Here is a 57,671-nt window from a genome sequence, read left to right on the forward strand (position 1 = left end):
CCGTTCGAAGACGGTCGCTCCGAAGAGGGTCATGAGGAAGAAGCCCGCCCTTCCGTCGGCCGAGCCCTGCAGCAGGCACGTATCGCCGCCGGGCTGACCGTCGACGACGTCAGCAGTGCCACCCGGGTCCGCATCGCCATCGTGCACGCCATCGAGGCCGACGACTTCACGCCCTGCGGCGGTGACGTCTACGCCCGCGGGCACATCAGGACCCTCGCCAGGGCCGTCCATATCGATCCCGCACCGCTCCTCGCGCGCTACGACGACGACCACGGCGGGCGCCCGGCCCCGACGCCGGCCGCGCCCCTCTTCGAGGCGGAACGTATCCGTCCCGAGCGGCGGGGCCCCAACTGGACCGCGGCCATGGTCGCCGCGATCGTCGCCGTCGTCGGCTTCGTCGGGTTCACGGCGTTCAAGGGCGGCGACAGCGACAGTGACGCCACGTCGGTCGCCCAGGGAGCCTCGCCCAGCACCAGCAAGCCCGCCAAGCCGACGCCTTCGCACACCGACTCCGCCACGCCCAAGTCCGACCCTTCCGACAGCGCCATCGCCGCCGCGCCGCAGGACAAGGTGACGGTCCAGGTGAGCGCGGTCGACGGCCGCAGCTGGATCTCCGCCAAGGACCACAACGGCCGGATGCTCTTCGACGGACTTCTTAAGAAGGGCGAGTCCAAGACCTTCCAGGACAGCTCGAAGGTCAACCTGATCCTCGGCGACGCCGGGGCGATCCAGCTCTACGTCAACGGCAAGAAGATCGAGGACGACTTCCAGCCCGGAGCGGTCGAGCGGCTCACGTACACGAAGGGCGACCCCGAGGTCGGTTAAGACCTTGAGGCCGGTCAAGCGTCCGGCGGGGTGGTTGTTCCAAGGGGTTGGCCAAGATCGGCCAACCCCTTCGACGTGGGGTGTCAGTGGGAACAAGTAGTCTTGAGCCCATGCCTGAACGCCGTACCGTCGCACTCGTCACTCTTGGCTGCGCCCGTAACGAGGTGGACTCGGAGGAGCTCGCAGGCCGCTTGGAGGCGGACGGCTGGCAACTCGTGGAGGACGCCGAGGATGCGGACGTCGCCGTCGTCAACACCTGTGGCTTCGTCGAGGCCGCCAAGAAGGACTCCGTCGACGCCCTCCTCGAAGCCAACGACCTCAAGGGTCATGGCAGAACGCAGGCCGTCGTGGCGGTGGGCTGCATGGCCGAGCGGTACGGCAAGGAGCTCGCCGAGGCGCTGCCCGAGGCCGACGGAGTGCTCGGCTTCGACGACTACGCCGACATCTCCGACCGCCTGCAGACCATCCTGAACGGCGGCATCCACGCCTCGCACACCCCGCGCGACCGCCGCAAGCTGCTGCCGATCAGCCCTGCCGACCGGCAGGAGTCCGCCGCCGAGGTCGCGCTGCCCGGCCACGGCCCGGTCGACCTCCCGGACGGCCTCGCGCCCGCCTCGGGCCCCCGCGCGCCTCTGCGCCGCCGCCTGGACGGCTCCCCGGTCGCCTCGGTGAAGCTCGCCTCCGGCTGCGACCGGCGCTGCTCCTTCTGCGCCATCCCGTCCTTCCGTGGCTCCTTCATCTCCCGCCGCCCGAGCGACGTACTGAACGAGACCCGCTGGCTGGCCGAGCAGGGCGTCAAGGAGGTCATGCTGGTCTCCGAGAACAACACGTCCTACGGCAAGGACCTGGGCGATATCCGCCTCCTGGAGACGCTGCTGCCCGAGCTGGCGGACATCGACGGCCTGGAGCGTGTGCGGGTCAGCTACCTCCAGCCCGCCGAGATGCGCCCCGGGCTCATCGACGTGCTCACCTCCACGCCGAAGATCGCGCCCTACTTCGACCTGTCCTTCCAGCACTCCGCGCCCGACGTGCTGCGCTCCATGCGTCGCTTCGGCGACACCGACCGCTTCCTCGAACTGCTCGACACCATTCGCTCCAAGGCCCCGCAGGCCGGCGTGCGCTCGAACTTCATCGTCGGCTTCCCCGGCGAGACCGAGGCCGACCTCGCCGAGCTGGAGCGCTTCCTGAACGGCGCGCGTCTGGACGCCATCGGTGTCTTCGGTTACTCCGACGAGGAGGGCACGGAGGCGGCGACGTACGACAAGAAGCTCGACCAGGACGTCGTGGACAAGCGGCTCGCGCACATCTCGCGGCTCGCCGAGGAACTCGTCTCGCAGCGTGCCGAGGAGCGCGTCGGCGAGACCGTGCACGTGCTGGTCGAGTCGGTGGACTCCGAGGACGGCGCCTACGGCCGCGGCGAGCACCAGGCGCCCGAGACGGACGGCCAGGTGCTGCTCACGAGCGGCGAAGGCCTGAGCGTCGGCCGTATGGTCGAGGCGAAGGTGGTCGGTACGGAAGGTGTCGACCTGGTGGCCGAGCCGCTCCTGGGCTCGCTCGCGTGTAGTGAGGAGGCGGGCAGATGACCGGAGTCCCGGCATCGGCGGCGGGCGGCACCTCCAGCGCGAGCGGCGCGCCCGCGAGCGCGGGTTCCGGTGCGGCCTCCGGTGGCGCCTCTTCCGGCGCGATGTCGGGCAGTGTCTCCGGTGGCGCCTCCTCCGGGGGTGCTTCGACGGGTGGTGGCTCGGTCGGTAGTGCCTCGCTTGACAGTACTTCGGTCGGTAGTGCTTCGGTCGGTAGTGCTTCGGTCGGTAGTGCCTCGTCCGATGTTGTCGAGGCCGGTCTGCCCGGTGGTCCGAGGCCGGCGCGCGGTGCGAAGGTCGTGGCCGCTGCCGTCAACCAGGCGAGCGTCTGGAACATCGCCAACTTCCTGACCATGCTCCGGCTGCTCCTCGTCCCCGGCTTCGTCGCCCTGATGCTGGCCGACGGCGGGTACGACCCGGCGATGCGCTCGTTCGCCTGGGCGGCGTTCGCCATCGCCATGATCACCGACCTGTTCGACGGCCATCTGGCGCGCACATACGACCTCGTCACCGACTTCGGGAAGATCGCCGACCCCATCGCCGACAAGGCGATCATGGGCGCGGCGCTGATCTGTCTGTCCTCGCTCGGCGATCTGCCGTGGTGGGTGACCGTCGTCATCCTCGGCCGGGAACTCGGGATCACGCTGCTGCGTTTTGTTGTCATCCGGTACGGCGTCATTCCCGCGTCGCGCGGCGGCAAGCTGAAGACGCTCATCCAGGGCGTGGCCGTAGGGATGTATGTACTGGCGCTGACGGGCTGGCTCGCCACTCTGCGGTTCTGGGTGATGGCGGCGGCGGTCGTTCTGACCGTGCTGACCGGGCTCGACTACGTGAGACAGGCCATTGTGCTGCGCAGGCAGGGAATCGCCGAGCGCAGGGCGGCGGCGGAGGAGACGGAAGCGTGAGTTCCACGGCCACTGAAGTGGTGCGACTACTGAAGGTGAGCGGTGCGACGCTCGCTGTCGCCGAGTCGCTCACCGGTGGCCTGGTTGCGGCGGAGATCACATCGGTGCCCGGAGCGTCCAAGGCCTTCCGGGGTTCGGTCACCGCCTATGCCACCGAGCTGAAGCACGAACTGCTCGGTGTCGATGCCGCCCTGCTGGCCGAGCGGGGAGCCGTAGATGCGCAGGTCGCGGCCCAGATGGCGGCCGGTGTGCGGAAGGCGTTGGGCGCCGACTGGGGCATCGCGACCACCGGCGTGGCGGGCCCGGAGCCGCAGGACGGACAGCCCGTGGGTACGGTCTTCGTGGCCGTGGACGGGCCCTTCGGACCGGATTCGGGTGCCGCCGGTGGCGGGAAAGTGGCCGCGCTGCGGTTGAACGGCGGCCGGGCGGAAATTCGTAGAGAGAGTGTACGGAGCGTACTCGCGCTGCTTCTGGAGCGGCTCGTGAGCGAACAGACCGGGAATGAGCGGACACAGGATACGGAACAGAACGGGGGGTTTTGATGTTTGCAGCCCTGAGTGAACACGACATCGCTCCCCGCACGGCCGCGGCGCAAGGCGGTACGGTGGGGCGAGAAGGATGCGGCTACGCGGTCCGAGGAGGGAGCCACCGATGATTCTGCTCCGTCGCCTGCTTGGTGACGTGCTGCGTCGGCAGCGCCAGCGCCAGGGCCGTACTCTGCGCGAAGTCTCCTCGTCCGCCCGAGTCTCACTCGGCTATCTCTCCGAGGTGGAGCGGGGGCAGAAGGAGGCTTCCTCTGAACTGCTCTCCGCCATCTGCGACGCGTTGGACGTACGGATGTCCGAGCTCATGCGGGAAGTGAGCGACGAGCTCGCTCTCGCCGAGCTGGCCCAGTCTGCTGCGGCCACCGGTTCTGTGCCCACGTCGGTACGTCCGATGCTGGGTTCCGTGTCGGTGACCGGTGTGCCACCGGAACGGGTGACGATCAAGGCCCCCGCCGAGGCGGTGGACGTGGTCGCCGCGTGACGTTCACGCTGGTGTAGACCGATGAGGCGCTGACCGGCCTCAACGATGTGTGCGAAGCCCCGGCCGGGGCTTCTCCAGGGAGACCTGGGGAGGTGTGGCCGGGGTTTTTCGCGTTGTCGTCCTTGTGTGTTGTTGTCCTTTCGCGTGGGGACGGGGGCGGTGACGGGAGGTCTGGCAGGTGCCTGTACGGCCTGCGCGGTCCGTTTGCCGGTGTGGGCCGGTGCGGTCATGGTTGAGGCGAGTGGTGCGGCGAGTGGTGCGTCCGTGTGCCGTCGATGCGCCCTCTTTGCGGGTGACCGTGACGATCTAGCGTCGGGCTGGAGGTGGGGCCATGGCGGTGCGAATAGCGCGCTGGGGGCTCGCGCTGGGGCTCGGTGCGGTGTGGTGGTGGGCCGTACTGCGGCTCGCGCTGACGCCGCACGCGGGGGCGCTGGAGGGGGCCGTGGCCGCCGGGGGTTGGGGGTTGAGCTTGCTTCCGGTGCACTGCATGCCGAAGGCGCGGGCGGCGGGGGCTGTGGCTGCGGGGCGGTGGAGAGCGGCTTGGCGGGCGTCGGGGGCGCCGGGCGTTCCGGGCGCCGGGATATCGACGGTCGCTGGGGTGTCGCCGTACGTCGGCGTGATGGTCGCTGGGGTGCCGACCGACCCCGGTGTGACGGAGGCTGGGGTGTGGCCGGTGGACGGGCCATTGCCGGGCACCGGACCGTTGCCGGGCGCCTGGCCGACGTCGGCCATCGGAGCACCGCCGGGCGTCGAGTCGATGCCACCAGCTACCAAGGCATCGCCACGCCGCCGTTCGGACGGAGGATCTGGCCCGTCGTGAACGACGACGCGTCCGACGCCAGATGCAGCACCGCGTGGGCGATGTCCTCCGGCTCACCTACCCGGCCCAACGGCGACAGTCGGACCATCAGCGCCTCGGTACGGGCCTGCGCCTCGCCCTCGTGGTGGTCGGTCATGGGCGTGCGGATCCAGCCCGGAGCGACCGCGTTGACGCGGATGCCGTGCCGGCCCAGCTCGGTCGCCAGCGTTTTCGTCAGCTGGACGACGGCCGCTTTCGCCGCGCTGTAGCAGAGCAGCCCGGCTCCTCCGGTGTCGATCGCGCCGGACGCCATGGTGACGATGCTGCCGGGGGTGCCGCGGTCGAGCATCAGTCGGGCCGCCTCCTGGCAGGCGTAGAGGACGCCCTTGAAGTTGACGTTCAGTACCCGGTCGAGATCCTCGTCCCGGGTCTCCAGGACGGTGCTGCTGTGCATGATCCCGGCAACCGCGGCCATCACGTGCAGCTCCTCGCAGGAGTCCACGGCCTGCTTCAGTTGGGCGCGATCCGTGACGTCGAGGCGGTGGGTGCGGGCGGTGCCGCCCGTGTCCTTGATCAGGGTCGCCGTCTCATGCAGGCCCTGCGCGTCGCGGTCGGCGCAGTGCACAGTGGCGCCCGCCTCGGCGAGCAGTACGGCGGATGCGCGGCCGATTCCGCTGGCGGCGCCGGTGACGAAAGCGGTGCGTCCGGTGAGGTCGTACGCCTTGACGGGCATGAATCGACGGTACGAGGGTTTCTGACGGGTCGTCAATTAGTCGTACGGTGCTGAGTTTTGCGGGGTGGGATGGTGCCCGGCGCCGGGCCTACCTGGCAGGTCGGGCACCAGTAGGTGGGGCGCTCGCGGGAGCCGTCGCCCTGGTCGGCGGTGCGGATGGGGGTGCCGCAGCGGAGGCAGGGGCGGGGGGTACGGCCGTAGACGAAGAGGTCGGGGGTGTGGGGGCGGGGAGCGCCGGGGGTTGGGGTGCTGGGGCTTGTGGTGCGGTTTTGGTTCGGGGAGCTGGCCGTGAGGGTGCTTGTGGTGTTGCGGATGGGGCGGTCGCGGTTGGCCTCCAGGAGCAACTTGGCGATGGCGGGGAGCTTCGCGGCGCGGTCGGCGGGGAGTGCGCCGATGGGGAGCCAGGGGGTGGCGCCCAGGAGGAAGCAGAGTTCGCTTTTGTAGATGTTGCCGATGCCGGCCAGGTTGCGCTGGTCGAGCAGGGCCTCGCCGAGGGGGCGGGCGGGGTCTGCGAGGAGGTTGGCGAGGGCCAGCTCCGGGTTCCAGTCGGGGCCCAGGAGGTCGGGGCCGAGGTGGCCCACGGCTCGGTCTTCGTCGGTCGTGCGGAGGAGTTCCAGTACGGGGAGGCGGTAACCGACGGCCGTGCGGTCGGCGGTGCCGAGGATCACGCGGATCTGGTGGGCCGGTCCGCCGCCGCTCCAGCGTTGGCCGTTGGCGTATACCCGCCAGGTGCCGTCCATTCGCAGGTGCGAGTGGAGGGTGAGGCCGCCCTCGACACGGGTCAGCAGGTGTTTGCCCCGAGGTGTGACGTCCAGGACGGTGCGGCCGGTGAGGTCTGCCGTGGCGTATTTGGGCACGCGGAGGTCGCTACGGGTCAGCACCTTGCCCGCGAGGGCCGTGTGGAGGCGCCTCGCGGTCTGCCAGACGGTGTCGCCTTCAGGCATGGGTCAAGGGTGGCATGGGAGGGGGTGGCGCGGGGCTGGTGTGGAGGGGGGTGGGGTGAGGGGCGGCATGGAGGTGAGGAGTGGCATGGGGTGAGGGTGAGGCCGGCGGAGCCGCTGCCACGGCTTCGCCGTCGGCCTTGATGTTTTCCCCACCCGCACCGCCCGTGATGCTTTCGTCGTCGGGTGCGGGTGGCCCCTGTGGGGCGGAATCGCCGTCGGCGGCTGCGGCCAGGGGGCGGGTATGGCTGCGGCGGTCGGTTCGGCTCGGGGGGAGCAGTGGTGCGGGGGCAGGGGTACCTCGAAGTGAGGGGCGGTTCGACCTGGGGGGGCGGACCCCGGAAGGGCGTTGAGCTGGTTCATGCGCGGAGGCGTAGGCCGCGCGGGGTCGCGATGAAGCCCGCTCCTTCCAGGAGGGTGCCGATGGGGGAGGTCAGGGCCGAGGCGCTGTTGACCCGCTCCACCGTGACCGTGCCGAGGGAACCGGCTCGGGCCGCTGCCGCGAGGGCCTCGGCGGCAGCCTGGAGGCGTGGGTCCTCGGTGGCCGTCGTGTCCGGTGCGGAGGGCCAGGCGAGCAGGGTCTTGCCGCCGCGCTCCATGTAGAGGGTCAGCTCACCCTCGACCAGCACTACGAGAGAGCCTGCCTTGCGCCCCGGCTTGTGCCCGGCACCGGTCGGTGGCTCGGGCCAGGGGAGGGCCGCGCCGTATGCGTTCGCGGGGTCGGCGGCGGCCAGGACCACGGCTCGGGTGGAGAGGGCGGGGCGGTGGGCGCGGTGGTTGGCGTAGGGGGAGCTGGTGTTGCCCTGGGGTGGTGGGGCGGGGAAGTCGCGGGGGGAGATGTAGTCGCCCGGGGACGGGGGGTGGGAGGTGGGGGTGTGGTGGTGCCGGGAGGTGGCGGCGCCCGGATTTGCGGGGCCGTTGTCCAGTGAGTCCAGGCTGTCGAGGTCGTCGAAGTCGGTGAACGGGCCGAAAGCGTCGGCGAAGTCGTGGACTCCGGGGGAGTCGGGTGAGCCCGGGGAGCTGAGCGTTCCGGGGGAGTTGGAGTCGTCGTGTCGGCCGTGGTCGGCAAGGGAGGCGTACTGGGCCTGCCAGTTGTTGTTGTCAGGCGAGTCGTAGGTGGTGCTCGGGGCTCCGAAGGGGGCGGCGGAATCGTTGCCGGAGCCGGAGCCGGAGCCGGAGCCGGAGCCGGAGCCGGAGCCGGAGCCGGAGCCGGAGCCGGAGCCGGAGCCGGAGCCGGAGCCGGAGCCGGAGCCGGAGCCGGAGCCGGAGATCGGTGAGCCGGACGTGGTGAGCGCGCCGAAGCCGTAGGGGTCGTTGTCCGTGGGGGCCGGACTGGGCAGGTCGTCGCCCCGGTCGCGGGCGTTGGCGACCGCGCGGAGGCGGTCCACCGCGCCGTCCATCGCGAACTGGGCCGCGCCGAGGCCCTCCACGACATAGCCGCGCCGTGCCTGGCCGCTGTCCTCGAAGGCGGACAGGACGCGGTACGTCGCCGAGAAGCCGCCCTCGACACCCTCCGCGGCGACCGCTCCCCGGGTCACCACGCCGTGTCGGTCGAGCAGGGTGCGGGCCAGGGCGTGGGCGCGCACGGTGGGGTCCGGTTCGTGGGCGGGGAGCAGGGACCAGCGGCCCGCGACGGTCGGCGGACCCGTGCGGGAGGCGGGGCGCGCGGCGGCGGTGAGGGAGCCGTAGCGCCCGCGCGGGACCGTGCGTTTGGCGCGGTGGGCCGTGGAACCTGCCGTACGGCCGGAGCCCAGCAGCGAACGCATGGGGGCGAGCGTGTCGTTCGTGAGTCGGCCGGACCAGGCCAGGTCCCATACGGCGTCGGCCAGTTGGGGATCGGTGACGTCGGGGTGGGTGGTCGCGCGGATCTGGTCGGTGATCTGGCGGAAGAAGAGGCCGTATCCGCCGGAGAGGGTGTCCAGGACCGACTGGTGCAGTGCCGTGAGTTCTAGGGGGTGTGGTGGCGGGAGGAGCAGGGGGGCCGCGTCCGCCAGGTACAGGGAGACCCAGCCGTCCTTGCCGGGGAGGGAGCCCGCGCCCGCCCACACCAGCTCGCCGGCGGAGGTGAGTTCGTCGAGCATCGCGGGTGCGTAGTTCGCCACGCGGGACGGCAGGACGAGCTTCTCCAGGGCGGACGCGGGCACGGAGGCGCCCTGCAACTGCTCGACGGCGCGCACCAGTCCGTCGATGCCGCGCAGTCCGTGGCCCTTGCCGATGTGCTGCCACTGGGGGAGGAACTGCGCCAGCGCGGCCGGTGGTACCGGCTCCAACTCATGCCGCAGCGCGGCCAGGGAACGGCGGCGCAGGCGGCGCAGCACCGTCGCGTCGCACCACTCCTGACCGATCCCGGCGGGGTGGAACTCCCCTTGTACGACGCGGCCGTTGGCGGCCAGTCGCTGCAACGCGCCGTCGGTGACCGCAACGCCCAGGCCGAAGCGAGCCGCTGCTGTGGCCGACGTGAACGGGCCGTGAGTGCGGGCGTGCCGTGCCAGGAGGTCGCCTAGCGGATCTTTGACCGGCTCGGTGAAGGCCTCCGGAACGCCGACCGGGAGCGCCGTACCGAGGGCGTCGCGCAGTCGGCCAGCGTCCTCGATCGCCGCCCAGTGGTCGGCACCGGCGATACGGACCCGGATCGCGCGGCGGGCCGAAGCCAGGTCCTGGGCCCATTGCGGAGCGGCGCCACGCTCGGCCAACTCGGCGTCGGTGAGCGGGCCGAGCATCCGCAGCAGGTCGGCGACGCCCTCGACGTCCTTGATGCGGCGGTCCTCGGTGAGCCACTGGAGTTCGCGCTCCAGCTCGGTCAGTACCTCGGCGTCGAGGAGTTCGCGCAGCTCCGCCTGGCCGAGCAGCTCGGCCAGCAGGTGGGAGTCCAGGGACAGGGCGGCCGCGCGGCGCTCGGCGAGCGGTGAGTCTCCCTCGTAGAGGAACTGGGCGACGTACCCGAAGAGGAGGGAGCGGGCGAAGGGGGACGGCTCGGGGGTGGTGACCTCCACGAGGCGCACCTTGCGGGACTCCAGGTCGCCCATGAGCTCGGTGAGGCCGGGGACGTCGAAGACGTCCTGGAGGCATTCGCGGACGGCCTCCAGGACGATGGGGAACGAGCCGAACTCGCTGGCCACCTGGAGCAGTTGGGCGGCACGCTGGCGCTGCTGCCACAGCGGGGTGCGCTTGCCGGGGTTGCGGCGCGGCAGCAGCAGCGCGCGGGCGGCGCACTCGCGGAAGCGGGCCGCGAACAGGGCCGAGCCGCCGACCTGGTCGGTGACGAGCTGGTTGACCTCGCCCTTGTCGAAGGCGACGTCGGCGGCGCCTACGGGGGCTTGGTCGGCGTCGTACTCCGTGCCGGCCTTCATGGGCTCCTGGTCGAGCAGGTCCAGGCCCATCAGGTCGGCGTCCGGCAGCCGGAGGACGATGCCGTCGTCGGCGTGCATCACCTGGGCGTCCATGCCGTAGCGCTCGGAGAGGCGGGCGCCGAGCGCGAGGGCCCAGGGGGCGTGGACCTGGGCGCCGAAGGGGGAGTGGATGACCACGCGCCAGTCGCCGAGTTCGTCGCGGAAGCGCTCCACGACGATCGTGCGGTCGTCCGGGATGTGGCCGCAGGCCTCGCGCTGTTCGGCCAGGTACGACAGCACGTTCTCCGCGGCCCAGGCGTCGAGGCCCGCGGCGAGGAGGCGCAGGCGGGCGTCCTCCTTGGGCTGCGAGCCGACCTCGCGGAGGAACGCGCCCACCGCACGGCCCAGTTCGAGCGGACGGCCCAGTTGGTCGCCCTTCCAGAAGGGGAGGCGGCCGGGGACACCCGGGGCGGGGGAGACCAGGACGCGGTCGCGGGTGATGTCCTCGATCCGCCAGGAGCTGGTGCCGAGGGTGAAGACGTCGCCCACCCGGGACTCGTAGACCATCTCCTCGTCCAGCTCGCCGACCCGGCCGCCGCCCTTCTTCGGGTCGGCGCCCGCGAGGAAGACCCCGAAGAGACCGCGGTCGGGGATCGTGCCTCCGGAGGTGACGGCGAGGCGCTGCGCACCGGGGCGGCCGGTGATCGTGCCGGCAATGCGGTCCCACACCACGCGCGGGCGCAGCTCGGCGAACGCGTCGGACGGATAGCGGCCCGCGAGCATGTCGAGCACGGCCATGAACGCCGACTCCGGGAGCGAGGCGAAGGGTGCGGCACGGCGGACCGTGGCGAGCAGGTCGTCGACCTGCCAGGTGTCCAGCGCCGTCATCGCGACGAGTTGCTGGGCGAGGACGTCCAGGGGGTTGGCGGGGACCCTCAGGGACTCGATGGAACCGGTGCGCATCCGCTCGGTGACCACGGCGGCCTGGACGAGGTCACCCCGGTACTTCGGGAAGACCACGCCTGTGGAGACCGCGCCGACCTGGTGTCCCGCGCGGCCCACGCGCTGGAGGCCGGAAGCTACGGAGGGCGGCGACTCCACCTGGATGACGAGATCGACGGCGCCCATGTCGATGCCCAGTTCCAGGCTCGAGGTGGCGACCACTGCGGGGAGTCGGCCCGCCTTGAGGTCCTCCTCGACCTGGGCGCGCTGCTCCTTGGAGACCGAGCCGTGGTGGGCGCGGGCGATGACCGGGGGTGCGCCCTGGGCGGCGCCGGAGCCGCCCATCAGCTCGGCCGGCGCGTGGTGCTCGTCCAGGGGCTCACCGGTCGCGCGCTCGTAGGCGATCTCGTTGAGCCGGTTGCACAGCCGCTCCGCGAGACGGCGGGAGTTGGCGAACACGATCGTTGAACGATGGGACTGGACGAGGTCGGTGATGCGCTCCTCGACATGCGGCCAGATCGAGGGCTTCTCCGCGCCCTCCTTGCCGTCGGCAACCGGGGAGCCACCCAACTCGCCCAGATCCTCGACCGGGACGACCACGGAGAGGTCGAACTCCTTGCCGGACTTCGGCTGGACGATCTCCACCTTGCCGCGCGGTGAGAGATAGCGGGCGACCTCGTCGACCGGGCGCACGGTCGCCGACAGCCCGATACGGCGGGCCGGCTTCGGCAGCAGCTCGTCCAGTCGCTCCAGGGAAAGCGCGAGATGCGCACCCCGCTTGGTGCCCGCGACCGCGTGCACCTCGTCCAGGATCACTGTCTCGATGCCGGTCAGCGCGTCGCGCGTGGCCGATGTCAGCATCAGGAACAGGGACTCCGGGGTGGTGATCAGGATGTCCGGCGGTCGCGTGGACAGCGCGCGGCGCTCGGCGGGCGGGGTGTCGCCGGAGCGGATGCCGACCTTGACCTCGGGCTCGGGCAGGCCCAGGCGGACGGACTCCTGACGGATGCCGGTGAGCGGGGAGCGGAGGTTGCGCTCCACGTCGACCGCGAGGGCCTTGAGTGGAGACACGTACAGGACGCGGCAGCGCTTCTTCGGGTCGGCGGGCGGGGGCGTCGCGGCGAGCTGGTCCAAGGCGGCGAGGAAGGCGGCCAGGGTCTTGCCGGAGCCGGTCGGGGCGACCACCAGCACGTCCGAGCCGTCGCCGATGGCCTGCCACGCGCCCGCCTGGGCCGCGGTGGGCGCGGAGAAGGCCCCCGTGAACCAGCCGCGGGTCGCGGGGGAGAAGCCGTCGAGGGCTCGATGTGCGGAGCTGACCATGCGTCCATCCTGCACCCGACCACTGACAATGCGTCTGACCTGCGGGGATTCCGCGACGGTGGCTCGCGGAATCGTTTCGGTCTTCGTCGGCCGCCATGGCCAGGAATCGTTTCGGCGGCTTCCGGTCGCCGTGGGCTGGGCCGCTTCGTTCCGTCGCCGTGGCGGAGAATGGCCGTATGGCGGGTTCGGGTGAGTTGGCGCGGCACTGGCAGTACACGGAACTGCCCGGCGTCGACCTGCTGCGGGCCCGGTACATCCGCAAGACCTTCGTCCGGCACACGCACGAGAACTTCGTCATCGCCGCCATCGCGGACGGCGTCGAGGTGTTCCACCACGGTGGGGGCGATGTGTCCGCCGGGGCGGGGGCACTCGCGCTGGTCAATCCGGACACCCCGCACACCGGCCGGGCGGGCGTCCCCGAGGGCTGGCGGTACGGGGCGGTCTACCCGTCGCCCGAGGTGGTGGCCGCCATAGCCGCCGAGACCACCTCGATCCGCGGCACTCCCGGTTTCGTCAGGCCCGTGCTCGACGACCCCTACACGGTCGGGCTCGTCCACCAGATCCTGCGCGCGGCCGACGAGGGCAACGCGCTCGCCGCCGACACCCTGCTGCGGGTCGCCGTCACCAGACTGCTTCGGCTGAACGGCGGACCGCTGCCGCAGCGTGCCGTGCCCACGGCCGGTGGCCGGGTCGCCGCACGCGCGCGTGCCGTTCTGGAGGAGCGGATGGCGGAACCGCCCACCCTGGAGCGGCTCGCCGGGGATCTGGGGACCAGCCCCTTCGCGTTGCTGCGCGCGTTCCGGGGCGCCTACGGGATGCCGCCCCACGCCTGGCTGACCGACGCCCGTGTGCGGGAGGCCCGCCGGCTCCTGGACGCGGGTACGGCGCCCGCGGAGGCCGCCGTCGCCGTCGGGTTCACCGACCAGCCGCACCTCAACCGGCACTTCGCCCGGATCGTGGGCGTGCCCCCGGGCGCGTACCAGCGGGAGCGCAAGAACGTACAAGACGCGGAACGGCGACTGCTCGTACCGTCCCACACGTGGCAGAACAGATCGCTTCAGAAGACATACGTGCCGACGAGGGAGGAGAACCGGACTCCGATGCCGGGGGCAAGCCGGACTCCGCCGTCGTACGGGACGCCCTCGGGGTCGGGATCGCCGTAGGGCTCTCCGGGTTCGCCTTCGGGGTGACCTCGGCCGGTGGCGGGCTCACCCTGTTGCAGACGTGCGCCCTCAGCCTCCTGGTGTTCACCGGCGCCTCCCAGTTCGCGCTCGTGGGAGCGCTCGCGGCCGGTGGCAATCCGCTCACCGCGGCGGCGGGCGCCTTCTTCCTGGGCGTGCGCAACACCTTCTACGGGCTGCGCCTGTCGCAGTTGCTGGCCCTCCCGCGCGCGGTGCGGCCGTTCGCCGCCCAGTGGGTCATCGACGAGACGACGGCCGTCACGCTCGCGCAGCCCACGCGGCGTGCCGCGCGGATCGGGTTCACCGTCACCGGACTCACGCTGTACCTGCTGTGGAACCTCACCACGCTGCTCGGCGCGCTGGGCGCCAAGGCCATCGGGGACACGGACGCCTGGGGTCTCGACGCGGCCGGGCCCGCCGTCTTCCTGGCGCTGCTCGCGCCCATGCTCAGGACCACCACCGAGCGTGCCGTCGCCGCACTCGCGGTCCTGTTGGGACTGGGATTGCTGCCTGTACTGCCGGCCGGTGTGCCGGTCCTGGCGGCGGCTCTCGCGGCACCGATCGCCCTCTACGTAGAGGGCCGTCGGCAGGGCGAGGCGCGTAACGGCGCACCAGAAGAAGGCAGTTACGACGCACAGGAGGAGGACCGATGACCGTCTGGATCGCGATCGCGGCGACCGCTCTCGGTTGCTACGTCGTCAAGCTCGCCGGACTGCTGGTGCCCGCGGGCGCGCTGGAGCGACCGCTGGTGAGGCGGCTCGCGGCCCTGCTGCCGGGCGCCTTGCTCGCCGCGCTCACGGCCCAGCAGACCTTCGCCGACGGGCACGCGCTCGTGCTCGACGCCCGGGCGGCAGGGCTCGTGGCGGCCGCCGTGGCGCTGGTGCTGCGGGCGCCGTTCCTGCTCGTCGTCGCGGCGGCCGTACTGGTGACGGCCGGCGTGCGGGCCATCGGCGGCTGAGCCGGCCCGGTGTCAGCCCACGGAGCGGCCGTACGCCTTCAGGGTGCGCAGTGCCTGGATCGTCACTATGGGGCGTGCCTCCAGGGCGATGCCCGGCGCCCACTGGCGCCAGCGGATCGGCCAGCCGCCGTCCTCCCGCTGATCGTCCGCCAGGTGGTCGAGGGAGCGGTCCATCTCGTCGTCCGTGAACCACGCGCGCGCGAGCGAGCTCGGCGTCTTCGCGTAGTCGTACGGGAAGTGGTGTTCGCCGGGCGCGTACCCGGCGGCGACCGGGTAGGCCTCCAGGTGCTCCGGGTCCAGGGCGGCGAGCCGATGCTCACGCACCAGGCGGCCGAGGCGGTCGGCGGCGGCCTCCGCGCGCGGGCGGTCGGGTGCCGAGTCCAGGAAGGCCACGGCGGCCTCGATCTCGTAGGGGTGCGACTTCTCCAGGGAGTCGACGGCCTGCCAGCAGAAGTCGGTGGCCCGGAACAGCCAGGCGTGCCACACCTCGTTGCGGTGCAACAGGCCCACCACCGGCCCGGTGGCGAGGAGTTCGCTGGGCGGGTCGTCCACGATCGGCACGAAGGGCGCCGTCGGATAGCCGCGCTGGCCGGGAAGGACCGCCGGCAGGGCACCGTCGGCCGTGGAGACCGAGGTCAGATAGCGGCACACGCGTTCCACCCGCTGCCCGCCGCAGCGCCCGACGGAGTCCAGGACGCGCAGCGCGTGCCCGGTGGGCAGCGGCTGGCTCACCGGGCCGCGCAGATCGGGTTCCAGCGCGTGCCCGTACCCGCCGTCCTCGTTGCGGTAGGCGTCCAGCGCGGTCTCCACCGGATCGGGTTCGCCGTTGAGGAAGTGATACGCGAAGAGGCGCTGTTCCAGCACGCGCGCGGTGAGCCAGACGAAGTGCTCGGCGCGGAAGAGCGGGGAGTGCGCCGGGGGCGTCGGGGGGAGTGGGGAAGCTCCTGTTTCGGCCATGCGTCAGACCGTAGGACGGAAAGCGGTCTCCGTAAGGGGTCCCGACATGGTCCCACTCTCAGGGGCGGGATACTGGTGTCATGCGGTTGACGGTCTTCTGGGAGCGGATGACGGAGCACTTCGGCGCGGGGTACGCCGAGAGCTTCGCGCGCGATCACGTGATGACGGAACTCGGCGGGCGGACGGTGCACGAGGCGCTGGACGCGGGCTGGGAGGCCAAGGACGTGTGGCGTGTGGTCTGCGGCGTCATGAACGTTCCGCGGCAAAGTCGCTGATCGGTCACGAAGATCGACGCTGGTGACCGGTTGTCAGTGGCGTAGGCGAGACTTGCACCGTGGCAGCCACTGACGAGACCGGGCCCGACGCCCCGCAGGCATCCCCGATCGGTACGCCGCCGACCCGGCCCCCGGCCGACGGCGCCGCGTCGGCCACCGGCATGCCGCGCTGGCTGCCGCGCGCCATGGTGCTGGCGCTCGCCCTCGTCGCCGTTTTCCAGCTGGGCAGTTGGGCCTTCCACCAGCTCCTCGGGCTGCTGATCAACATCCTCATTGCGTTCTTCCTGGCCCTCGCCATCGAGCCCGCGGTGAGCCGGATGGCGGACCGGGGGATGCGCCGGGGGCTGGCCACCTTCCTGGTCTTCCTCGGGCTGTTGATCGTGAGCGCCGGGTTCGTCACCCTGCTCGGGTCGATGCTCGCGGGCCAGATCATCAAGATGATCGAGGACTTCCCGAACTACCTCGACTCCGTCATCAACTGGGTCAACACGCACTTCCACACCGATCTGAGACGCGTGGACATCCAGGAGGGGCTGCTCCACTCCGACTGGCTGCGCAAGTACGTGCAGAACAGCGCCACCGGCGTGCTGGACGTGTCCACCCAGGTGCTCGGGGGCCTCTTCCAGCTGCTGACGATCGGTCTGTTCTCGTTCTACTTCGCCGCCGACGGCCCGCGGCTGCGGCGCGCGCTGTGCTCCGTACTGCCGCCCGCCCGGCAGGCCGAGGTACTGCGCGCGTGGGAGATCGCCGTCGACAAGACGGGCGGCTACATATACTCACGCGGCCTGATGGCGCTGGTCTCCGGAGTGGCGCACTACGTCCTGCTGCAGGCACTGGGCATCCCATATGCGCCCGTGCTCGCCGTCTGGGTGGGCCTGGTCTCCCAGTTCATCCCGACCATCGGCACGTATCTGGCGGGCGCCCTGCCCATGCTGATCGCCTTCACCGTGGACCCCTGGTACGCACTGTGGGTGCTGATCTTCGTCGTGGTCTACCAGCAGTTCGAGAACTACATGCTGCAGCCCAAGCTGACCGCGAAGACCGTCGACATCCACCCCGCGGTCGCCTTCGGCTCGGTCATCGCGGGCACCGCGCTCCTGGGCGCTGTGGGCGCGCTGATCTCGATCCCGGCGGTCGCCACGCTCCAGGCGTTCCTCGGGGCGTATGTGAAGCGGTACGCCGTCACGGACGACCCCCGGGTCCATGGCCATCGGACCACTCGTGGCTCCGGCGGGCCCGGCCTGGTGACGCGCGCGCGACGGCTGTGGGACCGGCGGCAGGGGACGGAGGGGCCCGTAGCGGCCGATTCCGCCGCTATGACGGACTCCGGCGGCACGGCCGACTCCGGGACAGCCGGCTCGCGGCTGACTGATCCTGCACCGACCGACTCCGAACCGAAGGACCCCGGAGAGGGCTCCTCCGGCTCCTCCTGAGGGATGACCCGGCGAGAACACCGGGGCGTCGCGTTCAGTACGTGAGCACCGCCCACACCCCGGCCCCGGCCACGGCGACCATGTAGCAGCCGACCGCGACTGTCACGGTCCGCCGTCGTACCGCCTCGCTCCAGGACGTACGGGACAGCAGCCAGGCCAGGGCCGGCAGCACCAGGACGGCGTGCAGGCTCACCCCGTGGAGCGGCTTGAGTGGAGCCGTCGAGTGGTACGCCGCCTCCTGGTGACCGGTCCGGGCGAGGACCACCCCGCGCGCGATCATCGCGGCGCCCGAGGCCAGCGCCACGAGCAGGATCGCGAACCCGGAGCGCACTGCGAGCGCCATCCCTGTGGGCCCCGTCGGCCGGTGCCGGAAGGACGCCACGGCGAACACGGTGAGCAGCACCACGAGGACACCGCCGCCCACCGCGAGCGTCATGGACACCGCTGTGTCGAAGGGCGTCTCCATGTCGAGGTGCGACGGCACCCGGCGCCACGCCTGGAGGGTGATGCCGCCGACCTCGACAACACAGTCGGCGGCGAACACGACGAGCAGCACGGTGCGCAGCCGGGCCCCGACGCGCAGATACGACGTGACCCAGGTGACCGCGATCAGCGTCGCCCCGAAGGAGAGCCCGAACGTGACGGGCTTCCGCCAGGAGACGGGCCCGTACCAGGGGCCGCCGTCGACCGCGAACACCACGAGATGCACCAGCCCGGAGACGATCAGCAGGGCACCGGTCGCATGGCAGAGACGCTCGGCGGGACCTACGCGGCTCTTCAGGGTCCGAGTCATGGCCCGAGCCTCGCGGGAACGCGCCGCGCAGTCGTCGTACGGCCGAAGACACCAGCTGTACGACGGCGGAAGTAGGACTCCCAGGGGCTGGTGATCGTTTCGGGGGCGCGCCGGGTCCGATGGACTGGGTGACGGGGCTCTCGTTCCGGGCCGGTCTCGTCGAGGAGCGCGCCACGACGACCGGTGTCGTACTGGGCGGCCGGGACGGCTTCGGCGCCTTCCCCGATGGCGGCGGCATCTGCGCCGGCGCGTGGCAGGGGCTGGTGTTCGTCCTCACGCACCATCCCGACGACGCGCCGCACGCCCCCGAGGTGACCTTCCGGGGTGGGCTGGAGGCCTCCGACGGGAAGAACCTCGGAGTGCTCTCGCCCACGATCGGCCGACAGCTCCTGGAGCGCGAACTGCGCGAACTGATCGACGAGACCGACCTGCGCGTCGCGCCGGTGCTGCTCTGTGACGGCATCCGGCTCTTCGGCCACCCCGGTGGCCCCCGGTCCGGGTCGGGCTGCTGAACGGCGATTGCCAAGCGGCCGCGTGAACGCGCGCTGTCGGCCGCTCGGGGCGTGATCCCCCTGGGGGATCGGGGTTCGGGAGTCCTACTGGTAGCAGTTACCGCTGCACAGGATGGTGACGGTGCCGGTCTCGCCGACCGAGGTGATCGCCGTGCCCTTCGCCGGTGCGGGGTGGTGCACACGGCTGGTCTCCCACGGCATGGGCGCGGCCGACGCCGCCGGACTCATGATGCCGACGGTCGCCGTGACCAGCACGGCCGCGATCCCCGCGCGCTTCCACGTCTTCATCGAACTCTCCCAGCGTCGGTTGCCGTTGGCTGCCGTCAGTCAACGGCCCCGACTCCCGGCACGGGAAGCATTTCCATGCCCTTCGAAGCGTCGCCACGACGCTCGGCGTCACAGCGACATCGATGACGTGAGTGCCGCGTGGTGCGCTTGACACGAAAATCGAACATCCATTCTCATGGAAGCTCCGGCGAGGCCATGACGGGCATTTCGGCAGGCTTTTGATGGCGAAGTGTCCGAGTTATCCACAGGCTGGGCGGGCGTCGGGGCGCATTGTCAGTGGCAGGCGTTAGCGTCTTTGACGTGAAGCGATCGACTCAAGCAAACCGGGTGGAACCCATGGCAGGAACCGACCGCGAGAAGGCGTTGGACGCCGCACTCGCACAAATTGAACGGCAATTCGGCAAGGGCGCGGTGATGCGCCTCGGCGAGCGGCCGAACGAGCCCATCGAAGTCATCCCCACCGGGTCGACCGCACTGGACGTCGCCCTCGGTGTCGGCGGCCTGCCGCGCGGCCGAGTGGTGGAGGTCTACGGCCCGGAGTCCTCCGGAAAGACGACCCTGACCCTGCACGCGGTGGCGAACGCCCAGCGGGCCGGCGGCCAGGTCGCGTTCGTGGACGCGGAGCACGCCCTCGACCCCGAGTACGCGAAGAAGCTCGGCGTCGACATCGACAACCTGATCCTGTCCCAGCCGGACAACGGCGAGCAGGCCCTGGAGATCGTGGACATGCTGGTCCGCTCCGGCGCCCTCGACCTCATCGTCATCGACTCCGTCGCGGCACTCGTCCCGCGCGCGGAGATCGAGGGCGAGATGGGAGACAGCCACGTCGGTCTCCAGGCCCGCCTGATGAGCCAGGCGCTCCGCAAGATCACAGGCGCGCTCCACCAGTCCGGGACCACCGCGATCTTCATCAACCAGCTCCGCGAGAAGATCGGCGTGATGTTCGGCTCCCCGGAGACCACGACCGGTGGCCGCGCGCTGAAGTTCTACGCCTCGGTGCGACTCGACATCCGTCGTATCGAGACCCTCAAGGACGGCACCGACGCGGTCGGCAACCGCACCCGCGTCAAGGTCGTCAAGAACAAGGTGGCGCCGCCCTTCAAGCAGGCCGAGTTCGACATCCTCTACGGCCACGGCATCAGCCGCGAGGGCGGCCTGATCGACATGGGCGTGGAGAACGGCTTCGTCCGCAAGGCCGGCGCCTGGTACACGTACGAGGGCGACCAGCTCGGCCAGGGCAAGGAGAACGCGCGCAACTTCCTGAAGGACAACCCCGACCTGGCCAACGAGATCGAGAAGAAGATCCTGGAGAAGCTGGGCGTGGGCGTCCGTCCGGAGAAGGACAAGCCCACCGCCGAGCCGGTCGCGGACGCGGCGGTCTCCACCGTCACGGACGACGCCGCCAAGGCGGTGCCCGCTCCGGCCGCGGCCAAGACCACCAAGGCCAAGGCCACGACAGCCAAGAGCTGACCCGTGACTCGACGAACGGACTGGGCCGATTACGCGTATCCCGGCGCCCCGCAGGGGCGCGGGGGAGGCGGCGACGGCCTGGCCTACGGTGCGGACGGCATGCCCGAAGAGCCGTACGGCGACGAGCCGGGCGGCGAGTGGTCGGCCGACGGTTTCGCGGGGGAGACCGGTCCGCCTTTCGGCGGCTCGGAGCCCGGAGATGGTTCTGCGGGCACCGGTCGGCTTTTCAGAAGCTCGGCGCCTGGCGGCAGTTCGCCCGGCGACGGGTCCGCCGCCGACGACGCACCCGGCCGCGGCTCGCGCCGCAGCCGTGGGGCGCGCGGTGAGGGCGGCTCTCGAGGGTCTACAGCGCGCGGTGACGGCGCACGCGGTAGACGTGGGCGCCGTGGCGGCGGCCGCAGCTTCGGAGAGTCGTCCGGAGAGGACGGAGGTGACTTCTCCTCGTCGAGGGCCGAGAAGGAGGAGCCGCCGGCGGACCCGGCTGAGCGGGCGCGGGGAATCTGCCTGCGCCTGCTCACCGGGAACCCGCGCACCCGCAAGCAACTCGCGGACGCCCTGCGCAAGCGAGAGATCCCGGACGAGGTGGCGGACGAGGTGCTGTCGCGGTTCGAGGAAGTCGGACTGATCAACGACGGCGCTTTCGCGGACGCCTGGGTGGAGTCCCGGCACCACGGCAGGGGTCTGGCCCGGCGCGCACTCGCCCAGGAACTGCGCACCAAGGGCGTCGACTCGACGCTGATCGACGAGGCCGTGTCCCAGCTCGACTCCGAGCAGGAAGAGACGACGGCCCGCGAACTGGTCGACCGCAAACTGCGGTCCACCCGGGGCCTCGACCGCGACAAGAGGCTGCGCCGCCTCGCGGGCATGCTGGCCCGCAAGGGCTACTCCCAGGGCATGGCCCTCAGAGTGGTCCGGCAGGCACTGGAGGAAGAGGGCGAGGACACGGAGTTCCTCGGGGACGAGGGGTACTGATCCGAGGACGAGGGGGCACTGATCCGGGATCGATCCGGTTCTGAATCGATCCGGTACTGACCTCTTGGCGGTGCGAACGTCCTGAACACGGTGGACGCGCGGGGGCGCCGACCGCGTTCAGGCAAGCACCGGGCAGTGCTCGGGGTAGGGCTAACCCCCTGCTGAAGACGCCGGATTGCCCCAGTGCACAGACACCTGTGCACAAACGACTGTGTACGCATGGCACAGGAACCCGGCCCACCCGGCATACGCGGCGCGGAGACACCCGCCGAGCGGACCCCGGCGACACCCGCACCGGTCGAACTCTCCGATCTCGCCGCGCTCAAAGCCCTCGCGCAACCGCGACGCCAGCGCATGCTCCAGCACCTCACTCTGCACGGCCCCGCGACCTCGGCCACGCTCGCCCGCGCGCTGGGCCTGAACACCGGCTCCACCAGCTACCACTTGCGTGAACTCGCCCGTTACGGCTTCGTCGAGGAGACGGGGGCGGGCGCGGGCTCGGAGACGGCAACGACGAGAGTGGGGGCGGGTGTTGCCGAACGGGACGGGGGAATGGAGGCACGGGCGGAGCGTGCGCCCGGTCATGGTCGTGAGCGTTGGTGGCGGGCCGTTCCCGGTGACCGCCGGTTTCCGCCGCGCAGTCGTCAGAGTGCGGAGATGCGGCACGTCATGGACGAGCTCAACCACCATGCGTACGCCGCCGATCTGGAGCTCTTCGAGCAGCTTCAGCGGGACTCCGCCGAGACCGGGCCATGGGCGGACGCGTTCCCGTACTCACGCGGCACCATCCGGCTGACCTCGCCCGAACTCCGGGCGTTCTTCGAGGAGTACATCGCCCTCCTCAACCGCTACAAGCGCCCCGAAGCCGAGACGCCGGCCGGGGCACGCACTGTACTCACCCGGTTCCTGGCCTTTCCGGCACCTCTCATCGATGCCGATGCCGATGCCGATGCCGATGCCGATGCCGATGCCGATGCCGATGCCGATGCCGATGCCGAATCGGATGCGGGTGTCGGTGGCGGCACCGGTCGCGAAGTAGCCCTTGCGCACCCTGTCGACGCCGCCCCGGGGCACAACAGAAAAGAGACCGAGCCCTCATGATGCTGCGCTACGCCCTCCGGTCCGTCCGCGCCCGCAAGGCCGGTTTCCTCGGCGCCTTCCTCGCCCTGATGTGCGCGGCCGCCCTCATCACGGCTTGCGGCACCCTTCTCGACACCGGTCTGCGCGGCTCCATCCGCACCGAGCGCTACGCGGCGAGCCCCGTCGTGGTCTCCGCCGACCAGAACGTTCACCGGACCACCGTCAAACACAAGAAGGGCAAGACCAAGGTCAAGCGCAAGGCGAAAGCAATCGCCGAGCGCGCTTGGCTCCCCGCGAGCTTGGAGAGCACGCTCGCCAGGACTCCGGGCGTCGCCCGGGTCATCCCCGAACTGACCTTCCTCGCCCAGCCGTTGACACCTGCTGGCGTCGGCATCGGTACCGGCGGCCGGACTGCCTACGGGCACGCCTGGGACTCCGCCGCGCTGACGCCGTACCGGCTAGTCACCGGCAGCGCTCCGCAGGCCGCGACCGATCTCGTCATCGACCGCGACCTCGCCGGACGGGCCCGACTCCGGCCCGGCGACCGTCTCACCGTCCAGTCGACGCAGGCTCCGCGCAGCTACCGGATCACCGGAATCGCCGTTCCCGCCACAGCTGTACGCCATCAGACGTCACTCTTCTTCTCCACAGCCGAGGCCCGCCGTCTGGCCGGTCACCCCGGGCAGGTCACTGCGTTCGGCGTCCTACCGGTCAAGGGCACGAGCACGGCCCAGCTGCGGCAAGCTGTCGTCGCGGCGCTGCAAGGAACCAGCGCGCCGCACCCCGACACCGCACCGCACCCCGACACGATCGCGTCGTACACCGGAATCACCGCGCGGCACGCCGGAAGCGTGCCGGACGCCAACACCGCCCAGCTCGCGGGAATCACCGCGCTCCCCGACTCCACCGCCCCGCACGACACCACCGCTCAGCTCAGCGCCACCGCCCAAGTAACCACCGGCGACGCACGCGGCCCCGTCGAGTTCCTGGACGCCGCCACGGCCAGGATCAGGCTGGTCAGCATGGGCGGTGCGATGGGCGGCACCTCGCTGCTCGTGGCGATCCTCGTGGTCGTCGGCACCTTCGCGCTCTCCGTCCAACAGCGCCACCGCGAACTCGCCCTGCTCCGCGCGGTGGCCGCCACCTCCGGCCAGATCCGCGGACTCCTGGGCCGTGAGGCCCTGATCGTCGGCACGGTCGCCGGTGTCGCGGGCGCACTGCTCGGACTTCCCCTGGGCGCCTGGCTGTACGGCAGGTTCGTCGCCCTGGGCGCAGTACCCGCCACGCTTCAGCACACCACCGGCGTCGTCCCACCGCTGGCCGCCCTCGCCGCGACCGTGTTCGGCGCCTGGGCTGCGGCCAGGGTTGCCTCTCGCCGTATCTCTCGGATACGCCCGGCCCAGGCACTCGCCGAAGCCGGGGGTGAATCCGGCGCCGGAGCCGAGCCTGGAGCCGCAGCCCAACCTGGAGTTGGAGTTGGAACCGACCCCGGAGGCGGAGCTGAAGCCGAGCCCGGAGCCGAACCTGGATTCGGACCCGGACCCGGACCCGAACCCGGAGTCGAAGCCGCAGTCGAAACCCGAGTCCGAGCCAACCTCGAAGCCCCCAGGCCCAAGTACCCCCGCCCCACACGCCCCCGAATCAAGCACCCCCGCCCGACACGCGCCCACTCCACCCAAGGCCGCTCCACACGCCCCCGCCCCACCCGCATCCTCGCAGGCCTGGTCCTCCTCGCACTCGGCGTCACCCTCGTCACCCTGCTCAGCACCCTCCGCACCGAACCCGCCTCAACTCCCGTGACCTTCCTTGCCGTTGTGGTCCTCTCCACCTCCGTCGCCCTCCTCGGTCCGCTCCTCGTCAAGGCGGCCACCCTCGTGGTCGGTGGCCTACTCCGGCGCACCGGCCCGTGTGGTCGGCTCGCTGTCGCCAACGTCCGGGGCAATGCCACCCGCATGGCCTCCGTCGTCACCCCCCTCACCCTCCTGATCGGCATGACCTGCACCGTGCTGTTCGTCCAGCCCACCCTCGGAGACGCCGCCCGCGCCCAGGTCCGCGAAGGCGTCCGCGCGGACTGGGTCGTCGCCTCCCGGGGCCCGGGCGTCCCGGCCGAGGCCGCGCGCCAACTCCGCGCGCCGCACGAGGTCGTCACCGAAGTCATCCATACGACCGTCCGCGTGGGCCTCGACAAATACGCGGCCCAAGGCGTCACACCCGCCGGACTCACCCGCACCTGGGACCCCGACGTCACCGCCGGATCGCTCGGCCACCTCACCGAGCACACCGCGGCCGTAAGCGAACTGGCCGCCGACCAGCTCCACTTGAGGCCCGGCAGCACCCTGAAACTGACGCTCGGCGACGGCACGCCCGTCACGCTCACCGTCGTCGCCGTCTACGCCAGGGGTCTCGGCTTCGGTGATCTGACCCTCGCGCACGATCTCGTGGCCCGGCATGTCGACAACCCGCTCGCCTCCTCCGTCCTCGTCAGCACGACCCGTACACAGACACAACTCGCGACTACCCTCCGTGAGTTCCCGGGCGTCCAAATTCTCGCGTCGGCCGCCGCCGACTCGCTCCAGGCGCAGCGGCAGCAGGCGAACGCCGAGGTCAACTACCTGGCCATGGGGCTGGTTCTGGCGTTCACGGCCATCGCCGTGGTCAACACGCTCGCCATGTCGGTCGCGGAGCGTGTCCGGGAGTTCGCGCTGCTCCGCCTCGCCGGGGCGACCCGCCGTCAGGTGCTGCGGATGCTGCGCACCGAGGCGCTGTCGGTGCTGTTGCTCGCCACAGCGCTCGGCAGCGGTATCGCCCTCGCCGTCCTGACCGCGTTCAGCGTCGGCATGACCGGCCGGGCGGCACCGTCGGTGACACCCCTCGCGTACCTCACGGTGATCGCGGTGGCCGGGACCCTCGCCCTCGTCGCCACGGCGCTCCCGGGACGCGTGGCCCTCCGGGTCCGGGCGGTCACGGTGGCCACCGCCAGGGAGTGAGCGCGGGAGACCGTCGTCCGTCCCGAGAGCGAGTGAGCAGACCGTCAGTCGTACGTCCCGAGCGCGGGCGAGGGGAACCGTCAGTCATCCGTCCCAGCGGCCACTCGCCTCACCGGAGGGCACGCGTTTCGCAGACTTAGCGTGCGTTACGTAGAGGGTGCGCATGTTTGCCGTGGGAGTAGCTTCTGCTGCCGAACCTCGGCCCTCCATGCTTGCCGAACCTCGGCCATCCCCGCCCGCTGAGCCGCAGCCAGGCCTGCCCGAGTGCCTCCGGCCGTTTCGCCGACCGGTCCTCGTACGCCCTGAAAGGCGGCCTCACTTGTCCACGTCCCTGCCCGCCCGCCACCGAAGAACGCTGGTGGCCTCCTTGATCGGTACCGGTCTCTTACTGAGCGGCTGCGGACTGGAGTCCGGTGCCACGCCCGCCGACGACGGTCCCACCACCCTCGGGTTCGTCAACGGCGGCAGCACGGAGTTCCACACCTGCTTGCAGGAGTCGATCGCGAACACGGCCAGGAGCAACTTCGCGAAGCTCGTCACCGTCAACTCGCATCAGGACGCCGCGCGGGAGCTGGCCAACATCCAGGACATGATCGCGCGCCATGTCGACGCGATCATCCTGCAGACGGTCAACACCACCGCCCTCAAGAGCGACATCGCCAAGGCCAAGAGCGCGCACATCCCGATCTTCCTGACCTCGGTCAGTGCCGATCCGTCCGACATCCTCGGGGCCGTCGTCGTCGACCTGAAGGCGGTGGGCAAGCTGGACGCCGGCTGGATCGAGGACGATGCCGCGGGACGCGAGGTCCAGGTGGCCGTCATCGCGGGCGCCCCGGGCGCCGCCTCGGACCTGCTCGTCGGCGGATTCACCAAGGGGCTGCCGGTCAACGCGAAGGTGGTCGCGAACCAGCCCGCCATGTTCGTCGCCGCGAAGGCGAAGACTGTCGCCGCGAGCATGATCAAAGCGCATCCCGATCTGGACTACGCCTTCGTCGCCAACGAGGAGATGGCGTTCGCCGCCCGCAAGGCGTTCGACGCGGCCGGCGGCAAGAAGGTCAGGATCGTGACGGTCAACGGCACGGACGAGGCCCTCGCCGCCCTCAAGGACGGCCGTTTCGCCGCCACCGTCTCCAACTCGGCCAAGGACACCGGTGAACTGGCCGTCACCAACGCCATCAGCCTTCTCCGTAAGGAGAAGGTGGAGAAGATCGCCACCACACCGGCCCGCCTCATCACCAGGTCCAACGCGGACACCGCCCCGCTCTACTGCCCCTCCGACGGGTCGTGAGCGGGTCGGTGTGTCACGTCGTGGACCTGGCGTGTCGCGCCGTAGTCAGAGTGGCTACGACGTGACAGGCAGTCCCGCCGCCTTCCAGGCCTGGAAGCCGCCGACGAGGTCCGTCGCGCGGTGCAGGCCCAGTCGGTGCAGGGACGTGGCCGCCAGGGTGGACGCGTAGCCCTCGTTGCAGATCACCACGACGCGCAGGTCGTGGCCGGTGGCTTCGGGGGCGCGGTGGCTGCCTTGGGGGTCGAGGCGCCACTCCAGTTCGTTGCGCTCGACGACCAAGGCGCCGGGGATGAGACCGTCCCGGGTGCGCAGGGCCTCGTAGCGGATGTCGACCAGGAGGGCATCGCCGTCGCGGGCCGCGTCGTACGCGGCCCTGGCCTCGATGCGGTCGTAGTCCGCGCGGACCCGCTCCAGCAACTCGTCTATACCGAGGGGCTGTTCGCGTACGGCGCTCACTGCCAGTCCTCCGGGCGCTCGACCTGCTCCAGGCGCAGCACCGGGCCCGTGCGGCTGTAGCGGCGGATCTGCGGGAGCGGCGGGTAGTAGGCGTGGACGGAGATCGCGTGCTCTTCGGAGGACTCGTTGAGCACCTCGTGGACGTGGTGGTGGCCGAAGGCGCGGCCCTTGCCGGTCGGCAGCCGGCGCTCGCGGTCCACGCCCTCCTCCAGTTCGAGGGTCTTCCAGCCGTGGCTCGGGAGCCGCGCGGCGAGCGAGTTCTCCTTGAGCTCACCGGCGGCGGTGAGGAAGGCGCCGACCGAGTCGGCGTGGTCGTGCCAGCCCGTGCCGCTGCCGGGCGGCCAGCCGATCAGCCAGGCTTCGCTGCCGCCGGGACCTTCGAGCCGCACCCAGGTGCGGCCCTCGGGGTCGAGGGGGAGCGAGGCGATCAGCTCGGCGTCGGCGGCCGTACGCCGGACGAAGGCGAGCAGGTCCGCCTGTGTCGGGGTCTGGGAGGGCGTGGCGGGGGACACGGAGGCAGAAGGGGAGACAGACACGTGCACCGTCCTGATGAGTGTTCGCGAAGGTGCGCGCAGGCATCACGACAGTGGCGCGCGCGGGTGAGAGATGCGAATTCAGCAGGCGACGTGACACACACAGCCCACGTAGCGGACGAGGTCCAGGTGGACCTTCCGCCAGAGGTGGACAGAGGTGTCGGTCATGGTCCGGAGTACAGCACGGCGGTGCGGGCCGGTCAACTCAGCGTCACTATGTGGACAGTTCGGATACGGCGGCCTCAGCGTGAGCCGGCCGTGGCCTCCGTCCTCGCCGGACCGCCCAGGGTCGCCTCGGCCGCCGCGTACAGGTCGGCCGGACGCACTCCGCTCAGCGCGGTGACCAGGTGACCGTCGGGCCGTACGAGGAGGACGGTGTGGGCGGCGGCGCCCGGGTAGCTCTCGGCGACCAGCAGCTCGGCCGGGTGCGGCAGCGCCGTCACCGCGGCCGCCAGGCGGGGCATGATTCCGGCGGTCACCCAGTGCTTGCGCTCCCACACGCCCGTGCCCGGCGCGATCAGCACGACCAGCAGGGAGCCGCGCCCGAGGCGGTCCCGCAGCTGTACGAAGGCGCCGTCCTCGGCGGTGACCAGGACGTCGGATACCGGCGCGCCGGGCGGGGTGTCGACGGGGACCTCCGCCTCGATGTGCCGGGGCGCAAGCGGTGAGTCGGCGTACGCCCCCGGCGCACCGAGCGCGCCGTGCCCCAAGTGACCGTCCGTGAGCAGCACGTCATGGCCGCGGGCCGAGCCGGGTACGACCGCGCGCAGCCCGGCGCCGCCGCGCACCATCGGCAGCGCCTGGTCGGCGGCGCGCAGCCGGGCCGCCACGACCGCCCGCCGCTCCGCCTGATAACTGTCGAGCAGCGCCTCGTGCGGTCCGTGGTGCCAGGCCGGCGCCAGCTTCCAGGCGAGGTTGTCGGCGTCCCGCAGCCCCTCGTCCAGTCCCTGAGTCCCGAGCGCCCCCAGCAGATGCGCCGCGTCCCCGGCGAGAAACACCCGCCCCGCCCGCCACCGCCGCGCGAGCCGGTGGTGCACGGTGTGCACGCCGGTGTCCAGCAGTTCGTACGGCGGTGTCGGGCCCTCGGTCCAGCCCGCGAGCGTCTCCCGGATGCGGGCCAGCAGCAGCTCGGGGGTGACCAGGTCCTTGCCCGGCGGCAGCAGCCAGTCCAGTCGCCACACGCCGTCCGGGAGGGGGCGTCCGGTGACCTCCCCGGCCGAGGGTCCGGACGTCCGCCACGGAGGCGCCCGATGCAACAACGCCTGGTCGGGCCACGGAAGTTCCGTGCGCAGCGCGGCCACGGCGTGTCGCTCCACCGCCGTACGGCCGGGGAAGCGGATGTCCAGGAGTTTGCGCACGGTCGAGCGCGGGCCGTCGCAGCCGACCAGGTAACTGCCGCGCCACCAGGTGCCCTTGGGACCGCGGGTGTGGGCGGTGACGCCGGACGGCTCCTGTTCGAGCGAGTCGAGGCGGTTGTCCGGGGCGATCCTCACCAGTCGCTCGCCCGCGAGAGCGTGACGGAGGGCGCCGGTGAGGACGTGCTGGGCGATGTGCAGGGGGGCGGGCTCGGTCTCGTCGAACGTGATCTCGCGCATCACCTGCTTGCGCCGCATCGACCGCCATCCGGCCCAGCGCGTCCCGAGCTCGGCGAGCGGCATGCCGGTCAGCCGCTCCAGGAGCGCGGCGGTGTCCTCCCGCAGGACGACGGTGCGCGCGGGGCGTGGTTCGTCCTTGCCCGGACCCTCGTCGAGGAGGACGGAGGGCACCTCCTGCCGCGCCAGTGCCAGGGCGAGCGTGAGCCCCACGGGCCCCGCCCCGACGATGATCACCGGGTCCACGGTGCGGCGCCCCCTGCCCGTGACGGTGTCCTCAGGGACGCATGTGAACAGGAAGTTGGAGCAGGGTGCACGATCACAGAACGTATGCAACCCATTGCCGGTGCTTGCGTCAAGTGACGGAGGCAGTGGCGATCATGCCACTGCCTCCGTGTCGTTCATGCCACTTGACCGATCATCAGATCGAGCCGCCGGCACCGGCTCCGAAACTGCCCTGCACCTGCGCGGGGTTGAGCCCCACGGCGTCCTCGACGTCGAGGGTCGCGCCCGTGCTCTTCTTGCTACGGCGCAGTCGGCCCTCCAGCCAGCTCGCGAACGTGGTGAGCGCGAGGTTCAGCAGGATGTAGATGATGCCGACGACGATGAAGCTCGCCACCACGTTGGCGTAGTTGGCCGCAAGGGTGCTGCGCGAGCTGAGCAGCTCGGTGAGGCCCAGCATCACGCCACCCAGCGCGGTGTCCTTCACGATGACCACGAGCTGGCTGACGATCGCCGGCAGCATGACGGTGACGGACTGCGGGAGCAGGATGCTCGTCATCGTCTGACCCTTGCGCAGCCCGACCGCGTACGCGGCCTCCGTCTGCCCCTTGGGGAGGGACAGGATGCCCGCCCGGACGATCTCGGCGAGCACCGAGGCGTTGTAGAGCACCAGGCCGGTGACGACGGCGTACAGGGGCCGTTCCTCGCTGCCGATGCTCGTGGAGCGGACGTAGAACTCGTTCGCGAACAGCATCATCAACAGGACCGGGATCGACCGGAAGAACTCGACCACCACGCCGGCCGGGACGCGCACCCACCGGTGGTCGGACATGCGGGCGATGCCGAACAACGCGCCCAGGGGGAGGGCGATCAGCATGGCCAGCGCGGCGGCCTTCAGTGTGGTGAGGAGGCCCGGCAGCAGATAGGTCGTCCAGGCGTCCGACGTGGTGAACGGCTGCCACAGTGCCCACTTCAGCTGGCCCTTGTCGTCCATCGTCCGCCAGACCCACCACAAGAAGAGGGCGAGCAGGACGAAGAACACGACAGAGAAGAGCACGTTGCGCCGCTTGGCGCGGGGGCCGGGCGCGTCGTAGAGAACGGAGGTCATCGCTTCACCGCCAGTCGCTTGCCCAGCCAGCCGAGGAGGAGGCCGGTGGGCAGGGTCAGTACCACGAAGCCGAACGCGAAGACCGCGCCGATGGCGACCGTCTGGGCCTCGTTCTCGATCATCGTCTTCATCAGGGCGGCCGCTTCGGCGACACCGATCGCCGCCGCCACGGTGGTGTTCTTGGTGAGGGCGATCAGTACGTTGGCGAGCGGTCCGATGACCGCGCGGAACGCCTGCGGAAGGATGACGATCCGCAGCACCTGGCTGAAGCTCAGCCCGATGGCGCGGGCCGCCTCCGCCTGTCCGACGGGCACGGTGTTGATGCCCGAGCGCACCGCCTCACAGACGAAGGCCGCGTGGTACGCCACCAGACCCAGCAGTGCCAGCCGGAAACCCTGCACCTTGAAGTCGTCGGACGCGCCCATCGTCATGCCGAAGATGTCGGCGAGACCGAGCGAGGTGAAGACGATGATGACCGTCAGGGGGATGTTCCGGACGGTGTTGACGTAGAAGGTCGCGAAACCACGCATCAGTGGGACCGGGCTGACCCGCATCCCGGCCAGCAGCGTGCCCCAGACCAGGGAGCCGAGGGCGGAGAGGACGGTCAGTTTCACCGTCATCCAGAACGCCCCGAGGACGTCATAACCTTGAAGAAAGTCGAACACGATCTCCCGCGCTTCCGGGTATGGGGCCTGCCTTACCGGGGTTTTCTCGGGCTTACTTGACGATGTCGCCGATCTTCGGGGCGGGCTCGTTCTTGTAGTCGGCCGGGCCGAAGTTCTTGGTGACCGCGGTCTTCCAGGCGCCGCTGCTGACCATCTTCTCCAGCGCGGTGTTGATCTTGGTGACGGTCGCGGAGTCGCCCTTCTTGACGCCGATGCCGTAGTTCTCGTTGCTGAGCTTGAGGCCGGCGAGCTTGAACTGACCCTTGAACTTGTCCTGTGCGGCGAAGCCCGCGAGGATCGAGTCGTCGGTGGTCACGGCGTCGACAGCACCGCTCTGGAGGGCCGCGATGCACTCCGAGTAGCCCGAGTTCTCACGGAGGTTGGCCTTCGGAGCGATCGTGTCGTGGATGTTCTGCGCCGAGGTGGAGCCGGTCACGGAACACAGGTTCTTGCCGTTGAGGTCCGTGGCCTTGGCGATCGTCGAGTCCTTCTTGACGAGCAGGTCCTGGTGGGCCAGCAGGTAGGGGCCGGCGAAGTCGACCTTCTTCTTGCGCTCGTCGTTGATCGAGTACGTGGCCGCGATGAACTTGACGTCGCCACGCGCCAGCGCGTTCTCACGGTCGGCGCTCTTGGTCTCGACCCACTCGATCTGGCTGGGCTTGTAGCCGAGCTGACCGGCCACATAGGTCGCCACGTCGACGTCGAAGCCGGCGTACGTCCCGTCCGGCTGCTTCAGGCCGAGGCCGGGCTGGTCGAATTTGATGCCGACCTTGATCTTGCCGCCACCGCTGGAGCCCGAACCCGAGTCGTCCTTGTCGCTGCTCCCGCAGGCCGTGGCGGCGAGCGAGAGGACGAGAGCGGTGGTCGCGAAGACGGTGACCTTGCGGAGCTTCATGAGGAACATCCTTTGGCTGGTGAGGAGATGAGGGCCCGTCAGAGCGTGTGACGGTGGCTCTGAGGGCGTGCGGGACCCTCAGCGGCAGTCGGCGGCCGCCCGTCGTCGGCGGGCCGCCAGTGGCTGGCTGTCGGTGTTCGTCAGCGGTCGTGGCTGATCGTCGGTGGGTGGTGGCGCTGATCGTCCGTGGTCGTCAGTGGTGAAGGATCTTCGAGAGGAAGTCCTTGGCCCGGTCGCTGCGCGGGTTGCTGAAGAACTGGTCCGGCACGGCCTCTTCGACGATGCGGCCGTCGGCCATGAACACCACCCGGTTGGCGGCCGAGCGGGCGAAGCCCATCTCATGGGTGACGACGATCATCGTCATCCCGTCCCGGGCGAGCTGCTGCATGACCTCCAGCACCTCGTTGATCATCTCCGGGTCGAGGGCCGAGGTCGGCTCGTCGAAGAGCATCACCTTGGGGTCCATGGCCAGTGCCCGCGCGATGGCGACGCGCTGCTGCTGACCGCCGGACAGCTGGGCCGGGTACTTGTCCGCCTGGGTGGCCACGCCGACCCGGTCGAGCAGCGCCCGGGCCTTCTCCTCGGCCTGCTTCTTGTCGGCCTTGCGGACCTTGATCTGACCCAGCATCACGTTCTCGAGCACGGTCTTGTGCGCGAAGAGGTTGAAGGACTGGAAGACCATCCCGACATCGGCACGCAGTCGGGCCAGCTCCCTGCCCTCCTGGGGCAGCGGCTTGCCGTCGATCGTGATCGAACCCGAGTCGGTTGTCTCCAGGCGGTTGATGGTGCGGCACAGAGTGGACTTTCCGGACCCGGAAGGCCCGATCACCACGACGACTTCGCCGCGGGCGATCGTGAGATCGATGTCCTGGAGTACGTGCAACGCGCCGAAGTGCTTGTTGACGCTCTTCAGGACGACGAGTTCGCCGGTCGCGGCCACATCTTCCTTGGCCACCGATACTTCGGTCATCGCTTGCTGGCTCCGTCCTCGTCGGTTGCGGAGGACAGTAGTGACGCCGTACGACCAGCGTCATCACATCTGAGCGAGATCTGAGCATCACGATCGGATAGCAATAGGACACGTGTCGTAGCAGTTTGCTGCCGGGATCCGTACCGGCTGGATAACGGAAGCTCCGCGCAACCGGAACCTTCTTGACGGCGTCTTCGTCCATCAGCGTGACTGCCTGGGTGCACGCGCGCGTGAGACGTGCTTTTGTACAGCCCGACACCATACGAACGATGAACCGGAGGGGGCCGGGATGAGACTGCTCCTCGTCGAGGACGACAACCATGTCGCCGCCGCTCTGTCCGCGGTGCTGGCGCGGCACGGATTCGACGTCACGCACGCCCGCAGCGGCGAGGAGGCCCTCCAGGCACTCGTCCCCGAGGGCGACGTCTTCGGAGTCGTCCTCCTCGACCTCGGCCTGCCCGACCAGGACGGCTATGAGGTCTGCGGCAAGATCCGCAAGCGCACCAGCACCCCGGTGATCATGGTCACCGCACGCTCCGACGTGCGCTCCCGCATCCACGGCCTCAACCTCGGAGCCGACGACTACGTGGTGAAGCCGTACGACACCGGGGAGCTGCTCGCCCGCATCCACGCCGTCAGCCGGCGCAGCGTCCACGAGGACGCGAGCGGCGGCGGCGACACCGCGCTGCGGCTCGGCCCGGTGCGTATCGAACTGCCCACCCGTCAGGTCAGCGTGGACGGTTCGATCGTCCAACTGACCCGCAAGGAGTTCGATCTGCTGGCGTTGCTGGCACAGCGCCCAGGAGTGGTGTTCCGGCGGGAGCAGATCATCAGCGAGGTGTGGCGCACCAGTTGGGAGGGCACGGGACGCACCCTGGAGGTGCATGTCGCCTCCCTTCGCGCCAAACTGCGGATGCCCGCGCTGATCGAGACCGTACGAGGCGTCGGCTACCGGCTCGTCGCTCCGGCCGCGTAGCGGGCACGGGTGCGCACACGTCTTCTCCCGCTGCTCATCGTCCTGATGGCGGCCGTGCTGCTGGCGCTCGGCTTCCCGCTCGCCGTCAGCGTGGCCGCGGCGCAGCAACAGAAGGTGATCGTCGACCGTATCGACGACACCGCGCGGTTCGCGGCCCTCGCCCAGTTCGTCACCGACGTGCCTACGGGAACGCGCCCGGCGGACACGGTCCCGGACGAACGCCAGGAGACCCTGGACCGTGAACTCGCCAGTTACTACGAGGTCTACGGCATCCGTGCGGGCGTCTTCTACCGCAGCCTGAGTTCCATGGCGAACGCGCCGGGCGACTTCCTGCTGCCCAAGACGGGTGAGGTGCGCGACGCGTTCAACGAGGCGCTCCTGAGCCGTCGCAGCCACGACCCGAAGCAGGTGTGGCCCTGGCAGCGCCGTCGCCTTGTCGTCGCCTCGCCGGTCATCCGGGACGGTGACGTCGTCGCCGTCGTGGTCACCGACTCGCCCACCGGGTCGATGCGTTCACGGATCCTGAGGGGCTGGCTGACGATCGGCGCCGGCGAGATCGCCGCGATGCTGCTGGCCGTCGGCGCGGCCCTACGGCTGACGGGCTGGGTCCTGCGACCCGTACGGATCCTCGACGCCACCACCCACGACATCGCCACCGGACGCCTCAAGTCCCGGGTCGCCGCCGCCGGCGGGCCGCCGGAACTCCAGCGCCTGGCCCGTTCGTTCAACGAGATGGCGGACAACGTCGAGGACGTGCTGGAGCAGCAGCGCGCCTTCGTCGCCGACGCCTCGCACCAGTTGCGCAACCCGCTCTCGGCGCTGCTGCTGCGCATCGAACTGCTCGCGCTCGAACTGCCGGAGGACAACGAAGAGATCGCCTCGGTCCGCACCGAGGGCAAACGCTTGACCCAGGTCCTGGACGACCTGCTCGACCTGGCCCTGGCCGAGCACGCGGACGCGGACCTCAGGATCACCGACATCGGCGCGCTGACCGCCGAGCGCGTCGCGGCCTGGGCACCGACCGCCGAGGCCAAGGGCGTGCGGCTGGTGGGCGGTTGCCCGCCCACCACGGCCTGGGCCGACCCGGTCACGCTGTCCAGCGCCCTGGACGCGGTGATCGACAACGCGGTGAAGTTCACGCCCGAGGGGGAGTCCGTCGAGGTGACGGTCGCGTCGAACGGCGAGACCTCGACCATCGTCGTCACGGACCAGGGCCCGGGCCTCACCGAGGACGAACTCGCCCGCGTCGGCGACCGCTTCTGGCGCAGCGGCCGTCACCAGAACATCAAGGGCTCCGGCCTGGGTCTGTCCATCTCCAAGGTCCTGCTGGCCGCGGGCGGCGGCTCCCTCGCCTACGACCACCACGAGCCGCACGGCCTCAAGGTGACCGTCTCGGTGCCCAGGAGCGGGCCTACGGCCTGAACGGGCGCCCCGGGGGCCGGTGTTGAGGTCCCGCGGCTCCGCGGCCTGAGCGGACCACCCAGGGACCTGGGTGGGGCCCTGGGGCTCCACGGGCCAAGGCTCTGCGGCCTACGGCTTGACGGAGCGGTAGTAGCGCCGGGCGCCCTCCTGCAGGGCCAGGGGGTCGGTGTAGATCGCTGTGCGCAGGTCCACCAGCTGTGCGGAGTGGACCTTCTTGCCGATCTCGTCGCGGCTCTTGATCACGATCTTGGTGATCCACTCGGTGAGCCTGGCGTTCACGTCCTTGCGGGTCATCAGGAGGTTGGACACGGCGATGGTCGGGACGGTGGACCCCTGCTGGATGCTGGGGTAGGCCGACTCCGGCATGTTGGTGGCGCGGTAGTAGTGGGTGGCGTCGCCCTGCTCGTGCATCTTGGCCACGAGGTCCGCCTCGATCGGCACGAACCGGAACGCGTAGTGCGTGGCGAGGTCCTTCAGGCCGTCCGTGGGCAGCCCACCCGACCAGAAGAACGCGTCGATCTTGCCTTGCTTGAGCCGCTCGGGCCCGGTGTCGATGCCATCCGCCATCGGCGTGATGTCCTTCTTGGGGTCGATGCCCGCCGCCGTGAGCACCCGGGTGGCGATCAGCCGTACACCCGAGTTGGTCAGCCCTATGGCCACCCGCTTGCCCCGGAGATCCGCGACCGACCGGATGGGCGAGTCGCGCGGGACGATGAGCTGCACATAGTCGTCATACAGGCGCGCGACTCCGCGCAGCCCGGCGGCACCGGGCTTGCCGTCCAGTTGGTACGCCGCCACCGCGTCGGCCGCGGCGATGGTGAAGTCGGCACGGCCGATCGCCACACTCCTGACGTTCTCCTGCGACCCGGCGCTGTTCTTCAGCGTCACCTTGAGGCCCGGCATGTTCTTGTCGAGCGCGTCGTCCAGGAGCTTGCCGTACTTCTGGTAGACCCCGAGCGGCGTCCCGGTGCTGAAGGTGATCGTCCCTGTGGGGGGCTCGTCGCCCAGCGGCAGCAGCCACCACAGCAACAGCCCGAATGCGACGAAGCCTGCGGTAGCGCCCTGCAGGGCCCGGCGCTTGCTGATACGGGAGAACACCTTGAGCATGCGCGCGATCCTGCCAGTCCGTGCCTGGTGCTGACCAGGGCGCGGCGGGACAGGGCACGGCTCGGGCGGACGCATCGGCGGTGACTGATCGGTGCCGGTACGTGGGGGAGTGCGTGTCGGCCCCGCGTCTGCGGGCTGATCCGTTCGACAGACCCCTGCGGGCCAGGAGTGTCAGTGGCGGCTACTAGGGTCGTCGCATGAGTTCTTCGCCCGCCGACCTGGTCCGCGAATTCCACCTGGCCTTCGGGCTCGACGCCCGCACCACACCCACCGAGGTCGCCCCCGACCTGGCCGCCCACCGGGGCGAACTGCTCGCCGAGGAGGCCGAGGAGGTCGCTGAGGTCTCGGTGAGCGGCCCCCTCGACCGGCTGGCGCACGAGCTGGCCGACGTCGTCTACGTCGCGTACGGCACGGCCCTCGTCCACGGCGTCGACCTCGACGCGGTGATCGCCGAGATTCACCGCGCCAACATGACCAAGATCGGCCCGGACGGTGAGATCGCCCGCCGGGCCGACGGCAAGGTGCTCAAGGGGGAGCACTACGAGGCGCCGGATGTGGCGGGGGTGCTGCGCAAGCAGGGGTGGGACGCGGGTGACGAGTGACGTGAGCTGCGGCGGTCTTCGGCCGCCGGAAGAGCCACTCCCGGTACCGCCTACCCTTGTCACATGAGCAGCGGTGACCGGAGCGGGGCAGTGGACGTCAAAACGTACGAAGTGCGCACTTATGGGTGCCAGATGAACGTTCACGATTCCGAGCGGCTCTCCGGTCTCCTGGAGGGTGCCGGTTATGTGCGCGCGCCCGAAGGGTCGGACGGGGACGCGGACGTCGTCGTCTTCAACACCTGCGCCGTGCGCGAGAACGCCGACAACCGGCTCTACGGCAACCTCGGCCGGCTCGCCCCGATGAAGACGAAGCGGCCCGGGATGCAGATCGCTGTCGGCGGCTGCCTCGCCCAGAAGGACCGCGACACCATCGTGAAGAAGGCGCCCTGGGTGGACGTCGTCTTCGGCACGCACAACATCGGCAAGCTGCCGGTCCTGCTGGAACGCGCGCGCGTGCAGGAAGAGGCACAGGTCGAGATCGCGGAGTCCCTGGAGGCCTTCCCCTCGACGCTGCCGACCCGGCGCGAGAGCGCCTACGCGGCCTGGGTGTCGATCTCCGTCGGCTGCAACAACACGTGCACCTTCTGCATCGTCCCGGCGCTGCGCGGCAAGGAGAAGGACCGCCGCACCGGCGACATCCTCGCCGAGATCGAGGCCCTGGTCGGCGAGGGCGTCTCCGAGATCACGCTGCTCGGCCAGAACGTCAACGCGTACGGCTCCGACATCGGCGACCGCGAGGCCTTCAGCAAGCTGCTCCGCGCGTGCGGCGCGATCGAGGGCCTGGAGCGCGTCCGGTTCACCTCGCCGCACCCGCGCGACTTCACCGACGACGTCATCGCCGCGATGGCCGAGACGCCGAACGTGATGCCGCAGCTGCACATGCCCATGCAGTCCGGCTCCGACCCGATCCTCAAGGCCATGCGCCGGTCCTACCGCCAGGAGCGCTACCTGGGGATCATCGAGAAGGTCCGCGCGTCCATCCCGCACGCCGCCATCACCACCGACATCATCGTGGGCTTCCCCGGCGAGACCGAGGAGGACTTCGAGCAGACGATGCACGCGGTCCGGGAGGCGCGCTTCGCGCAAGCGTTTACGTTCCAGTACTCCAAGCGGCCCGGCACCCCGGCCGCGACCATGGAGAACCAGATCCCCAAGGAGGTCGTCCAGGAGCGCTACATGCGTCTCGTCGCCCTCCAGGAGGAGATCTCCTGGGACGAGAACAAGAAGCAGGTCGGCCGCACCCTGGAGCTGATGGTCGCCGAGGGCGAGGGCCGCAAGGACGGCGCCACCCACCGCCTCTCCGGGCGCGCGCCCGACAACCGTCTCGTCCACTTCACCAAGCCGGACCAGGAGGTCCGCCCCGGTGACGTGGTGACGGTCGAGATCACATACGCCGCCCCGCACCACCTCCTCGCCGAGGGCCCCGCCCTGAACGTGCGCCCCACGCGCGCGGGCGACGCCTGGCAGAAGCGCAACGCGGCCGAGGCCGCCAAGCCGGCCGGCGTGATGCTGGGCCTGCCGAAGATCGGCGCACCCGCGCCGCTGCCGGTCGCCACGGGGAGCGGTTGCGGCTGCGACTGAGGGACGCTTCTCCACGTCCGCGAGGGCTTCTTCACGAGCGGGCAGGCTCCCGATCCCCTTGGCCTGTCCGCCTGCGGCCTGTCCGTCTGCGGTCGCAGAGCTGTTGCACGACAGCGGTGCCCTGACCTGGGTGGGGCCGGAACCGACCTGACCGGTACCGGTACGTTCGCCCGTGTCCCCACGGCCGTCGCTGCCCGTGCCCGCTTGTTAGTGTTCCGGCCATGCTCGTAGCCGCCGCAGTCTGCCCCTGCCCGCCGCTCCTCGTCCCCGATGTCGCCGCAGGTGCCGCGCCCGAGCTGGCCGCAGCGCGGGCCGCGTGCACCGACGCGCTGGGCGTGCTCGCCGCCGCCCGACCCGACCGCCTGGTGGTCGTCGGACCCGCCGAGCAGAGCGGGCGTGGGCCGCATCCTGCGGGCACCCGGGGTTCGTTCCGCGGCTTCGGAGTGGATCTCGACGTACGGCTGGGCGGCGACCGGCCCGAGGACGGGGGCGCGGTGTCGGAGCGTGAGCTTCCGCCCTCGCTCGCTGTCGCCGCGTGGCTGCTGGAGCGGACCGGGTGGTCCGACGCCCCGATCGAGGGACTCGGCGTGGGGGAACCTCTTGAGGCCGAGCGGTGTATTCAAACCGGGAGGGACATCGTCGCGCAGGCCGACCGGGTCGCGCTGCTGGTGATGGGCGACGCCAGCGCGTGCCGGACGCTCAAGGCGCCGGGTTATCTCGACGAGCGGGCGGCCCCCTTCGACGCGGAGGTCGCGCGTGCGCTGGGGGCGGCGGACGTGGCGGCCCTCAAGTTGCTGGACACGGAGCTGGCGTACGAACTGAAGGCCTCCGGCCGCGCGCCGTGGCAGGTCCTCGCGGGCGCGGCGGAGGGCGCGGACCTCGGCGGCGCGCTGCTGTACGAGGACGCGCCGTACGGGGTCGGGTACCTGGTCGCGACCTGGTCGTAGGCGTAGGCATGTAGGGGGCCGCGGGGCGGGGATGGCGTGCACCTCGTGACGTCGCCCGTGGGTGGCGGGGCTGAGCGTCGCTCGCGCGGAGCGTCCTGAAGTGTCCGGGCGACGCGCCGCCCGGGCGTGGAGATGCGGGGCGGGGCGGTGCGGCTGGAGAGACGTTAGCTCCGGGAGCGGCAGCACCCCTGCGTGACTGCTGCTCTGCGCAACGCTTGTGCGGGGCGTCGTGGGCTGTCTGCGCGTCGCCCAGTTGTGGCCCTGCGCGGCGGCGTGCGTCCGCCTGCGAATGGTGGGGCGGCTGAGGAGGCGCTACCTCCGTGGGCGTCGGTGGCGGGGGCGGGCCCCGCGAGGGGCGTCCGAGCGTCGTTCAGGCGTGACACCGGGCGGCGGTGTGCGTCCGCCCGGGAACGGCGGGCGGCAGGAGGCCGTACGCCCTCCGGCGACGGCCGTGACACACGCGTGTGGCGGGCCAGGGCGGTACACGCGCGGCCCGACGTGGCCGTCGCGCATGCGACGGGTGCGCGCGGGGCGGTCGTAGCGCCTGCGAACCGCGTCCACCCCCGCCCTGAATTGCAACGTGTCCTCTAGGGCCCACCTCCGCCTCACGAAACGGCGGACGGCCGGGGAGCCCTACGCTCCGCGGCCGTCCGCCGATCGATGTGCGGGTGTCGTTCAGGAAGCCGGCGGGGTCGAGCCCGGCGGGGTGGTCGGGCCGCTGCCCTCCGGCCCCGTAGCGCCTGGACTTACCGGGCTTCCCGCGCCTCCCGGCTCGTCCTTGTGCGCGAGTCGGTCCATGGCGTCCTTGGCCTTGCCCGTGCCCGTCTGGATCCTGTCGCTGTACTTGCCCTTGGTCTTCTCGTCGACCATCTTCGCGGCCTTGTCCAGCCCGTTCCCGATCTTGTCTCCGTGCTGCTGAGCGAGACCCGAGACCTTGTCCTTCGCCGGGCCGAGCTTGGCCTTGAAGTTGTCCATCAGACCCATGGTTCACCTTTCCACGCGGGGCAGTTACGTGCGGGCGCCTTCACCGGCCTCGTTGTCGGCGGCCTCTACGGCGGACTGCTGCTTGGGGATCTCGACGCTGTCGACGCCGTCCGCGGCCCCGGCAGCTTCGACGGTTTCGCCGGCCTCCGGCTCCGTCGTCCCTGCCGCCTCCTGGACCTCTGCCCCCGCCTCGGACTCCGACACCTCGTCCGCCGCTTCGGCCGTCAGGTCCTCGGCCGTCTGCGCGTCGGCCTGCGCTTCGGCGGTTGACGCCTCCTCCGTAGCCTTCGACCTCCGAAGAAATCGGTCAAAAACGCCCATATCAACTCCATACGTTACTCGTGCGGGCGAAATCCCGCGTAGCCCGGTGCGTCCGTTTGCGTCGCCCGGGTCACCGCCTCCCGAAACCGGCGGCGGGATACCTCGCAACGGGCAACGACCCCACGCACGGGCTGTCACGTAACTCGTTCGAGGCCAGGGTCAGACGTTTGCGAGACTGGGAACGTGAGCAGCGCACCCCCCGCCCCCCGAGTCATCGCCGTCGTCGGACCGACCGCGGCCGGAAAGTCCGATCTGGGCGTCTTCCTGGCCCAGCGCCTAGGTGGCGAGGTCGTCAACGCCGACTCCATGCAGCTCTACCGAGGGATGGACATCGGCACCGCCAAGCTGACGCCCGAGGAGCGCGGCGGCGTCCCGCACCACCTCCTGGACATCTGGGACGTGACGGTCACGGCGTCCGTCGCCGAGTACCAGCGGCTCGCCCGTGAGCGCATCGACGCACTGCTCGCCGAGGGGCGCTGGCCGATCCTGGTCGGCGGCTCCGGGCTGTACGTGCGCGGGGCGGTCGACAACCTGGAGTTCCCCGGCACCGACCCCGAGGTCCGGGCCCGCCTGGAGGAGGAGCTCACGCTTCGCGGCTCGGGCGCCCTGCACGCCCGCCTGGCCGCCGCCGACCCCGAGGCCGCGCACGCGATCCTGCCCAGCAACGGCCGCCGTATCGTCCGGGCCCTGGAGGTCATCGAGATCACCGGCAAGCCCTTCACGGCCAACCTCCCCGGCCACGACTCGGTTTACGACACCGTCCAGATCGGCGTCGACGTGGCCCGCCCCGAACTCGACGAGCGCATCGCGCGCCGAGTCGACCGGATGTGGGGCGCGGGGCTCGTGGACGAGGTGCGGGCGCTGGAGGCGCGCGGACTGCGCGCGGGGGTCACGGCGTCCCGCGCGCTCGGCTATCAGCAGGTGCTCGCGGCGCTCGCGGGGGAGTGCACGGAACAGGAGGCGCGCACGGAGACCGTGCGTGCCACCAAGCGCTTCGCGCGCCGCCAGGATTCATGGTTCAGACGCGATCCCCGGGTGCACTGGTTGAGTGGGGCCGCGGCGGATCTCGCAGAACTGCCGCACCTGGCACTGGCGTTGGTCGAACGACCGGTCACAGCCTGATCACGTCATGGCATCGGGACGCTCCGGCCGCCGTTGTGGCCTTCGGGGGCGTGCCATCATCGAGCTTCGATCGACCAAGTGGAGTCCGAGTTGGGAGGGCGCGTGGCGATGGAGGCCGGCCCTCGCGACACCGCAGAAGGCATCGAGCAGGTCACAACGGACCGTGGTGAACCGGAAGAGGGCGACGGCCTACTGAGCCCGGACGGCCCGGACGAGATCCAGGGCGGCGTGACCGCAGACGGTCCCGGGCCCGACGAGATGTTCGCCGGACCCGAGGTCGAGGTCGAGCTGCGCCCGCAGCGCCGGCTGCGGATCTGGCAGCTCGCCCCCATCGTGGCCCTGGCCGCGGTCGGCTCCCTGATGTTCGCCTTCCCGCTCGCCTTCGACTTCGGCGACAGCGGGGCCGTGGTCGCCATGCTCGGTCTGCTCATCTGCTCCTGCGCGGCCGGCTGGGGTATGACGGCTGCCCGCCGCGTCGGCCACATCTGGCCCGGCTTCCCGCAGCGCGGCTCCGGACGACGCCTGGATTGGCGGGTCGTCATCGCGTACGCCCTGGTGGTGGCCGTAGTGGTGGTCCTGGCCGTGTGGCGCGTGGCCCGGCTGCGCTAGTCGCGAGGCCGGTCACGGGGGTCGTCGGGTTGTCATAGCCACCCCGTACGATCGAGGAATGAGCACGCGGATCGCCTTCCTCAAGGGGCACGGCACCGAGAACGACTTCGTGATCGTCCCGGACCCCGAGAACGTCATCGACCTCTCCCCGGCCGCCGTGGCCGCCCTGTGCGACCGTCGCGCGGGCATCGGCGGCGACGGCCTGCTGCATGTGGTGCGGTCCGCCGCGCACCCCGAGGCGCGGGACATGGCGGCCGAGGCGGAGTGGTTCATGGACTACCGCAACGGCGACGGCTCGGTCTCCGAGATGTGCGGCAACGGAGTGCGTGTGTTCGCGCGCTATCTCCAGCGCGTCGGACATGTGGCCGAAGGGGATATCGCGGTCGCCACGCGCGGGGGAGTCAAGACCGTCCACATCGCCAAGGACGGTGATGTCACCGTCGGCATGGGCAAGGCCCGCCTCCCCGAAGGGGACGTCACGGTGAGCGTGGGCGAACGCAGTTGGCCCGCGCGGAACGTGAACATGGGCAACCCGCACGCCGTCGCCTTCGTGGACGACCTCGCGCACGCCGGTGACCTGTACTCCGCACCGCCCTTCAGCCCGCCCGCCGCGTATCCGGAGGGCGTGAACGTGGAGTTCGTGGTCGACCGCGGCCCCGGGCACGTCGCCATGCGTGTGCACGAGCGCGGTGCCGGCGAGACCCGCTCGTGCGGCACGGGCGCGTGCGCGGTCGCCGTGGCCGCCGCCCGTAGGGACGGCGCCGACCCGGCCGTCACCGGGACACACGCGACGTACACGGTCGATGTGCCCGGTGGAACGCTGGTGATCACCGAGCGGCCCGACGGTCAGATCGAGATGACGGGTCCCGCGGTGATCGTCGCCGAAGGCGAGATCGACACAGAGTGGCTGGAAAACGCCATCCGCTGAACGGGTGAATCGCAGCCTTGGCCGCTCCAGGCGCCTTGATCCGAAGTCTTCGGTGTCCGGTGCGGCTGGAAACCACGGCTGACGTCCTATGTCGTGGCGCAAAACCGTAAACCTCCTGACCTTCGCTCGAATGGGTGATCCGTTTCACGCTCGGCGAGAGGCGGTCAGTCGCACGTGGTGGGCTCGGTAGCATCAAGCACCGGCCCGGACGGGGGATCGAAGATCCCCTGAGCCGAGTACGCCATGGGGCACCCGTCCGCCGGTCAAGCAGCCGGAGGTGCCCATGAGTGCGGAGGCCACGAACCCTGCGAGCCCAGGCCCTGTGATCAACACAGTGCCCCGCAGGAAGGCCCGCCCCCGGATCGACCTGCGCCGGCTAGGCCGGGCCGCCCTGCTCGGCCCCACCGCGCGCGACCGGCTGCCCGACGCCATCGGCCATGTCGCCGAGGCGCATCGCGCCCACTATCCGGACGCCGATCTCGAACCGCTGCGCCGCGCCTGGGTGCTGGCCGAGTCCTCGCACCGCGGCCAGATGCGCAAGAGCGGTGAGCCGTACATCACACACCCTCTCGCGGTGACCCTGATCCTCGCCGAACTCGGCGCCGAGACCACGACGTTGACGGCCTCTCTGCTCCACGACACCGTCGAGGACACGGAGGTGACGCTCGATCAGGTCGGCGAGGAGTTCGGCGCGGAGGTGCGCTATCTCGTCGACGGCGTAACGAAGTTGGAGAAGGTCGACTACGGCGCCGCCGCCGAGCCGGAGACCTTCCGCAAGATGCTCGTCGCCACCGGCAGCGACGTCCGCGTGATGTCGATCAAACTCGCCGACCGGCTGCACAACATGCGCACCCTGGGCGTGATGCGCCCCGAGAAGCAGGCCCGCATCGCCAAGGTCACCCGGGACGTCCTCATCCCGCTCGCCGAACGGCTCGGCGTCCAGGCGCTCAAGACCGAACTGGAAGACCTGGTCTTCGCGATCCTCCACCCCGAGGAGTACGACCACACACGCGAGTTGATCGTCGACAACTCCTCCCGCGCGGACGATCCGCTCGCCGAGGTCACCGACGAGGTACGCACCGTCCTGCGCGACGCCGGCATCCAGGCCGAAGTCCTGATCAGGCCACGGCACTTCGTCTCCGTGCACCGCGTGGCCCGCAAGCGCGGCCGACTGCGCGGCGCCGACTTCGGCCGCCTCCTGGTGCTCGTGAACGAGGACGCGGACTGTTACGGCGTCCTCGGCGAACTGCACACCTGCCTGAAGCCCGTGGTCTCGGAGTTCAAGGACTTCATCGCCGTCCCCAAGTTCAACCTGTACCAGTCGCTGCACACCGCCGTCGCCCACACCGACGGCCAGGTCGTCGAAGTCCTCATCCGCACCCACCAGATGCACAAGGTCGCCGAGGCCGGCGTCATTGCGCTCGGCAATCCCTACGCTCCTCCTTCGGAGGAGCAACAGGCCGCGAACGACGGCGAGCGCGCCGACCCCACCCGGCCCGGCTGGCTCTCCCGCCTCCTCGACTGGCAGGAGGGCGCGCCCGACCCCGACACCTTCTGGTCGACGCTCCGCGAGGACCTCGCCCAGGACCGCGAGATCACCGTGTTCCGGCCCGACGGCGGCACGTTGGGCCTGCCCGACGGCGCGACCTGTGTGGACGCCGCGTACGAGCAGTACGGCGAGGACGCCCACGCCTGCATCGGTGCCCGCGTCAACGGCCGCCTGGCGACGCTCAGTACGGTCCTGAAGGACGGCGACACCGTCCAGCTCCTCATGGGCCAGGACCCGGCCTCCGAGCCCTCCAGAGAGTGGCTGGAGCACGCGCACACCCCCGCCGCGCGGATCGCCATCCAGCGATGGATCACGGCGCACCCGGGACGCGCTGACGGAGCGGGCGCCGAGGCGGCCGAGGAGGCGCAGAGCACCCGGTCGGCGCCCCCTGCCCCCGAAGACACCCCGGACACGTCCACCGCACGCCCCGCCACCCCCGTAGTGGACCAGCCCGGTGCGACCGTACGGCTCGCGGGCTGCTGTACGCCCGTACCGCCCGACGAGGTCACCGGATTCTCGGTACGCGGCGGGGTCGTGACCGTCCACCGCGTGGAGTGCAGCGCGGTGGCGCACATGAAAGGCGTGGGGCGCGCGGAAGTCGGTGTGCGCTGGGGCGACACCACCGAGTGCCGGGTCACGCTGGTAGCCGAATCGTTCGGCCGCCCGCATCTGCTCGCCGACCTCACTGAAGCGATCGCTCTGGAGGGCGCGGAAATCGTCTCGGCGACCGTCGAACCCCCGACCCAGCAACGCGTCCGCCACACCTACACACTCCAACTCCCGGACGCGGCCCACCTCCTGACCCTCATGCGGGCGATGCGCAACGTACCGGGCGTCTACGACGTGAGCCGGGCGCAGCACCACAACGCGCCCGCTTTCTGAGCGGGCCGCGGGCGTTGCGGCCGGCCCGTTGAGGTGGGGGTGGGGCTTGAACGGCCCTTGGCCTTCGGGGTCCCGCGTCCGCCTTGGTCCCCTGTCCCGTTGGGATACACACCGATGCTGAGCGCCCGGTCCTCTGAGGTGTGCGCCGACGTGAAACGGCCCGTCCCGCTGAGGCGCGCTCGGCCTGAGTACCCTGGCGCCTCGAAACCACGCGCGGGCCTCCCCTCCGGCGCTCCGAGACGGCACGCGCGGGCGTGCGCCACCCCCGGCACCCGGAGAGCCCGCGCCGGCACGTGCCCGCCCGCACGCCCCGGTGTGCCCAGCGCCCCGTAAGCCCCCGGGAAGACCCCGTTCGAGTGGGCCGGGCGCGAGTCGGCGCCGTGGGGCACGCGCGCGCTGGTAGCGGTGGGGCATGCTGCTCACCCCTCGCACCGGCACGACCGGCATCGGCATCCCCCGCACCGGCTCCGGTAATTCGGCTCCCCGGTCGCGCACCAGGAACTCCCGACGGCTGAAGGCGGCGCTGCTCGCCTCCGCCGTGTCCGTCTGTCTCGTCGCCGCGAGCGCGCCGCCCACGCCCCTGGGCGTCGGTGACCGTCTCTTCCCGACCTTGGGCAACCCGGGCTACGACGTGGCGTCGTACGACCTCTCGTTCACGTATCCCGGCAGCAACACCAAGCCGCTCCAGGCCGTCACCACGATCGACGCGTGGACGACCGAGACGCTGGACCGGATCAACCTCGACTTCGCGCACGGCACCGTGGACTCGGTCGAGGTCGATGGGCGGCCCGCCACCTTCGCCAGTGCCGGCGAGGATCTGGTCGTGACTCCGGAGCGGCCGATTTCCGAGGGGAGTTGGACGCGGATCACCGTGCGGCACACCAGTGACCCGGTGTCGGCCAAGGGCCAGGACGGCGGCTGGGTGCGCACCAAGGACGGGCTCGCGATGGCCAACCAGGCCGATGCCGCGCACCTGGTGTTCCCGTGCAACGACCATCCCTCCGACAAGGCGATGTTCACCATCAGGGTCACCGCCCCCAACGCCTACACGGCCGTCGCCAACGGACTGCCGGCCGGCGTCGACAAGGTCGGCAGGAACACCACCTGGACGTACCGCACCCAGCACCCCATGGCCACCGAACTCGCCCAGGTGTCCATCGGCCGCTCCGCCGTGCTGCACCGCACCGGACCGCACGACCTGCCGATGCGCGACGTCGTACCCGCCAAGGACGCCAAGCAGCTCGAACCGTGGCTCAAGAAGACCCCCGACCAGATCGCCTGGATGGAGGGCAAGGTCGGCCGGTACCCCTTCGAGACGTACGGGCTGCTCATGGCCGACGCGTCCACCGGCTTCGAACTCGAGACGCAGACGATCTCTCTCTTCGAGAGAGATCTCTTCACCGAGCCCGCCTACCCCAAGTGGTACGTCGAGTCGATCATGGTGCACGAGCTGTCCCACCAGTGGTTCGGCGACAGCGTCAGCCCCCGCACGTGGTCCGACCTGTGGCTCAACGAGGGACACGCCACCTGGTACGAGGAGCTGTACGCCGAGGAGAAGGCGCACCGGCCGATGGAGACGCGCATGAAGGCGGCCTACGCGGCCTCCGACCGCTGGCGCGCCGCCGGCGGACCGCCCGCACTCCCCAAGGCGCCCGCGCCCGGCCAGAAGATCAGCATCTTCCGCCCCAACGTCTACGACGGCGCCGCCCTGGCCCTCTACGCCCTGCGCCAGGAGATCGGCCGCCCGGCCTTCGAACGCCTGGAGCGCACCTGGGTGAGCGTTCACCGGGACGCCACGGCCACCACCGCCGACTTCGAGGAACTCGCCTCCGCGATCTCCGGCCGCGACCTGAGCGACTTCTTCCAGGGCTGGCTCTACGGCGAGACGACCCCGACGATGCCGGGTCACCCGGACTGGAAGTCGCAGGCACCGGTGAAATGAGGCGGTGAAGGGGCAATAAAGCGGTGACAGGGCAATAAATAAGGCAGTGACGTGACGATCCGCGCCGTGCGACCATCGTCAGGTCGGCGGCGCGGGTCACCGGGTACACACCCGGCAGCCACCGGGAATCTCCGGAGGCGCTCGCACGTTATGACCTTTGCAGGACTCCCATCGACGTAAGGACCCAATGACCTCCTCTTCTTCCCCTTCCCAGGACACTGAGCGCCTCGCGCACGCCTACCCCGAAGGTCTTCGGGCCGATGCCCTGATGGAAGAGGACGTCGCCTGGAGCCACGAGATCGACGGAGAGCGGGACGGCGACCAGTTCGACCGCTCCGAGCGCGCGGCCCTGCGCCGTGTCGCCGGCCTCTCCACCGAGCTCGAGGACGTCACCGAGGTCGAGTACCGACAGCTCCGCCTGGAGCGCGTCGTACTCGTCGGCGTCTGGACCACGGGAACGGTGCAGGACGCGGACAACTCACTCGCCGAGCTGGCCGCCCTCGCGGAGACCGCGGGCGCCCTCGTGCTCGACGGTGTCGTCCAGCGCCGCGACAAGCCGGACGCGGCCACGTACATCGGTTCCGGCAAGGCCAACGAACTGCGGGACATCGTCCTGGAGACCGGCGCCGACACCGTCATCTGCGACGGTGAGCTCAGCCCGGGCCAGCTGATCCACCTCGAAGACGTCGTCAAGGTCAAGGTCATCGACCGTACGGCCCTGATCCTCGACATCTTCGCCCAGCACGCCAAGTCCCGAGAGGGCAAGGCGCAGGTCGCGCTCGCGCAGATGCAGTACATGCTGCCGAGGCTCCGCGGCTGGGGCCAGTCGCTGTCCCGTCAGATGGGCGGCGGCTCGGGCGGCGGCCTCGCCACCCGCGGTCCCGGTGAGACCAAGATCGAGACGGACCGGCGTCGTATCCGCGAGAAGATGGCGAAGATGCGCCGGGAGATCGCGGACATGAAGACCGGCCGCGACATCAAGCGCCAGGAGCGCCGTCGCCACAAGGTGCCCTCGGTCGCGATCGCCGGTTACACCAACGCCGGCAAGTCGTCCCTGCTCAACCGCCTCACGGGCGCGGGCGTGCTGGTCGAGAACTCGCTGTTCGCGACCCTCGACCCGACCGTGCGCCGGGCCGAGACCCCGGGCGGACGGCTGTACACGCTGGTCGACACCGTCGGATTCGTCCGGCACCTGCCGCACCACCTGGTCGAGGCCTTCCGCTCCACGATGGAGGAGGTCGGCGACGCCGACCTGATCCTGCATGTGGTGGACGGTTCGCACCCGTTCCCGGAGGAGCAGCTGGCCGCCGTACGCGAGGTGATCCGGGATGTCGGCGCCACCAAGGTGCCCGAGATCGTGATCATCAACAAGGCGGACGCAGCCGACCCGTTGACGCTCCAGCGGCTGATGCGGAACGAGAAGCGCTCCATCGCGGTCTCGGCCCGCACCGGCCAGGGCATGGACGAGCTGCTCGCGCTCATCGACAGCGAACTGCCGCGCCCCTCGGTCGAGATCGAGGGGCTCGTGCCGTACACCCACGGCAAGCTGGTCGCCCGCGCCCACTCCGAGGGCGAGGTGATCTCCGAGGAGCACACCCCGGAGGGCACCCAGCTCAAGGCGCGGGTGCACGAGGAACTGGCGGCGGAACTCGCGCCGTACGTCCCGGCACCGTTGGCCTGACGGGTCGTAGCACAGCAAGTCCTGAGGGCCGCCCCACATGGGGTGGCCCTCAGGTGTGTGTGCGGGGCACCGACCGCCGTCCGTCCGCCTACTGGTCGGCGAACTTCTTGCTGACCGAGTCGTACACGCCCTTGGCCACATCGCCCAGCCGCGGACCCGCCAGCCAGCCCGAAGTCACCGGGCCGATCGAGGTGTTGGACACCAGCGACGGCTTACCGTCGGAGCCCGTCTCGACCCAGCCGCCACCGGACGAACCGCCGGTCATGGTGCAGCCGATGCGGTACATCGTCGGGTCCGAGGCGTTGATCGACAGCCGTCCCGGCTTGTCCGTGCACTGGTACAGCGTCGAACCGTCGTACGGCTTCGCCTCGGGGTAGCCGGTCGCCGTGATGCTGGACACCTTCGGCACGGCCGGCGCGTTGAAGTTCACCGGAAGCGCCGAACCGACTGTCTCCTCAAGGGACTTGCCCCCTGTGCCCTTCTCGGGCGTCACATGGATCACGGCGTAGTCGTACGACGAACCCTGCCCACCCGTCTCGCCGCCCTGGTCGATCCACTGCTGCGAGGTCCGCGCCCAGTCGGCCCACCAGACCCCGTACGGAGCGACCTGCTCCCGGGTCGCGGTCTCCAACTGGGCCGCCGACCGGCCCGCGTTGTTGTACGACGGCACGAACGCGATGTTGCGATACCAGCCGCCCTTCTTGCCGGCGTGCACGCAATGGCCCGCCGTCCACACCATGTTGGACTTGCCCGGGTGCGCCGGGTCCTCCACGACCGTCGCCGAGCAGACCATCGTGCCCTCGGGGGAGTCGAAGAACACCTTGCCCGCCGTCGCCGCGTTGGCGTGGTACGTAGGCGTCACGGCCTTCGCGTCCACCGCCGCGGGCGTCGGGTCGGTCACGCCCTGGTCACCGGAGATGTCGTTGGTGTCGACGCCCGTGTCAGGGTCGTTGGCGTCCCGCATCCGGCCGGAACTCCACAGTCCCTGGATGATCGGGTTGATGTAGTCGTCGGCCTCGCGCAGCCAGTCGTCCTTGTTCCAGTTCTTCCAGGCGCCGCCCTTCCACTTGTCGATGTCGATCCCGCGCTCTTTGAGCTTGTCCTTGATGTCGTCCGGGATCTTGATCTTGCCGTCACCGGTGTCACTGCTGGTGGCGGACGCAGTGGACTTGCCATCGGCCTTCGTGTCACTGGAGCCGCACGCGGTCGCGGTGAGCGCGAGCGCCGAGGCGAGGGCAACGGCGGCCAGGGCGGGGGAGGTTCCGCGACGCGCGCCCCTCCCACGACGGGCAGTGAAGGACGGCCGTATCGATCGCATGGTCTTGACTCCCCCTGGGTGTACGGATGGTGCGTCACGGCTGTGATCTCAGCCGGAACTCATGGTGAGTTCACGCTGAACTCACGGCCTTCAGGAACGGCATCACACACTATGCGCTCGCTGTGGGGGACTTCCCACGGAACGGCAACGGTTCCGTCACGGCAAGGATCTTGAGGCGACCCGTAACCCCGTGAGCGGTGCGGGGTTTGTACCGACGGGGGCCTGCTGTCGACGCGCGGTGCCCCGCGCCCCTGGCGACGCGAGACCTCAACTCGCCCATGGACAGCGGGAGGGACGAGAACCGTGGCCAACTCTGCGTCTGCGTACGGGAGATGGGGGTTCGCGGGGGGCGGGGCGAGCGGACTTGGCAGTGTGTCCGCGGTGGTACGGGTGGTGCCGGAGGGCTACGAGGGGAAGCTCTGGCGGCGGTCGGCGTGTGAGGGACGCCAGGGGAACCGGCGGCGTCGGTCGGTGCGTGAGCCGGCGGCACGGACCTACGCACGGGCCCTTCCCACCGTGTCGGCGCGGACGCGTGGCCTGACCGTGGAGGGCACTGACGGCCGCCGTCGCCTGGACTGCGTTTCCGGCGCCGGGACTGCGCCTCTCGGGCACAACCACCCCGTGGTCTTGGAGACGATCTGCAACGTCCTCGACTCGGGCGCCCCGCACCGCGCGCTCAACCTCGCGACTCCTGTCAGGGACGCCTTCGTCGTCGTTGAACTGTTCCGTGCGCTGCGGCCCGAACTTGCCGACCACGTGCGCGTGCGGGTCTGCGGGCCGACGGATACCGACACCGGCGTGGTCGGGGCCGCGTTCAGGATCCTCCGGGGTGCGACCGGGCGCACTGGAGTCCAGGCCTTCGCCAGCACTCACCACGGCATGAGAGCTGATGGTGCGGGCGAGTCTGAGCGTGGCCTCGTCGGCCCCGACTCCGGGGTGCCGAATCTCGCCGGAATTTCTTCGAACCCGCCCAGGCCGACGGCGGTCCAGGCAACCACTCCGGAAGACGGAGCGCCACCAGACGTCAACTCGACTGACCTGCAAAACGAGTTGCGCAACGCCCAAGCCCAACGCCCGCCAAAACACCGGGACTCGACCCCACACGCTTGCCACTCCGAATCACCTCCCGAGGAACAGTCTTGAATCCCACGCCCACCTCTGACGGTCACTCTCATGACGGCCCCTCCCACGAGGCGAGCCTTCGACACACGCAGACCCTGGCGGCGGCGTCGGCCGAGTCCGTTCCCCGGCAGCGGCCCCGCAGCCCGGAAACAGGCCAGCCGCGCGGCACGATCACCGACCTCCTGGAGCACCCCGACCCCCACACCGCCGCCCAGGCCGCAGCCGTCGAGAACCTCCTGCGCTGCTGGGTGCGCGAAACGAACCTCCCCGCCCCCACCAACGGCACCCTCCGCATCCCCCTCCCCGCCAGCAACACGGCCCTGCTCGCTCAGGTCCACTACTGGTCCCCGACGGGCTGGCACCGCTTCGGCCTTCCGCACCTGTCGGACGCTCCCCACGGCGCACCACCGGCCGACGCGGTGACGGTCGCGGCGTTGCTCGCCAGGGAGACGGTTGTGCGCGACGGCGACTCCGCAACGGGTGCTGATACGGCGACCGTCGACTCCGCGGCAGCGGTGTCGCAGGCGGTCGGCCGCGACGCCGGAGCCGCTGACGAGCCGATGACAACGGCAGCGACACAAGCACCCGCAACAGCGACGGCAACGGCACTCGCAACGGCACCCGAAGCCGTGACCGACCTGGTGGCCCGCGTAGCCGACTCCGTCCGTCGTACCGTCACCTTCCTCACCGACCGCCGCGCCCGTCCGGCCGACGGCCCAGATCTCTTCCTCTCGGCCGAACAGGCACTCCTGCTCGGCCACCCGCTGCACCCGACCCCGAAGAGCCGCGAGGGTCTCTCCGAGGCCGAAGCCCGCCTGTACTCACCGGAGTTGCGCGGCTATTTCCCGCTGCACTGGCTGGCTGTCACCCCTTCCGTACTCGCCACCGACTCGGCCTGGACCGAACGCGGTCGACCTGTCCCCGCTGCCCACCTCACCGCCCGACTCGCCGGCCGCGAACTGCCGTTGCCCGAAGGCCATGCCGCTCTTCCCCTTCACCCGTGGCAGTGGCGCGAGATCCAACACCGTGCCGATATCGCGGCCTTGCTCGACGCCGGCTCGATCCAGGACCTCGGCACTCATGGCGCCCCGTGGCACCCCACCTCCTCCGTACGAACCGTCCACCAATCCGGCGCCCCCGCCATGCTCAAACTGTCCCTGGGCCTCCGCATCACCAACTCCCGCCGCGAGAACCTCCGCAAGGAACTCCACCGCGGCGTCGAGGTACACCGCCTGCTGCGCACCGGTCTGTCCCAGCAGTGGCGCGCCGCCCACCCGGGCTTCGACATCGTCCGCGACCCGGCGTGGCTGGCCGTCGACGCGCTGGACGACGAGTACGGCACCGACTCGGGGGAGCGGGGCGCGGGTGAGTGTGCTGCCGACCCGGGTAGGAGCGGCGGCAGCGCGCAGGTTGGCCGCGCCGAAGGGGACGCCCGTCTGCCCTTGGCCGGACTCGACGTGGTGATCCGGCACAACCCGTTCAGCCCGTCCGACGACGTGTCCTGCATCGCCGGGCTCGTCTCGCTCCGGCCGTACGCCGGACAGAGCGCCACTGCCGTCGGACCGGCGACAACCTCGCACACCAGCCACTCCGCGTCCGGCGCACCCGTGTTGCGGTCCCGCCTGGCCGAGGTCGTCACCGGCCTCGCCGCGCGGACCGGCCGGTCGCGCGGAGCTGTCGCCACCGAGTGGTTCCTGCGCTACCTGGAGCAGGTCGTCCGGCCCGTGCTGTGGCTGGACAGCGAAGCGGGGATCGCCCTGGAGGCGCACCAGCAGAACACGCTGCTCCTGCTGGACGGCGATGGCTGGCCCGTTGGTGGCCGCTACCGCGACAACCAGGGTTACTACTTCCGTGCATCCCGGCGCGAGGAACTCGATGCCCGGCTGCCCGGCATCGGCGAACACAGCGACACCTTCGTCTCCGACGAGGTCACCGACGAACGCTTCGCGTACTACCTCGCGATCAACAACGTACTCGGTCTCATCGGAGCGTTCGGATCGCAACGTCTCGCCGACGAGCGGCTGTTGCTCTCCGCCTTCCGCCGCTTTCTCGGCGACGTGGCCTCCGGCCCTGCCCGGCTGCGCACCTCCCTCCCGGCCCGCCTGCTCGACTCACCCGTCCTGCGCTGCAAGGCCAACCTGCTGACCCGGCTGCACGGCCTCGACGAACTCATCGGCCCGGTCGACACCCAGTCGGTCTACGTCACCATCGCCAACCCCCTCATGGCGTGACCATCGCTGGCTCCGAACACCACCACCAACCACCTCCTGATCCGATTCCCGCCAACGGCCTCCGGCTTCGAACCCCACCAGCTTCTTCCGACTTCGACCGGCACCAACTCCCTCCACACCTAAGGAACGTGACCCACCCCATCTCCTGAGAGGAGCGTCACCGTGCCTCCCACCGATACGAACGCCGACACCGCGACTGTCCCCGGCTCCGCCCCCGGCCCCACCGTGAGTGCGAGCCAGAGTCCGGATACGGACGGCGAGGACACCCTCGACCTCCGCCTGCCCGAGGAGTTCATCGCGCTTTGCGCCGAGGCGGACGCTGCCGATGCGGCTGACGCGGTAGCCCACCGTGCGGCAGCCCACCACGCATCCGCCCCCGATCCGACGGCTCCCGACGAGGCCGACACCATCGGCCACCGGAGCCCAGTGGAGGACGCGGAAGGCCCAGCCCAGCCCAAGTCCGCACTCCCGCCCGCCTTCGGCTCTGAAGCCCCGCACGCCTCCGACACCTCGCCCAACTCCTATATCCCGCCCGGCGGCGACCTCCTCAACCACGTCGGTGACTGGGGGGCGACCTACACCCCCGCAGGCACCTTCCACCTCCTCCGCGTCGACATCGAACGCGACCTTCCACTGATCAACCGCTGGATGAACGACCCTGCTGTCGCGGAGTTCTGGGAACTGGCCGGACCTCAGGCGCTCACCGAGGACCACCTGCACGCCCAACTCTCCGGCGACGGACGCAGCGTTCCCTGTCTCGGCGTGCTGGACGGGACCCCGATGAGCTACTGGGAGATCTACCGGGCGGACCTCGACCCCTTGGCCCGCCACTACCCCGCCCGACCGCACGACACCGGCATCCACCTCCTCATCGGTGACGTCACCGACCGAGCACGAGGGCTGGGCGGCACTCTCCTCCGAGCCGTTGCCGATCTCGTCCTCGACAAGCGCTCCACCTGCGCCCGCATCGTCGCGGAGCCCGACATTCGCAACACCCCTTCCGTGTCCGCTTTCCTGAGCGCCGGTTTCCGGTTCTCCGCCGAGGTCGACCTGCCTGGCAAGCGGGCCGCTCTCATGGTCCGAGACCGTTCCTTGCGTGATCTGCTGTAGCGCCACGTGGCACCGCCATCACTTTTGGTACACCGCTCGGCCCGATCCGGTTCCCACTCCCTCGAATCGGATTTCGGCGGTCGTCGGACCGACCTTCACGCCCCGACCGGCTGGCCCCGCCGACCGAACCCACCGACAAGTCCCACCGACCGAACCCAACCAATCCCACCTGACTCCACCCGATCCGACCGGATCCCCGAACAATCCGAGCCCCCGCGGAGCCCCCGAACCAGCCCGAGCCGCCGAATCGATCGGGCCCACCTCAACAACCCGCGCCCACCTCGAACCAACCCAGCCGCCGACCGAGCAAACCAATCTCCACCGAAATCAAAACGACCTGATCCCTACCAACCCCGATCGACACCCGAACAAAAACCATCCCCATCCCAAAGCCCCCGGCCTTGATCCACCCACTCCCTCCAGCCTTGATCGCCCGGTTGTCAGTCCCGCCCCGTAGGGTGGTCGGGCTATGACGAAGCCCTCACTCCCCGAACTCCTGCATGCTGCCGTCACTGCCGTCGGCGGTTCGGAGCGCCCCGGCCAGGTGACCATGGCCGAAGCCGTCGCGGAGGCGATCGACGACGGCTCCCATCTGCTGGTCCAGGCCGGCACCGGCACCGGAAAGTCGCTCGGCTACCTCGTGCCCGCGCTCGCGCACGGGGAGCGTGTGGTCGTAGCGACCGCCACCCTCGCGCTCCAGCGCCAGCTCGTGGAGCGCGACCTGCCGCGCACGGTGGACGCGCTGCATCCGCTGCTACGCCGCCGCCCTCAGTACGCGATGCTCAAGGGCAGGTCGAACTACCTGTGTCTGCACCGACTCCACGAGGGCATGCCACAGGACGAGGAGGAGGGCCTCTTCGACCAGTTCGAGGCGGCCGCCCCCACCAGCAAGCTGGGTCAGGACCTGCTGCGGCTGCGCGACTGGACGGACGAGACCGAGACGGGCGATCGCGACGACCTCACACCTGGAGTCTCCGACCGCGCGTGGGCGCAGATTTCGGTGTCCTCTCGCGAGTGCCTGGGCGCCCAGAAGTGCGCTTACGGGGCGGAGTGTTTCGCAGAGGCGGCCCGTGAGCGCGCCAAGCTCGCCGATGTGGTCGTCACGAACCACGCACTGCTCGCGATCGACGCCATCGAGGGTGCCCCCGTCCTCCCGCAGCACGAGGTGCTGATCGTCGACGAGGCCCATGAACTGGTCTCCCGGGTCACCGGAGTTGCCACCGGCGAGCTCACACCCGGCCAGGTCAACCGCGCGGTGCGCCGCGCCGCGAAGCTGGCCAACGAGAAGGCCGCCGATCAGCTCCAGACCGCCGCCGAGGGCTTCGAGCGGCTGATGGAGCTCGCCCTGCCGGGCCGCCTGGAGGAGATCCCGGAGGACCTCGGTTACGCCCTCATGGCGCTGCGCGACGCCTGCCGTACGGTGATCTCCGCGATCGGCGCCACCCGAGACAAGTCCGTGCAGGACGAGGACGCGGTCCGTAAGCAGGCACTGGCCTCCGTGGAGAGCGTGCACGACGTGGCGGAGCGGATCACCAACGGCTCCGAGTGGGACGTCGTCTGGTACGAACGCCACGACCGCTTCGGCGCCTCCCTGCGCGTCGCCCCCATGTCCGTGTCGGGCCTGCTGAGGGAGAAGCTCTTCACGGACCGCTCGGTGACCCTGACCTCCGCGACGCTGAAGCTCGGCGGCGACTTCAACGGCGTAGGCGCCTCCCTGGGCCTCGCCCCCGAGGGCACCGCCGGCGACGACCTGCCGCAGTGGAAGGGCGTCGACGTGGGCTCACCCTTCGACTACCCGAAGCAGGGCATCCTGTACGTCGCCAAGCACCTCGCGCGCCCCGCGCGGGACGGCGATCGCGCCGACATGTTGGACGAGTTGACGGAGCTGATCCAGGCGGCCGGCGGTCGCACCCTGGGCCTCTTCTCCTCGATGCGGGGCGCCCAACTCGCCGCCGAGGAACTGCGCTCCCGTATCCCCGAGTACCCGATCCTGCTCCAGGGCGAGGAGACGCTCGGCGAGCTGATCAAGAACTTCGCGGCCGACCCGAAGACCTGCCTCTTCGGCACGCTGTCGCTCTGGCAGGGCGTCGACGTCCCCGGAGCCAGCTGTCAGCTGGTCGTCATGGACAAGATCCCGTTCCCGCGACCTGACGACCCGCTGATGAGCGCCCGCCAGAAGGCAGTTGAGGACGCCGGGGGCAA

General features: G+C 70.5%; 48 protein-coding genes and 1 pseudogene (2 of these 49 cut by a window edge). 32 read left to right on the forward strand and 17 right to left on the reverse strand.

The features are described 5' to 3' along the window. From OG588_RS36705 to OG588_RS36730, 6 genes and pseudogenes are all read left to right on the forward strand, one after another. A protein-coding gene (locus OG588_RS36705; RefSeq protein ID WP_393050428.1) for a helix-turn-helix domain-containing protein crosses the window boundary here: on the forward strand, positions 1–825 show its 3' portion. The gene continues 33 nt to the left of window position 1, outside the view; the window shows 825 of its 858 coding nt (coding positions 34–858); the start codon falls outside the window, past its left edge; the stop codon is at positions 823–825. Positions 826–935: 110 nt separating this feature from the next. Next, entirely contained in the window at positions 936–2,408 is a 1,473-nt protein-coding gene (gene rimO, locus OG588_RS36710) for a 30S ribosomal protein S12 methylthiotransferase RimO (protein ID WP_405950975.1), read from the forward strand. Continuing rightward, positions 2,405–3,310 (forward strand): CDP-diacylglycerol--glycerol-3-phosphate 3-phosphatidyltransferase, encoded by a 906-nt coding sequence (gene pgsA / locus OG588_RS36715; RefSeq protein ID WP_405950976.1) that lies wholly within the window; start codon positions 2,405–2,407, stop codon positions 3,308–3,310. Before rimO ends, pgsA begins: the two co-directional genes overlap by 4 nt. Next, positions 3,307–3,852 (forward strand): CinA family protein, encoded by a 546-nt coding sequence (locus tag OG588_RS36720; RefSeq protein ID WP_405950977.1) that lies wholly within the window; start codon positions 3,307–3,309, stop codon positions 3,850–3,852. Before pgsA ends, OG588_RS36720 begins: the two co-directional genes overlap by 4 nt. A 109-nt stretch (positions 3,853–3,961) precedes the next feature. After that, positions 3,962–4,336 carry a helix-turn-helix domain-containing protein gene (locus OG588_RS36725; RefSeq protein WP_019060943.1) on the forward strand — a complete coding sequence of 125 codons (375 nt, stop codon included), beginning with the start codon at positions 3,962–3,964 and terminating at the stop codon, positions 4,334–4,336. A gap of 331 nt (positions 4,337–4,667) precedes the next feature. Continuing rightward, positions 4,668–4,901 (forward strand): annotated as a pseudogene (locus OG588_RS36730) (hypothetical protein); the annotation flags it as partial. Positions 4,902–5,103: 202 nt separating this feature from the next. Here the strand turns inward: OG588_RS36730 and OG588_RS36735 are convergent. The 3 genes from OG588_RS36735 to OG588_RS36745 all read right to left on the reverse strand — a co-directional run bounded on the left by OG588_RS36735 (position 5,104) and on the right by OG588_RS36745 (position 12,400). Next, positions 5,104–5,868: an SDR family NAD(P)-dependent oxidoreductase gene (locus OG588_RS36735; RefSeq protein ID WP_405950978.1), complete on the reverse strand. Its 765-nt coding sequence runs from the start codon at positions 5,866–5,868 to the stop codon at positions 5,104–5,106. A gap of 32 nt (positions 5,869–5,900) precedes the next feature. After that, entirely contained in the window at positions 5,901–6,812 is a 912-nt protein-coding gene (locus OG588_RS36740; protein ID WP_405950979.1) for an Fpg/Nei family DNA glycosylase, read from the reverse strand. Between the two features lie 356 nt (positions 6,813–7,168). Further along, on the reverse strand, positions 7,169–12,400 hold the full coding sequence (locus tag OG588_RS36745) for an ATP-dependent helicase (protein WP_405950980.1): 5,232 nt from the start codon (positions 12,398–12,400) through the stop codon (positions 7,169–7,171). A 176-nt stretch (positions 12,401–12,576) separates the two neighbouring features. Between OG588_RS36745 and OG588_RS36750 the strand changes: the two genes are divergently transcribed. The 3 genes from OG588_RS36750 to OG588_RS36760 are packed head-to-tail and all read left to right on the forward strand — an operon-like array spanning position 12,577 to position 14,539. Then, positions 12,577–13,563 (forward strand): AraC family transcriptional regulator, encoded by a 987-nt coding sequence (locus tag OG588_RS36750; protein ID WP_405950981.1) that lies wholly within the window; start codon positions 12,577–12,579, stop codon positions 13,561–13,563. Continuing rightward, a complete protein-coding gene (locus tag OG588_RS36755) occupies positions 13,452–14,234 on the forward strand; it encodes an AzlC family ABC transporter permease (RefSeq protein ID WP_405953299.1) in 783 nt (260 codons plus the stop codon). Before OG588_RS36750 ends, OG588_RS36755 begins: the two co-directional genes overlap by 112 nt. Continuing rightward, a complete protein-coding gene (locus tag OG588_RS36760) occupies positions 14,231–14,539 on the forward strand; it encodes an AzlD domain-containing protein (protein ID WP_405950982.1) in 309 nt (102 codons plus the stop codon). The genes OG588_RS36755 and OG588_RS36760 overlap by 4 nt, the downstream gene beginning before the upstream one ends. A 12-nt stretch (positions 14,540–14,551) precedes the next feature. On the opposite strand, the gene OG588_RS36765 is transcribed toward OG588_RS36760, so the two are convergent. Beyond that, complete coding sequence (locus OG588_RS36765) at positions 14,552–15,496, reverse strand: hypothetical protein (protein ID WP_405950983.1); 945 nt, start codon at positions 15,494–15,496, stop codon at positions 14,552–14,554. Positions 15,497–15,576: 80 nt separating this feature from the next. On the opposite strand from OG588_RS36765, the gene OG588_RS36770 reads away from it, so the two are divergent. Together OG588_RS36770 and OG588_RS36775 are read left to right on the forward strand one after the other, a co-directional pair. Further along, on the forward strand, positions 15,577–15,771 hold the full coding sequence (locus tag OG588_RS36770) for a DUF3046 domain-containing protein (protein WP_405950984.1): 195 nt from the start codon (positions 15,577–15,579) through the stop codon (positions 15,769–15,771). Between the two features lie 59 nt (positions 15,772–15,830). Then, entirely contained in the window at positions 15,831–17,204 is a 1,374-nt protein-coding gene (locus OG588_RS36775; RefSeq protein WP_405950985.1) for an AI-2E family transporter, read from the forward strand. A gap of 34 nt (positions 17,205–17,238) precedes the next feature. Here the strand turns inward: OG588_RS36775 and OG588_RS36780 are convergent, their stop codons facing one another. Next, entirely contained in the window at positions 17,239–17,997 is a 759-nt protein-coding gene (locus OG588_RS36780; RefSeq protein ID WP_405950986.1) for a hypothetical protein, read from the reverse strand. A 128-nt stretch (positions 17,998–18,125) separates the two neighbouring features. Between OG588_RS36780 and OG588_RS36785 the strand changes: the two genes are divergently transcribed. Further along, the gene (locus tag OG588_RS36785) at positions 18,126–18,509 is read left to right on the forward strand and encodes a hypothetical protein (protein WP_405950987.1); all 384 of its coding nucleotides are present in this window, start codon (positions 18,126–18,128) and stop codon (positions 18,507–18,509) included. An 84-nt stretch (positions 18,510–18,593) separates the two neighbouring features. Here OG588_RS36785 and OG588_RS36790 read toward each other — a convergent pair whose 3' ends face one another. Then, entirely contained in the window at positions 18,594–18,797 is a 204-nt protein-coding gene (locus OG588_RS36790) for a hypothetical protein (protein WP_405950988.1), read from the reverse strand. A gap of 336 nt (positions 18,798–19,133) precedes the next feature. Between OG588_RS36790 and recA the strand changes: the two genes are divergently transcribed. From recA to OG588_RS36815, 5 genes are all read left to right on the forward strand, one after another. Continuing rightward, positions 19,134–20,267 (forward strand): recombinase RecA, encoded by a 1,134-nt coding sequence (recA, locus tag OG588_RS36795; protein ID WP_405950989.1) that lies wholly within the window; start codon positions 19,134–19,136, stop codon positions 20,265–20,267. A 3-nt stretch (positions 20,268–20,270) separates the two neighbouring features. Further along, on the forward strand, positions 20,271–21,239 hold the full coding sequence (gene recX, locus OG588_RS36800) for a recombination regulator RecX (protein WP_405950990.1): 969 nt from the start codon (positions 20,271–20,273) through the stop codon (positions 21,237–21,239). Positions 21,240–21,458: 219 nt separating this feature from the next. Next, entirely contained in the window at positions 21,459–22,340 is an 882-nt protein-coding gene (locus tag OG588_RS36805; protein ID WP_405950991.1) for an ArsR/SmtB family transcription factor, read from the forward strand. Continuing rightward, entirely contained in the window at positions 22,337–25,306 is a 2,970-nt protein-coding gene (locus tag OG588_RS36810) for an FtsX-like permease family protein (RefSeq protein WP_405950992.1), read from the forward strand. Before OG588_RS36805 ends, OG588_RS36810 begins: the two co-directional genes overlap by 4 nt. Before the next feature lie 358 nt (positions 25,307–25,664). After that, entirely contained in the window at positions 25,665–26,594 is a 930-nt protein-coding gene (locus tag OG588_RS36815; RefSeq protein WP_405953300.1) for a sugar ABC transporter substrate-binding protein, read from the forward strand. 54 nt (positions 26,595–26,648) lie between these two features. Here the strand turns inward: OG588_RS36815 and OG588_RS36820 are convergent, their stop codons facing one another. The 7 genes from OG588_RS36820 to OG588_RS36850 all read right to left on the reverse strand — a co-directional run bounded on the left by OG588_RS36820 (position 26,649) and on the right by OG588_RS36850 (position 33,035). After that, the gene (locus OG588_RS36820; protein ID WP_405950993.1) at positions 26,649–27,050 is read right to left on the reverse strand and encodes a rhodanese-like domain-containing protein; all 402 of its coding nucleotides are present in this window, start codon (positions 27,048–27,050) and stop codon (positions 26,649–26,651) included. Then, on the reverse strand, positions 27,047–27,586 hold the full coding sequence (locus OG588_RS36825) for a cysteine dioxygenase (protein ID WP_405950994.1): 540 nt from the start codon (positions 27,584–27,586) through the stop codon (positions 27,047–27,049). Before OG588_RS36825 ends, OG588_RS36820 begins: the two co-directional genes overlap by 4 nt. A gap of 239 nt (positions 27,587–27,825) precedes the next feature. Continuing rightward, on the reverse strand, positions 27,826–29,421 hold the full coding sequence (locus OG588_RS36830; RefSeq protein ID WP_405950995.1) for an FAD-dependent monooxygenase: 1,596 nt from the start codon (positions 29,419–29,421) through the stop codon (positions 27,826–27,828). Positions 29,422–29,596: 175 nt separating this feature from the next. Beyond that, positions 29,597–30,505: an amino acid ABC transporter permease gene (locus OG588_RS36835; protein WP_405950996.1), complete on the reverse strand. Its 909-nt coding sequence runs from the start codon at positions 30,503–30,505 to the stop codon at positions 29,597–29,599. Then, the gene (locus OG588_RS36840; RefSeq protein ID WP_405950997.1) at positions 30,502–31,170 is read right to left on the reverse strand and encodes an amino acid ABC transporter permease; all 669 of its coding nucleotides are present in this window, start codon (positions 31,168–31,170) and stop codon (positions 30,502–30,504) included. The genes OG588_RS36835 and OG588_RS36840 overlap by 4 nt, the downstream gene beginning before the upstream one ends. A 52-nt stretch (positions 31,171–31,222) precedes the next feature. Then, positions 31,223–32,065: a glutamate ABC transporter substrate-binding protein gene (locus tag OG588_RS36845; protein WP_405950998.1), complete on the reverse strand. Its 843-nt coding sequence runs from the start codon at positions 32,063–32,065 to the stop codon at positions 31,223–31,225. 193 nt (positions 32,066–32,258) lie between these two features. Continuing rightward, the gene (locus OG588_RS36850) at positions 32,259–33,035 is read right to left on the reverse strand and encodes an amino acid ABC transporter ATP-binding protein (RefSeq protein ID WP_366098002.1); all 777 of its coding nucleotides are present in this window, start codon (positions 33,033–33,035) and stop codon (positions 32,259–32,261) included. 289 nt (positions 33,036–33,324) lie between these two features. On the opposite strand from OG588_RS36850, the gene OG588_RS36855 reads away from it, so the two are divergent. Then, positions 33,325–34,011, forward strand: a complete 687-nt coding sequence (locus tag OG588_RS36855; RefSeq protein ID WP_393050360.1) for a response regulator transcription factor — start codon at positions 33,325–33,327, stop codon at positions 34,009–34,011. A 9-nt stretch (positions 34,012–34,020) separates the two neighbouring features. After that, positions 34,021–35,433, forward strand: coding sequence for an ATP-binding protein (locus tag OG588_RS36860; RefSeq protein WP_405950999.1), 1,413 nt, complete (start codon positions 34,021–34,023; stop codon positions 35,431–35,433). Between the two features lie 108 nt (positions 35,434–35,541). On the opposite strand, the gene OG588_RS36865 is transcribed toward OG588_RS36860, so the two are convergent. Next, positions 35,542–36,540, reverse strand: a complete 999-nt coding sequence (locus OG588_RS36865; protein ID WP_405951000.1) for a TAXI family TRAP transporter solute-binding subunit — start codon at positions 36,538–36,540, stop codon at positions 35,542–35,544. A gap of 197 nt (positions 36,541–36,737) precedes the next feature. Here OG588_RS36865 and OG588_RS36870 point away from each other — a divergent pair, with 197 nt between their 5' ends. From OG588_RS36870 to OG588_RS36880, 3 genes are all read left to right on the forward strand, one after another. Beyond that, on the forward strand, positions 36,738–37,142 hold the full coding sequence (locus OG588_RS36870) for a MazG nucleotide pyrophosphohydrolase domain-containing protein (protein WP_405951001.1): 405 nt from the start codon (positions 36,738–36,740) through the stop codon (positions 37,140–37,142). Between the two features lie 63 nt (positions 37,143–37,205). Further along, positions 37,206–38,723: a tRNA (N6-isopentenyl adenosine(37)-C2)-methylthiotransferase MiaB gene (miaB, locus tag OG588_RS36875; RefSeq protein ID WP_405951002.1), complete on the forward strand. Its 1,518-nt coding sequence runs from the start codon at positions 37,206–37,208 to the stop codon at positions 38,721–38,723. A 221-nt stretch (positions 38,724–38,944) separates the two neighbouring features. Continuing rightward, on the forward strand, positions 38,945–39,670 hold the full coding sequence (locus tag OG588_RS36880) for a class III extradiol dioxygenase subunit B-like domain-containing protein (protein ID WP_405951003.1): 726 nt from the start codon (positions 38,945–38,947) through the stop codon (positions 39,668–39,670). A gap of 675 nt (positions 39,671–40,345) precedes the next feature. Here OG588_RS36880 and OG588_RS36885 read toward each other — a convergent pair. Beyond that, positions 40,346–40,654 (reverse strand): antitoxin, encoded by a 309-nt coding sequence (locus tag OG588_RS36885; protein WP_405951004.1) that lies wholly within the window; start codon positions 40,652–40,654, stop codon positions 40,346–40,348. A 24-nt stretch (positions 40,655–40,678) separates the two neighbouring features. After that, positions 40,679–40,975 carry a hypothetical protein gene (locus OG588_RS36890; RefSeq protein ID WP_405951005.1) on the reverse strand — a complete coding sequence of 99 codons (297 nt, stop codon included), beginning with the start codon at positions 40,973–40,975 and terminating at the stop codon, positions 40,679–40,681. 183 nt (positions 40,976–41,158) lie between these two features. Between OG588_RS36890 and miaA the strand changes: the two genes are divergently transcribed. The 6 genes from miaA (at position 41,159) to hflX (ending at position 49,688) form a co-directional block, all read left to right on the forward strand. Then, positions 41,159–42,097, forward strand: a complete 939-nt coding sequence (miaA, locus tag OG588_RS36895) for a tRNA (adenosine(37)-N6)-dimethylallyltransferase MiaA (protein ID WP_405951006.1) — start codon at positions 41,159–41,161, stop codon at positions 42,095–42,097. 108 nt (positions 42,098–42,205) lie between these two features. Then, positions 42,206–42,706 (forward strand): hypothetical protein, encoded by a 501-nt coding sequence (locus OG588_RS36900; RefSeq protein ID WP_019060985.1) that lies wholly within the window; start codon positions 42,206–42,208, stop codon positions 42,704–42,706. Positions 42,707–42,764: 58 nt separating this feature from the next. After that, positions 42,765–43,634, forward strand: a complete 870-nt coding sequence (gene dapF / locus OG588_RS36905) for a diaminopimelate epimerase (RefSeq protein WP_405951007.1) — start codon at positions 42,765–42,767, stop codon at positions 43,632–43,634. 283 nt (positions 43,635–43,917) lie between these two features. Continuing rightward, the gene (locus OG588_RS36910) at positions 43,918–46,065 is read left to right on the forward strand and encodes a RelA/SpoT family protein (RefSeq protein ID WP_405951008.1); all 2,148 of its coding nucleotides are present in this window, start codon (positions 43,918–43,920) and stop codon (positions 46,063–46,065) included. 412 nt (positions 46,066–46,477) lie between these two features. Beyond that, positions 46,478–48,007 (forward strand): M1 family metallopeptidase, encoded by a 1,530-nt coding sequence (locus tag OG588_RS36915; RefSeq protein WP_405951009.1) that lies wholly within the window; start codon positions 46,478–46,480, stop codon positions 48,005–48,007. A gap of 187 nt (positions 48,008–48,194) precedes the next feature. After that, positions 48,195–49,688 (forward strand): GTPase HflX, encoded by a 1,494-nt coding sequence (gene hflX, locus OG588_RS36920; protein WP_405951010.1) that lies wholly within the window; start codon positions 48,195–48,197, stop codon positions 49,686–49,688. A gap of 88 nt (positions 49,689–49,776) precedes the next feature. On the opposite strand, the gene OG588_RS36925 is transcribed toward hflX, so the two are convergent. Continuing rightward, positions 49,777–51,006 (reverse strand): trypsin-like serine peptidase, encoded by a 1,230-nt coding sequence (locus tag OG588_RS36925; protein WP_405951011.1) that lies wholly within the window; start codon positions 51,004–51,006, stop codon positions 49,777–49,779. Between the two features lie 516 nt (positions 51,007–51,522). Between OG588_RS36925 and OG588_RS36930 the strand changes: the two genes are divergently transcribed. The 4 genes from OG588_RS36930 to OG588_RS36945 form a co-directional block, all read left to right on the forward strand. Further along, complete coding sequence (locus tag OG588_RS36930; RefSeq protein ID WP_405951012.1) at positions 51,523–52,149, forward strand: aminotransferase class III-fold pyridoxal phosphate-dependent enzyme; 627 nt, start codon at positions 51,523–51,525, stop codon at positions 52,147–52,149. Then, positions 52,146–54,359 carry an IucA/IucC family protein gene (locus OG588_RS36935; protein ID WP_405951013.1) on the forward strand — a complete coding sequence of 738 codons (2,214 nt, stop codon included), beginning with the start codon at positions 52,146–52,148 and terminating at the stop codon, positions 54,357–54,359. Before OG588_RS36930 ends, OG588_RS36935 begins: the two co-directional genes overlap by 4 nt. A gap of 162 nt (positions 54,360–54,521) precedes the next feature. Beyond that, complete coding sequence (locus tag OG588_RS36940; protein ID WP_405951014.1) at positions 54,522–55,469, forward strand: GNAT family N-acetyltransferase; 948 nt, start codon at positions 54,522–54,524, stop codon at positions 55,467–55,469. A 469-nt stretch (positions 55,470–55,938) separates the two neighbouring features. Next, positions 55,939–57,671: the 5' portion of an ATP-dependent DNA helicase gene (locus OG588_RS36945; RefSeq protein ID WP_019060993.1), read on the forward strand. It continues 250 nt past the right edge of the window; the window shows 1,733 of its 1,983 coding nt (coding positions 1–1,733); the start codon lies at positions 55,939–55,941; the stop codon falls past the right edge of the window.

It is taken from the genome of Streptomyces prunicolor, assembly GCF_045162825.1.
Taxonomy (GTDB): domain Bacteria; phylum Actinomycetota; class Actinomycetes; order Streptomycetales; family Streptomycetaceae; genus Streptomyces; species Streptomyces prunicolor.

Coding starts and splice junctions, on each gene's coding strand:
- OG588_RS36890 (WP_405951005.1), bottom strand. CDS start 40,975: ATGGGCGTTTTTGACCGATTTCTTCGGAGGTCGAAGGCTACGGAGGAG.
- dapF (WP_405951007.1), top strand. CDS start 42,765: ATGAGCACGCGGATCGCCTTCCTCAAGGGGCACGGCACCGAGAACGAC.
- miaB (WP_405951002.1), top strand. CDS start 37,206: ATGAGCAGCGGTGACCGGAGCGGGGCAGTGGACGTCAAAACGTACGAA.
- OG588_RS36760 (WP_405950982.1), top strand. CDS start 14,231: ATGACCGTCTGGATCGCGATCGCGGCGACCGCTCTCGGTTGCTACGTC.
- OG588_RS36910 (WP_405951008.1), top strand. CDS start 43,918: ATGAGTGCGGAGGCCACGAACCCTGCGAGCCCAGGCCCTGTGATCAAC.
- OG588_RS36925 (WP_405951011.1), bottom strand. CDS start 51,006: ATGCGATCGATACGGCCGTCCTTCACTGCCCGTCGTGGGAGGGGCGCG.
- OG588_RS36750 (WP_405950981.1), top strand. CDS start 12,577: ATGGCGGGTTCGGGTGAGTTGGCGCGGCACTGGCAGTACACGGAACTG.
- OG588_RS36855 (WP_393050360.1), top strand. CDS start 33,325: ATGAGACTGCTCCTCGTCGAGGACGACAACCATGTCGCCGCCGCTCTG.
- rimO (WP_405950975.1), top strand. CDS start 936: ATGCCTGAACGCCGTACCGTCGCACTCGTCACTCTTGGCTGCGCCCGT.
- OG588_RS36805 (WP_405950991.1), top strand. CDS start 21,459: ATGGCACAGGAACCCGGCCCACCCGGCATACGCGGCGCGGAGACACCC.
- OG588_RS36810 (WP_405950992.1), top strand. CDS start 22,337: ATGATGCTGCGCTACGCCCTCCGGTCCGTCCGCGCCCGCAAGGCCGGT.
- OG588_RS36885 (WP_405951004.1), bottom strand. CDS start 40,654: ATGGGTCTGATGGACAACTTCAAGGCCAAGCTCGGCCCGGCGAAGGAC.
- OG588_RS36745 (WP_405950980.1), bottom strand. CDS start 12,400: ATGGTCAGCTCCGCACATCGAGCCCTCGACGGCTTCTCCCCCGCGACC.
- OG588_RS36780 (WP_405950986.1), bottom strand. CDS start 17,997: ATGACTCGGACCCTGAAGAGCCGCGTAGGTCCCGCCGAGCGTCTCTGC.
- OG588_RS36915 (WP_405951009.1), top strand. CDS start 46,478: ATGCTGCTCACCCCTCGCACCGGCACGACCGGCATCGGCATCCCCCGC.
- OG588_RS36725 (WP_019060943.1), top strand. CDS start 3,962: ATGATTCTGCTCCGTCGCCTGCTTGGTGACGTGCTGCGTCGGCAGCGC.
- OG588_RS36740 (WP_405950979.1), bottom strand. CDS start 6,812: ATGCCTGAAGGCGACACCGTCTGGCAGACCGCGAGGCGCCTCCACACG.
- OG588_RS36880 (WP_405951003.1), top strand. CDS start 38,945: ATGCTCGTAGCCGCCGCAGTCTGCCCCTGCCCGCCGCTCCTCGTCCCC.
- hflX (WP_405951010.1), top strand. CDS start 48,195: ATGACCTCCTCTTCTTCCCCTTCCCAGGACACTGAGCGCCTCGCGCAC.
- OG588_RS36770 (WP_405950984.1), top strand. CDS start 15,577: ATGCGGTTGACGGTCTTCTGGGAGCGGATGACGGAGCACTTCGGCGCG.
- OG588_RS36870 (WP_405951001.1), top strand. CDS start 36,738: ATGAGTTCTTCGCCCGCCGACCTGGTCCGCGAATTCCACCTGGCCTTC.
- OG588_RS36845 (WP_405950998.1), bottom strand. CDS start 32,065: ATGAAGCTCCGCAAGGTCACCGTCTTCGCGACCACCGCTCTCGTCCTC.
- OG588_RS36850 (WP_366098002.1), bottom strand. CDS start 33,035: ATGACCGAAGTATCGGTGGCCAAGGAAGATGTGGCCGCGACCGGCGAA.
- OG588_RS36900 (WP_019060985.1), top strand. CDS start 42,206: ATGGAGGCCGGCCCTCGCGACACCGCAGAAGGCATCGAGCAGGTCACA.
- OG588_RS36865 (WP_405951000.1), bottom strand. CDS start 36,540: ATGCTCAAGGTGTTCTCCCGTATCAGCAAGCGCCGGGCCCTGCAGGGC.
- OG588_RS36765 (WP_405950983.1), bottom strand. CDS start 15,496: ATGGCCGAAACAGGAGCTTCCCCACTCCCCCCGACGCCCCCGGCGCAC.
- OG588_RS36790 (WP_405950988.1), bottom strand. CDS start 18,797: ATGAAGACGTGGAAGCGCGCGGGGATCGCGGCCGTGCTGGTCACGGCG.
- OG588_RS36735 (WP_405950978.1), bottom strand. CDS start 5,868: ATGCCCGTCAAGGCGTACGACCTCACCGGACGCACCGCTTTCGTCACC.
- OG588_RS36835 (WP_405950996.1), bottom strand. CDS start 30,505: ATGACCTCCGTTCTCTACGACGCGCCCGGCCCCCGCGCCAAGCGGCGC.
- recA (WP_405950989.1), top strand. CDS start 19,134: ATGGCAGGAACCGACCGCGAGAAGGCGTTGGACGCCGCACTCGCACAA.
- pgsA (WP_405950976.1), top strand. CDS start 2,405: ATGACCGGAGTCCCGGCATCGGCGGCGGGCGGCACCTCCAGCGCGAGC.